Raw genomic sequence first — 56,504 nt, 5'->3', positions numbered from 1 at the left:
AGCTCCCCGAGCCGCAGCAGCACGTCGTCCCGGTGCGGGCCCACCAGGGTCACGCCCCGCTCGATCTCCTGCTTGCGCACCTCGGCCAGCGCGGCCAGCAGCACCTCGGCCAGCGCCTCCCGGGTCCGGGCCTCGCCGCTGTCCACCGGCTCGCCCGCCGACGACTTGTACGCGAGCCCCAGCGGGCCACCGCCCGGCGCGAGCTGCTCGTACGCCTTGTCCGCCAGCGGCAGCAGGGTCGCGACCAGGTCGAGGCGGTGCGCCAGCAGCTCCGCGCCCGCGCGCGCGAGGTGCTGGTCCCAGACGTCGAGGGTCGACATGTCCATCGAGCGGCCGCCGTGCCGGCGCGCCATCGCCGCCGACTTCAGCAGGGTGTTGCGCTGCTTCAGCACCCGCTCGTAGTCCGAGCGCACCGCCGCCAGGCGCGGCGAGCGCGCCGTCACGAGCTCGTCGAGGAACCGCCGCCGCTCCCCCGGGTCCCCCTTCACCAGGGCCAGGTCCTCCGGGGCGAACAGCACGGTGCGTACGATCCCCAGCACGTCCCGCGGCCTGACCTGCGAGGAGCGGTTGATGCGGGCCCGGTTCGCCCGGCCCGGGTTCAGCTCCAGCTCCACCAGCTGCTGGCGCTCGCCCTGGGTCACGGCGGCCCGGATGATCGCCCGGTCCGCGCCCATGCGTACCAACGGGGCGTCCGCGGACACCCGGTGGCTGCCCAGGGTCGCCAGATAGCCGATCGCCTCGACCAGGTTCGTCTTGCCCTGGCCGTTGGGACCCACGAAAGCCGTGACGCCCGGGTCGAGGGGAACCTCGGCCCGGGCGTACGAGCGGAAGTCGGCCAACGAGAGATGCGAAACATGCATACGGCGCCGACCTCCCCCGGCTTCCTGCTGATCTGCTCTCTTGAGCTGTGGAGCTGTGGAGCTGTGGAGCTCTGCTGTGGGTGCTACTTCTTCTCGACCGCGTGGCCGCCGAACTGGTTGCGCAGCGCGGCGATCATCTTCATCTGCGGGGAGTCGTCCTGGCGCGAGGCGAAGCGCGCGAACAGCGACGCGGTGATCGCGGGCAGCGGGACGGCGTTGTCGATCGCCGCCTCGACGGTCCAGCGGCCCTCGCCCGAGTCCTGGGCGAAGCCCCGCAGCTGCTCCAGGTGCTCGTCCTCGTCCAGGGCGTTCACCGCCAGGTCCAGCAGCCAGGAACGGATGACCGTGCCCTCCTGCCAGGACCGGAAGACCTCGCGGACGTCGGTGACCGAGTCCACCTTCTCCAGCAGCTCCCAGCCCTCGGCGTAGGCCTGCATCATGGCGTACTCGATACCGTTGTGGACCATCTTCGCGAAGTGGCCCGCGCCGACCTTGCCCGCGTGCACGGCGCCGAAGTCACCCTCGGGCTTGAGGGCGTCGAAGACCGGCTGGACCGCGGCGACGTGCTCCTTGTCGCCGCCGTACATCAGCGCGTAGCCGTTCTCCAGGCCCCACACGCCGCCGGAGACGCCGCAGTCCACGAAGCCGATGCCCTTGGCAGCCAGCTCCTCGGCGTGCTTCTCGTCGTCGGTCCAGCGCGAGTTGCCGCCGTCCACGACGATGTCGCCGGGCGAGAGCAGCTCGCCGAGCTCGTCCACGGTCGACTGGGTCGCCGCGCCGGCCGGGACCATCACCCACACCACGCGGGGGGCCTGCAGGCTGTCCACAAGCTCCTGCAGGCTGTGGACATCGGCGAGGTCCGGGTTGCGGTCGTATCCGATGACGGTGTGGCCTGCGCGGCGGATGCGCTCGCGCATGTTGCCGCCCATCTTGCCGAGACCGACGAGACCAAGCTCCATCAGGTGGTTCCTTAAGCGTTGTGGCCGTCTGTGCCGGGGTTCCCCTGCTACCCGGGGACACCCCCGGCCCCGAGCCTACGCCGGGCCGTGCCGCCCGGCCCCACGGGCACTCCGGGCCGGCGGCCGGGCGGACCCTGGGCGGGCCCCTGTGGACGCCGTCGGGCCCGGCCCCGCAGCCTGCGAGACCGGGCCCGACGGGGACGGGTTCAGCCGGAGAGGCGCACCGGCATGATCAGGTACTTGTACGCCTCGTCCGCCTCGGCATCCACAGCCGGGCGGCCGCTGAGCAGCGCAGGCTTGGTGGAGGTGGTGAAGCTGAGCTGCGCGGCGGGCGAGTCGATCGCGCTCAGGCCGTCGAGCAGGAAGGTCGGGTTGAAGGCGATCGAGATGTCGTCGCCCTCCAGCTTCGCGTCGACGCGCTCCACAGCCTGTGCATCGTCGGAGGAGCCGGCCTCCAGGATCAGTACGCCCTGCTCGAAGCTCAGGCGGACCGGGGTGTTGCGCTCGGCGACGAGGGCCACGCGCTTGACGGCCTCGACGAACGGGGCGGTCTCGATCACGGCGACGGAGTTGAACTCCGTCGGGAAGAGCGTGCGGTACTTCGGCAGGTCGCCTTCGAGGAGACGGGTGGTGGTGCGGCGGCCCGCGCCCTCGAAGCCGATGAGGCCCTCGCCGGAGCCCGAGCCCGACAGCGCCAGGGTGACCGTGTCACCGCTGGTCAGGGACTTGGCGGTGTCCAGGAGCGTCTTGGCGGGCACCAGGGCGACGGCCGAGGCCGCCGGGTCCTCCGGCTTCCACAGGAACTCGCGGACCGCGAAGCGGTAGCGGTCGGTCGAGGCCAGGGTGACGCGGTCGCCCTCGATCTCGATGCGGACGCCGGTCAGCACGGGCAGCGTGTCGTCGCGGCCGGCGGCGATGGCGACCTGGGCGGCGGCGGAGGCGAAGACCTCACCGGGCACGGTGCCGGTGGCGGTCGGCATCTGCGGCAGCGCCGGGTATTCCTCCACAGGCAGGGTGTGGAGTGTGAATCGCGAGGAGCCGCAGACCACGGTCGCCCGTACACCGTCTGTGGAAATCTCCACCGGCCGGTTGGGGAGGGCGCGGCAGATGTCGGCGAGCAGCCGGCCGGACACCAGGACCGTGCCGTCCTCCTCGACGTCCGCCTCGACCGAGACGCGGGCCGAGACCTCGTAGTCGAAGCCGGAGAGGGACAGCGTGCCCTCCTCGGCCTTCAGCAGCAGGCCCGCGAGAACGGGCACCGGCGGCCGGGCCGGGAGGCTACGAGCGGCCCAAGCCACTGCCTCCGCGAGTACGTCGCGCTCCACCCGGATCTTCACCGGAACCGCCTCCTGCTGTTGCTCGCTCGTCTGCCGGCCTTCGTCGTCGGCTCGTCGATGCCTCGACCGATGCCGGGGACCAGTCTGACGTACGGCGCCGACAGTCGTCGCTGCTGGCGGTCAAGTCGGGAGCGAGGTGTCGGGGAGGGCCGCCCACCGAGTTGTGCACAGGTCCTGCTTGAAAACCGAATCCGAGCTAACTCTCTATGGGGGTAGTAGTAGGGCCTGTGGAAACGGTGGATAACCCCGTTCTCGCAGGTCACCCCGCGTTTTTTATCCCCACACCCTGTGGGTGACACCGGTGGACAACACGGTGTCTCTGTGGAGAACAGTTATTTCTGCACAGGCTATCCCCAGGTGACCCCGACTACTCCACAGGTGTGTCCCCAGCTTTCCCCCGGTACTCCACAGCCCAAACGTCTACTTCCGTGTGACGGCTTTCACTCGGGGCGGTGAGATGGGCACCGATGTTGCCGAACAGTGGACAACGGTGTGGGTAAGTCGTCTGATCCTGTGCACAGGACGCGCGACCCTGTGGGTCGGCGGTGGACAACGCCGGGGACGGCCCTGTGGACGAAATCCTTGTCCACAGGCTGTGGATTACGTTTGCTCACAATTCCACAGGGGTCTGACCAGCTCTGATGGTGCCTCACTCCGGGGCCCTGTGGACAGCCTTGTGGGTTGTGGACACCGTCCCCAGGGTGTGGACGGAAGAAAGTCCCCCAATCTGTGGATGACTTGCTCCGTTGGGGGCGTATTCGAACAGGTCAGGGGCGCGCGCACGAAGAAGGGCGCCCCCGAAGTGGTCCGGGAGCGCCCTCTGGATGCGTTTGGGAAGGCCCTGCGGGCTCTCGCTCAGCCCTCGTATGGCCCTCGTCCGGCCCGCGCGCAGCCCCTTCAGTCGAGCCGGTGTCAGGCGTTCTTGATGCGGTTGGTGAGCTCGGTGACCTGGTTGTAGATGGACCGGCGCTCCGCCATCAGGGCGCGGATCTTGCGGTCCGCGTGCATGACGGTCGTGTGGTCGCGGCCGCCGAACTGCGCCCCGATCTTGGGCAGTGAGAGGTCCGTGAGCTCCCGGCACAGGTACATGGCGATCTGCCGGGCGGTCACCAGCACGCGGCTGCGCGAGGAGCCGCACAGATCGTCCACGGTGAGGCCGAAGTAGTCGGCGGTGGCCGCCATGATGTCGCTGGCGGTGATCTCGGGCGCGCTGTCCTCGCCGCCCGGGATCAGGTTCTTGAGGACGTCCTCGGCGAGGCCCAGGTCGACCGGCTGCCGGTTGAGGCTCGCGAAGGCCGTGACCCGGATCAGCGCCCCCTCCAGCTCGCGGATGTTGCGCGAGATGCGGGAGGCGATGAACTCCAGCACCTCCGGCGGGGCGTTGAGCTGCTCCTGGACGGCCTTCTTGCGCAGGATCGCGATACGGGTTTCCAGCTCGGGCGGCTGGACGTCGGTGATCAGGCCCCACTCGAAGCGGTTGCGGAGCCGGTCCTCCAGGGTGACGAGCTGCTTGGGCGGCCGGTCGGAGGAGAGCACGATCTGCTTGTTGGCGTTGTGCAGCGTATTGAAGGTGTGGAAGAACTCCTCCTGCGTCGACTCCTTGCTCGCGAGGAACTGGATGTCGTCGACGAGCAGGATGTCCATCTCGCGGTAGCGCTTGCGGAACGCGTCGCCCTTGCCGTCGCGGATCGAGTTGATGAACTCGTTGGTGAACTCCTCGGAGCTCACGTAGCGCACGCGGGTGCCGGGGTAGAGGCTCCGCGCGTAGTGCCCGATGGCGTGCAGCAGGTGCGTCTTGCCGAGGCCCGACTCCCCGTAGACGAAGAGGGGGTTGTACGCCTTCGCCGGCGCCTCGGCGACGGCCACCGCGGCCGCGTGCGCGAAGCGGTTGGAGGCACCGATCACGAAGGTGTCGAAGAGGTACTTCGGGTTCAGACGGGCCGTCGGTTCGAGCGGGCCCGAGGTGGAGCCGCCGGACGGGGCCGGGGGCGGCGCGGGCCGGCCCGGGGACGGCCGCGAGGCGGGCTGCTCGTACTGCTGCTGCTCGTACTGGTGCTGCTGGTGCGACTGGTGGGGCTGCTGGGGCTCGTACGGGGACTGCTCGTACTGCTGCTGCTCGTAGCCGCCCTGGTCGTAGCCCGAGGGCTCGGGCTGCTGGAGGTAGCCCGGCTGCGGGGAGGCGTACGGGTCGCGCTCGGGGAAGCCGCCGAGGCGCGGCTGCTGCCAGCCGTACTCGTCCTGCTGCCCGCCGCGGGGCCAGGCGCCGGGCTCGGGGCGCGGCTGCTGGTAGTCCGGATAGGCGGGGCGCGCGCCGGGGAGCTGGTCGTCGCCGCCGGGGCCGGTGTGGCCGCCGGGGCTGCGCTGGCCGCCGTAGGGCTCGTACGAGTCGCGCTGCGCGGCGGGGGGCGCCGGGGGCGCGGGCTCGCCGGCGGAGTCGTCGACGGTGATGGCGATCCGGATCGGGCGGCCGCACTCCCGGCTGAGGGCGTCGCTGATCAGCGGGGCCAGGCGGCCTTCCAGGACGCGCTTTCCCCATTCATTGGGGACGGCGAGCAGTGCGGTGTCGGCGACCAGGGCCAGCGGCTGGCAGCGTTCGACCCACTGCTTGTCCTTGGGCTCGATGCCCTGCTGTCCCTCCCCGAGGAGCTTTTCGAGCACCCTTGGCCACACTGCGGCAAGATCGGCAGGTACGTCAGCCACAGAGCACGCTCTCTCACAGGGGGTCCCACGAATGTGTGGTTCTTTGGGACGGTCGGGACAAAAAATCCGGGGTCGGACAACGGTAGTCAGGCCGACGGGTACGGTTCAAGTCGTTGTCCACAGCCTGTGCACAGTGTGGGGCCGCGTCGGCTCGGTTTGACCGGATGGCGTAGCCGCGCGTACCGTAACGAGGTCGAGTTGTCGATGGCTGCTGCCGCCTGCCTACCGATGGGCGAAGATCACTGATTGTGATCGTTTAGCGGTGCCACTCGGGCGAACACGCGAGTTTCCTCGTGGGCGCACGGTGACAGCCAGGCGATGTCCCGCCACAACGATTTATTCTCTGGAGCCCCCGAGTGAGCAAGCGCACCTTCCAGCCGAACAACCGCCGTCGTGCCAAGACCCACGGCTTCCGCCTGCGGATGCGTACCCGTGCCGGTCGCGCGATCCTCGCGAACCGTCGTGGCAAGGGCCGCGCCGCCCTTTCCGCGTAACTAACGCGCGGGTCGTGACGTCGTGCTGTCTCCCGAGAATCGGCTGAGGCGGCGCGAGGACTTCGCGAGCGCGGTACGTCGAGGCCGCCGGGCTGGTCGCCCGCTCCTCGTCGTCCATCTACGTACAAGCGGTGCAACGGACCCGCACGAGCCGGGGGAGATCGATCCCTCGACGCGTGCGGGTTTCGTCGTCAGCAAGGCTGTCGGCGTCGCCGTCGTCCGTAACCGGGTCAAGCGCCGCTTGCGCCATCTCGTCCGCGAGCGGCTGTCCCAGCTGCCCGCCGGTAGCCTGGTGGTGGTGCGGGCCCTGCCCGGAGCGGGCGATGCCGCCGTCGACGAGCTGGCCCGGGACCTGGATGCCGCCTTGCTGCGGCTACTGGGAGGCGTGCCTCGATGAAGTACCCGCTGCTCGCCCTGATCAAGCTGTACCAGTGGACGATCAGTCCGCTGCTCGGGCCGGTGTGCCGCTACTACCCCTCGTGCTCGCACTACGGGTACACGGCCATCGACCGGCATGGTGCGGTGAAGGGGACGGTTCTGACCGCCTGGCGGATCCTGCGGTGCAATCCGTGGTCCCCGGGTGGTGTGGACCATGTCCCACCTCGTAAACGCCCGCGTTGGCACGAGCAGCTGCGCAGTGCGTTGCGTAGATCTCGCAATGCTCAAGGAGCCTGATTAGTGGACACGATTGCCAGTCTGTTCAGCTTTATCACCACGCCCGTCTCGTGGATCATCGTCCAGTTCCACAGTCTGTACGGTGCGATCTTCGGCGCGGACAGTGGATGGGCCTGGGGCCTGTCCATCGTGTCACTGGTGATCTTGATCCGTATCTGCCTGATCCCGCTCTTCGTGAAGCAGATCAAGGCGACGCGGGGCATGCAGGCGCTCCAGCCGAAGATGAAGGCAATCCAGGAGCGCTACAAGAACGACAAGCAGCGTCAGTCCGAAGAGATGATGAAGCTGTACAAGGAGACGGGTACCAACCCGCTCTCCTCGTGCCTTCCCATCCTGGCGCAGTCGCCGTTCTTCTTCGCCCTGTACCACGTGCTGGCGAGCATCGCCAACGGCAAGAAGATCGGCGAGATCGACGGCCCCCTGCTGGCGAGCGCGCGTGAGGCGCACATCTTCGGTGCCCCGCTGGCGGCGAAGTTCACGGACAGCGCGGACAAGGTCGCGAGCCTCAACGCCTCGCTGACGGACGTCCGGATCGTCACCGCGATCATGATCATCCTGATGTCGCTGTCGCAGTTCTACACCCAGCGTCAGCTGATGCAGAAGAACGTCGACCTCTCGGTCAAGACGCCGTTCATGCAGCAGCAGAAGATGCTGATGTACATCTTCCCCGTGATCTTCGCGGTCATGGGCATCAACTTCCCCGTCGGTGTCCTCGTCTACTGGCTGACCACGAACGTGTGGACCATGGGCCAGCAGATGTACGTGATCAGCCAGAACCCGACGCCGGGCAGCAAGGCTCAGGACCAGTACCTGACCCGCCTGGTCAAGCACATCACCTCGCACGGTGAGCTCAAGGGCCGGAGCCGCAAGAAGATCGTCGCGGCGATCGTGGCCAAGGGCCCGGACCGCAACGACAACGAGCGCAAATTCATCACCACTCTGACGAAGCAGGGCATGGCCGCGCAGGCGGACGGCTCCGTGATCAAGAGTGTGGAGGCCACGGCCGACTCGGACGCGGCCACTGGCGGTGCCGCGAAGCGGAACCAGCCGAAGCGGCAGTCGAAGTCGCAGCGCCAGACGCCCCCCAGCAAGCCCTCTTCCAAGAAGTAGAAGGAGTCTCTCCCGTGACGGAAGGCACCACCACCGCCGCCGCTGAGAGTGGCGACACCCTGACCCGCCTCGAGCAGGAGGGTGAGATCGCGGCCGACTACCTTGAGGGTCTGCTGGACATCGCCGACCTGGACGGCGACATCGACATGGACGTCGAGGCCGACCGGGCCGCGGTGTCGATCGTCAGCGACTCCGCCAGCCGTGACCTGCAGAAGCTCGTGGGCCGCGACGGTGAGGTTCTGGAGGCTCTGCAGGAGCTGACCCGCCTCGCCGTGCACCGCGAGACCGGGGACCGCAGCCGGCTGATGCTGGACATCGCCGGGTTCCGTGCGCAGAAGCGCGAGGAGCTGGCGGTTCTGGGCGCCAAGGCGGCGGCGGACGTGAAGGCGTCCGGTGAGCCGATGAAGCTGGCGCCGATGACGCCGTTCGAGCGGAAGGTCGTCCACGACGCCGTGGCGGCCGCCGGTCTGCGGAGCGAGTCCGAGGGCGAGGAGCCGCAGCGCTTCGTCGTTGTGCTCCCGGCCTGATCGGAAGCGTGAGTGTCCGGCCCCGTCTGTGTCGCAGGCGGGGCCGATGTTTGTCAGCCTGTTTGAAGAACCATGCGGAACGGAAGGACGGTCCCCCGTGACGGAGGCAGCAGAGCTTCCCCCCGCGCCCGAGGTGGCACGCGCGGTGTTCGGTGAGTTTTTCCCGGAAGCCGTGCGGTACGCGGAGCTGCTGGCGGACGCGGGGGTCAAGCGCGGGCTGATCGGGCCGCGTGAGGTGCCGCGGCTGTGGGAGCGGCACCTGCTGAACTGCGCGGTGCTCTCCGAGGTGGTGCCCGAGGGCGTCACGGTGTGCGACGTGGGCTCGGGCGCGGGTCTGCCCGGTATCCCGCTGGCCCTGGTGCGGCGGGACCTGAAGATCACGCTGCTGGAACCGCTGTTGCGCCGTACGACCTTCCTCCAGGAGGTCGTGGAGCTGCTGGGCCTCGATCACGTGACGGTGGTGCGCGGGCGCGCCGAGGAGGTCCTCGGGAAGCTGCAGCCGGTGCACGTGGTGACGGCTCGGGCGGTGGCTCCGCTGGACCGGCTGGCGGGCTGGGGCGTGCCGCTGCTGCGTCCGTACGGGGAGATGCTGGCGCTGAAGGGCGACACCGCCGAGGAAGAGCTGGTGTCGGCGAAGACGGCACTGACGAAGCTCGGTGTGGTGAAGACCTCGGTCCTGCATGTGGGCGAGGGCGTCGTGGACCCGCTGTCCACGGTGGTCCGGGTGGAGGTCGGAGAGAGCCCCGGCGGGGTGAGGTTCGCGGCCAAGCGGGCTAAGGCCGCCCGGGTCAGCCGTACCCGTCGCCGCCGCTGATCCCTCCAAGGTGCTCGGGGTCGCGGTCGTTCCGGCCGGGATTTCGGGTGTGTTGGGCCCTATAGGTATGGATTTCGGAGTGTCGTAGCGGCCTGGTGTCTCCGTCCGGGCATCGTGTTTCACGTGAAACGTCGCTCTCTGCTGCACGGAATCATCAGCCGCGGTCGTGCGGCTGCGTCCCCCCGTCTTCGCAAGGACGAAGGGGGGACGGAGTTGTCCACATCGGTGGATTCATCCACAGGAGTACGGGCCCCGCTGGTTCGCGACCCCGGTGACATGGCAGGCTCTGTTCATCGCGAGCCTGATGCCGAGGAGAGTGACACCGTGCGGTCCGACGCCAACCTCGCGGGGCCGATGGCCGACCCGGTCCCCGGTCCCCGCTCTGAATCGCCGGGGGACGATGTTTCACGTGAAACATCGTCGCCCCTTGTAGACAACGACACCCCGATCGGCCGAGCCGCCCAGCTGGCCGTCGAGGCGCTTGGGCGTGCCGGCGAGGGTCTGCCCCGCCCGGCGCAGACCCGGGTCATGGTGGTCGCCAACCAGAAGGGCGGCGTGGGCAAGACCACGACGACCGTGAACCTGGCGGCTTCTCTGGCCCTGCACGGGGCGCGAGTCCTGGTGATCGACCTCGACCCGCAGGGCAATGCCTCCACGGCTCTGGGCATCGATCACCACGCGGACGTGCCGTCCATCTATGACGTGCTCGTGGACAGCCGCCCGCTGCTGGAGGTCGTCCAGCCGGTCGTGGACGTGGAAGGGCTCTTCTGCGCGCCGGCCACGATCGATCTGGCGGGTGCCGAGATCGAGCTGGTGTCGCTGGTGGCGCGCGAGAGCCGGCTCCAGCGGGCGATCCAGGCGTACGAGCAGCCGCTCGACTACATCCTGATCGACTGCCCGCCCTCGCTGGGACTACTGACGGTGAACGCGCTGGTCGCGGGTGCTGAGGTGCTGATCCCGATCCAGTGCGAGTACTACGCACTGGAGGGACTGGGTCAGCTGCTGCGCAATGTCGACCTCGTGCGGGCGCACCTGAACCAGAACCTGCACGTCTCGACGATCCTGCTCACGATGTACGACGGCAGGACGCGGCTGGCTTCGCAGGTGGCGGAGGAAGTGCGCACCCACTTCGGCAAAGAGGTACTGCGGACGAGCATCCCCAGGTCGGTGCGCATTTCCGAGGCGCCGAGCTACGGGCAGACGGTGCTCACGTACGACCCTGGCTCCAGCGGTTCCCTCTCCTACCTGGAGGCGGCGCGGGAGATCGCACTGCGGGGGGCCGGAATTCATTACGACGCCCAGAACGCCCATCTGGGCGCGGGCCTGAACAGCACGCAGAGTGTGGCGGAGGGGATCCAGTGAGTGAGCGACGTAGGGGTCTGGGGCGGGGGCTCGGCGCGCTGATTCCCGCCGCTCCCCAGGAGAAGACGCCATCGGTGACCGGTTCCGGGTCGACGTCCCCGTCGGCGGTGCCGGTACTGACTTCGGAGCGCGGGATCGCGGCGGCGAAGCTGGCCGCGCTGGCCCAGGCGGATGTTTCACGTGAAACATCGGTGGTGGTCGCGGCGACCGACGCGCCGGAGCCGGTGGGTCCCGAGGCCAATGTGGTGGCGGGTGCGACGTTCGCGGAGCTTCCGATGGACGCGATCACGCCGAATCCGCGCCAGCCGCGAGAGGTGTTCGACGAGGACGCCCTGGCCGAGCTGGTGACCTCCATCCAGGAGGTGGGTCTGCTCCAGCCGGTGGTGGTGCGGCAGTCGGCTCAGGGCCGCTACGAGCTCATCATGGGCGAGCGGCGCTGGCGCGCGTGCCGGGAGGCCGGGCTGGACCGCATCCCGGCGATCATCCGGGCGACGGACGACGACAAGCTGCTGCTGGACGCGCTCCTGGAGAACCTGCACCGGTCGCAGCTGAACCCGCTGGAGGAGGCTGCTGCGTACGACCAGCTTCTCCAGGACTTCAACTGCACGCACGACCAGCTGGCGGACCGGATCGGACGTTCGCGTCCCCAGGTGTCGAACACGCTGCGGCTGCTGAAGCTGTCCCCGCCGGTACAGCGGCGGGTGGCGGCGGGCGTGATCTCGGCAGGACATGCACGGGCGCTGCTGTCGGTCGAGGACTCCGTGGAGCAGGACCGGCTGGCGCACCGGATCGTGGCCGAGGGGCTGTCGGTGCGTGCCGTCGAGGAGATCGTCACCCTGATGGCCTCCGAGCCGTCGAGCCCGGTCAAGCCGAAGGGCCCGCGGGCCGGTGCCCGGGTGTCTCCGGCGCTCAGCGAGCTGGCGACGCGGCTGTCGGACCGGTTCGAGACGCGGGTGAAGGTGGATCTGGGCCAGAAGAAGGGCAAGATCACCGTCGAATTCGCCTCGATGGAGGATCTGGAGCGGATCCTGGGCACGCTGGCGCCGGGCGAGGGCCGGGTGCTCGAACAGGGTGTTGCCGGGGAGTGACCCCGGGCTACCAAGGGGCGGATCGTGTCGGTGGGAGCCGGTGCGGTCCGCCCCTTTGCCGTGTCTTGTCGCGGTATCGGGTGCTGTGCCATCGAAGAAGGGATGGGCAGTGGTTACGATCCCTGTATGGGTCGTCGGCTGGTACCGCTCACGCTGGACAACCTCCAGGACCTGCCTCGGCGTTGCCGGTCCTGTGTCTTCTGGGAGCTGGATCCGGTCAGCGGTGATGCCGCCGTGAAGTCGGGGACCCCGGCCCAGGAGAAGGAGGCGTGGATCTCCGCCGTCCTGCTGGAGTGGGGATCGTGCGGGCGCGTCGTCTATGTGGACGAGGTCCCGGTGGGCTTCGTGCTCTACGCGCCGCCGGCGTACGTGCCCCGGTCCACGGCCTTTCCGACGAGTCCGGTCTCCTCCGATGCGGTCCAGCTGATCACCGCGTGGATCATGCCGGGCTATCAGGGGCAGGGCCTGGGACGGGTGATGGTCCAGACGGTGGCGAAGGACCTGCTGCGCCGGGGCTTCCGGGCGATCGAGGCGTTCGGCGACGCACGGTGGGAGGGTCCGGCGTGTCTGCTGCCCGCTGACCATCTGCTGGCGGTGGGCTTCAAGACGGTGCGGCCCCATCCGGTGCACCCGCGGCTGCGGTTGGAGCTGCGCTCCACGCTGTCGTGGAAGGAAGACGTGGAGCTCGCCCTCGACCGGCTGCTGGGTGCGGCGCGGAAGGAACCTGCGCTCCGCCCCCTGTGAGCCCGCGGGCATGTGAAACGGGGCCGCCCCTTCAGGGACGGCCCCGTTTCACATGGGTCCTGCTGTGCGAGACGTGCGAGCCGTCAGGCGGTCTTGATCTCGACGAAGTCCGAGAGGTCGCGCAGGATGGCGGCCTTGGGCTTGGCGCCGACGATGGTCTTGGCGACCTCGCCACCCTTGTAGACGTTCAGCGTCGGGATGGACATGACGCCGTACTTGGCAGCCGTGGCCGGGTTCTCGTCGATGTTGAGCTTGACGATCTCGATCTGGTCGCCGTACTCGGCGGCGATGGCCTCCAGCGACGGAGCGATCTGGCGGCACGGACCGCACCAGGCCGCCCAGAAGTCGACGAGCACGGGCTTGTCGCTGTTGAGGACCTCGGCGTCGAAATCGTCGTCGGTCACGTTCTTGAGGGTGCCGGCCACAGCGGCCTCCTTCTTCCTGCGGGGTGTGGGGTGTAGGGGGTGGTACGGAGGGTCAGACCGTCGCGTGGGCGTCCTCGGCGTTCTCGGCGTTCTCGGCGTCCGCGAGGGCGGCGAGGAAGCGCTCGGCGTCGAGGGCGGCGGAGCAGCCCGTTCCGGCGGCGGTGATGGCCTGACGGTAGGTGTGGTCCACGACGTCGCCCGCGCCGAACACGCCGGTGGCGCTGGTGCGGGTGGAGGGAGCGGCGACCTTGAGGTAGCCCTCCTCGTCGAGGTCCAGCTGGTCCTTGAACAGCTCGGTGCGCGGGTCGTGGCCGACGGCGATGAAGAGGCCGGTCACGGGCAGCTCGTGGGTCTCGCTGGTCTTGGTGTTGCGCAGCGTCAGACCGGAGAGCTTCTGCTCGCCGTGGATCTCGGCGACCTCGCTGTCCCAGGCGAACTTGATCTTCGGGTCGGCGAACGCGCGGTCCTGCATGGCCTTGGAGGCGCGCAGGCTGTCACGGCGGTGAACGATGGTGACGGACTTGGCGAAGCGGGAGAGGAAGGTGGCTTCCTCGATCGCCGTGTCGCCGCCGCCGACCACGGCGATGTCCTGCTCCTTGAAGAAGAAGCCGTCGCAGGTGGCGCACCAGGAGACGCCGCGACCCGAGAGGGCGTCCTCGTTGGGCAGACCGAGCTTGCGGTGCTGGGAACCGGTGGTCACGATGACGGCCTTGGCGCGGTACACGGTCCCGGCGGTGTCGGTGACGGTCTTGATCTCACCGGTGAGGTCCACGGCCACGACGTCGTCGGCCACGAGCTCGGCGCCGAAACGCTCGGCCTGGCCGCGCATGTTGTCCATGAGGTCCGGACCCATGATGCCGTCCTGGAAGCCGGGGAAGTTCTCGACCTCCGTGGTGTTCATCAGCGCGCCACCGGCGGTCACGGCACCTTCGAAGACCAGGGGCTTGAGCGAAGCGCGTGCGGTGTACAGGGCGGCCGTGTAACCGGCCGGCCCGGAGCCGATGATGATCACGTTTCGTACGTCGCTCACGGGTTACTTCCTCGTCTCTGCGGACTGCCTGCTGCTTGCCGGGGGGCCGGTGTGGACTCTCACCCCACCCAACGGATCCTACGGCGCATGCATTCCCCCGCTGTCCCCCGTGCGGACGGCGCGCGTCAGCTCCGGGGGTAGGTGCTGTTGAGCAGAGGCTTTCCGGGAGTGGTGGACGAGCCGTTCCCGCAGGTCGTCTCTACGAGGTAGGCGTCCACGAGGGCCGGGTCGCCGGGGTGCGCAAGGACCAGGAGGTAGACCTCCACGCCCTGATACGTGCCCCGGTCCGTGGCGAGGGGGGTGTCGGCGCGGCCGGTGGCCTCCTGGACACACGCGGGGACGGTGGCAGCGCCGCGGTCCGCCGGGGCCACCCCGGGAGCGGGAGTGGTGTTCTCCATCCCGTAGGTGTTGTTCTGCTCCCCCGGGACGGTCTTCGGGGGCTGCCCCGAAGCGAGGAGGTCACGGACGCTGCTCTGGAGGCCCTCGGCGGTGTACTGGGGTCCGCCGACCTTGGCCTGCGCGCTGGATGCGTCCTTGCGCGCGGCGGTGCCGTGTTCGGCCGGAGTGTCCGGGAGGCCGGTGGCCAGGAAGATCCCGAGTGCGCAGGCGGCCACCAGGGCGCCGATGGCGGCGATCCGGCGGCGGGCGCGATGCCGACCGGGACCGGTTGGGCCGACCGGGTGACCGGAGGGTCGCTTGGCCCCGGTTGAGAGGGGTGCGCCAGATGCGGCGAGCGATGTTTCACGTGAAACATCGCCGGCTTCGGCATGCTGCGGAGCGGTGGACCGCGGGTCGGGTCCGGCCGGGTCGCGCGGGCTGGTGGCATCGAGGAGCGCCTCGGCAGCGAGGGCTGCATCGATGCGGCCGGCGATGTCGGCGGGCATCCGGGGAGGCCCGGGGAGGGTGCCGAGCAGGGCCCGGATCTCCTCCAGGGAGGCCCGGACGTCGGCGCACAGGGCGCAGCCGTCGAGGTGGCCGCGGATCTCCGCCGTACGGGACGGGGAGAGGAGCCCTTCGGTCAGGTCGGAGATCTCGGAGACGTCCGGGTGCCGGATCGTGCCGGTAGTGGGGCTCACGCTCGTCCACCTCCGCCCTTCACTGCGTCTGGATCCGGTGCCGGGTCCCTGGGATCTGCCGTCGGTGGGACGGCTGCCCCCGGCGTCCGGTTCCTTCCCCGCTCGGTGGCGGTGTTATCCCCGGCATTCGAGCGCAGATGAGTGAGCATCGGGACGAGTTTTGCCCGGCCACGGGCGCAGCGGCTCTTGACGGTGCCGGTGGGCACGTCGAGGATCCGGGCGGCCTCCGCGACGGGGTAGCCCTGCATGTCGACCAGGACGAGCGCCGCCCGCTGCTCGGCCGGGAGCGTGCTCAGGGCGGCCAGGAGCTGGCGGTGGAGGTCCTCGCGCTCCGCAGGGGCCTCGGCGGACTCGTGGGGCTCCAGGAGGCGCTCCAGACGGTCCGTGTCGTCGAGGGGCGCCGTCCTGCGGGAGGCGGCCTTGCGGGCCCGGTCCAGGCAGGCGTTGACGGTGATCCGGTGCAGCCAGGTCGTGACCGCGGATTCGCCGCGGAAGGTGTGCGCGGCCCGATAGGCGGACACGAGCGCGTCCTGCACGGCGTCGGCTGCTTCCTCGCGGTCGCCGAGGGTGCGCAGGGCCACGGCCCACAGCCGGTCGCGGTGGCGGCGTACGAGCTCACCGAAGGCGTCCGGGTCGCCGGCGACGTGCAGCGACAGGAGTTCCTGGTCGCTGTGGCCGCCGGGTGTGGAGTCGTCCAACGGTGAGCCCCTCCCCTGGTGTCTGTCAGCCCGTGAACTTCACATCCGTGATGGCCTGCTTGAACCCGGCCTGGCTGTACTGGTCACCGCCCGCTTGCGGCATTGCGGTGATCCAGACGAGGACGTAGCGCGTTTTGACCGGTGCCTCGGCGGCCAGCTTGAGGGTGCTGTCCGACGTGGTGGCGGCCGCGATCTTCTTCATGGAGCCGACCGGGGTCGACGAGGACATGGAGCCGGTCGCGTAGAGCGTGGCGGTGGTGTGGTCGCCGGCGAACCGGAGCGCTATCGAGGCTTCGCTGACGTCCTGCTCGGAGCCGAGATCGTAGACGATGCCGACCCCGGCCTTGTAGGCCTTCATGTCCGGGCCGTCGTAGAAGCTCTTGGTCCGCCAGTAGGTGGAGGCGTCGCCGTCGTAGGTGTGGGAGACCCCTTCGAGGTCCTGGGGGTTGCCGTCGGGGTAGTACTCCTGGGCGCCCTTGATGGAGAGCGGTACCGGGTCCTTCTTGCTCGGTGCGTCGTCGCCCTTGGGCGCAGGGTTCTGGCTGTTGCCGCTGCCCTGCTTGCCGCGGTCGAGAAGGGTGTCGGCGAGCTGCCAGCTGCCCAGGCCGAGGGCGGCGATGAGCAGGGCGGCGACGCCCCACTTCAGGACCCTGCCGGTACGGCTCTGCAGCGGTGGCGGCGGGGGCACGACGGTGACGGCCTGGGCGGGCGGCATGCCGGGCGGCGTGGGCCGGCCGTAACTGCCCTGCTGGTAGGTCGTGTGCTGGTACTCGAGCGGGGCGGTGAAGGCGGGCTCCGGCGGCCGGATGCGGGGCATCGCGGCTACTGCCTTGGACAGTTCCTCCGGCGTCGTGCAGGCGGGTTCCTGCCGGGAGGCCGTGGCCCCGTCGTTGGCGAGCGCGCGCATGGCGAGTTCACCGAGGCCGCGGTGAACCCCGGCACGGACCTGGTCGGGAGCGATCAGGCCGACGCCCTTGGGCAGGCCGGTGAGGCCGTAGGCGTCCGTCTCGTAGGGCCAGCGCTGGGTGAGGGAGGCGTACAGGAGCGCCCCGATCGCCTCGGTGTCGGCACGCTGCGGGGTCTCGCTGGTGATGCCGCGCAGGGCGGCGTTAACGGCGAGGCCGCGGATGCGGTACTGGCCGGTGGAGGTGCGCAGTATCGCGCTGGGCGTCAGCCGCAGATGGGCCAGGCCCTCACGGTGCGCCGCGGTCATGGCCTGCGAGACCTGGCTGACGAGTTGGTAGGCCTCGTGGGGCTCCAGGGGGCCCGCAGCGAGGAGTGCGGTGAGCTCGGTGGCGTCGGGCAGCCATTCGTGCACGACGTAGACGAGGTCGTTCTCCTCCACCGCGTCGAGGACCTGGACGAACCGGGGGTCGCCGAGCAGGGCGGAGGAGCGGGCCGCGGCCAGGACGGCGCGGGCCCGGGGGTGGTCGGCGGGCAGGAGATGGACGCCCACGGCGCGGCGCAGTTTCTCGTCCATCGCGCGCCAGCTGCTGAATCCGTCCAGACGGGTGACGCATTCTTCGAGGCGGTAGCGCCTTGCCAGCTTGTGGCCGCTGTGAAGTTCGGGTGCGGCCGCAGGGGCCGCGGTTTTGCGTTCGCCGTCCTCTTCGGGCATAGGTCCGTCCGCGGCTCGTCCGTTCTGGGTGTCCACCCCGTCGGCCGTGGCCTTGGCCGCATCTGCGGCAAGCGGCTCATCGCCGCTGTTGTCGGCCACGTCGACGGCAGCCGTGCTACGTTCCGCCACCGTCGTTCCTGCCTCCCCATCCGTTGCACGCTGTCGGCCAGTCTGCGAAGCCAAGCCAATTGTGCCCACAGTCCGGCGCTCTGCACGACACGCGATGGGGGTCTGGCAGGTCTACGGGTCTCCGCATTCAGCGTCCCATGCGTCCGCGGACCATCCCGATCATGGCGTTGAGCTCCTCGATGCGCATCCGCTTGGCGGCGATGAGGAACGCGGCGGCGAGGGCCACACCCCCGGTGACCAGGGAAACAACGGAACCGGCCACTCCGCTGCCCAGCCACTGGGTGACCAGGTAGGCGGCGGCGCCGGCCACGGCGGCGGCGGGGACACAGGCTCCGACAAGTCGAGCGTAAGTCCGCATCACATGGGCGCCGTCGAGGTCTCCGCCGAGGCGGGTACGCAGCCGTCGCCACGCGACGCCGACGCCGACGGTGTAGCCGAGGCCATAGGCGGCGGCCATGCCGACGACCGCCCAGCGTGCGGGCAGGACGACGAACGCGGCTGCGGAGACCGCCGCGTTGACGGCCGCGACGATGACGGTGTTGTAGAACGGCGTCCGGGTGTCCTCGTAGGCGTAGAAGCCGCGCAGGACGACGTACTGGACGGAGTACGGGATCAGGCCGAGGCCGAAGGCCATCAGGACGAAGCCGATGTTCTGCGCGCCGTCACCGGCACCGGCGTAGAGCAGGGTGGCCATCGGGACGCCGAGGGCGAGGAAGGCGAAGGCGCAGGGCACGATGGCGACGGCCGAGGTGCGCAGGCCGTAGGAGATGTCGTCGCGGACGGCGGCGGCGTCCCCGTCGTGCGCGGACCGGGAGATGCGGGGCAGGACGGCCGTCATGACGGAGACGGTGATGATGGCCTGCGGCATCTGCCAGAGCAGCAGCGCGTAGTTGTAGGCGGTGATGCCGGTGCCGTGGTGGCCCTGCTTGTCCGCCACCTCGCCGGCCCAGGTGGCGAGCTGGGTGACGACGACCAGGCCGATCTGGTTGGCGAGGACGAAGAAGAAGGTCCACTTGGCGAGCTTGGCGGCCTTGCCGAGGCCGTGGCCCTTCCAGTCGAAGCGCAGGCGCGGCTTGAAGCCGGCGTCGCGCAGGTACGGGAGCATCGCGAGCGCCTGCACGGTGAGGCCGAGCAGGGTGCCGATGCCCAACAGGCGTACGCCGTCGGCGGTGACGGTGCCCTCGGTGATGCCCGAGGTGGTGAAGCCGCCGAAGGCCCAGATGAAGGCGCCGAAAGTGGCGATGACGACGATGTTGTTGAGGACCGGGGTCCACATCATCGCGCCGAACCGGCCGCGGGCGTTGAGGATCTGACCGAGCACCACGTGGACGCCCATGAAGAACATGGTCGGCAGACAGTACTGGGCGAAGGCCACCGCGACCTCGAGCCGCTGCGGGTCCGAGGCGATCTTCTGCGACATCATGCTGATGAACAGCGGGGCCGCGAGTACGCAGATGGTGGTGACACCGGCCAGCAGGACCACGACAAGGGTCAGCAGGCGGTTGGCGTAGGCCTCGCCGCCGTCCTCGTCGTTCTTCATCGCCCTGACCAGCTGCGGGATGAAGACGGCGTTGAGAGCTCCGCCGCCGACCAATACGTAGATCATCGTCGGCAGGGTGTTGGCGACCTGGTACGTGTCGTTGAGCGTGCTGACGCCGATGGCGCCGGCGATCACGAGGGTCCGCAGGAAGCCCGTGATGCGGGAGACGATCGTGCCGGCCGCCATGAGCGCGCTGGACTTGAGGAGGCTGGAGGCGCGTCCGGCGGGCTTGCTCGGGGCCGGGGCGGCCACGGGGGCGTCCTCGGCGGGGGTACGGGGCGCCGCCTCCTGGTCCCGGTACAGGTGGGCGAAGGCGTCGGGCCGGGGCTCCTGGTCGGCCGCCTTGGTGACGAGGGAGTCCACGCCGACGAACTGCGTGGTGGTGGCGTGATCGCCGTAGGGCAGGTGACGGGAGGGGCCGTCCGGCTCGGGCGGCGGGGTCTGGGCCCAGACGCGCGGGTCCGGGGCGTAGGCGGGTGCCTGCGGCGCCGCGTAGAGCGGGCCGGGCTCCTGGTAGGTGCCGGGCGGCGGCGGGGGGTGTGCGGACCGGTCGTAGAGGACCTCGGCGACGGGGTCCTGCGCCGAGAGGTCCTGCGACCGGTACGGGTCGTAGCCGTAGGCGTCCTGGACATACGGGTCGTGATCCGGCGCGGGTGCAGGCGCGGGGACCTGCCCGGGCAGCGGGGTGCCGGGAGCAGTGCCCTGGTAGGGCGCTGGCCCGCCAGTTCCCTGCGCGCGGTCACCGTCGTACGGCGCGTTCATCGAAACCCCACCTCATCGTCCCCAGGCCGACCGGCCACGGCATCGCTCAACGGTCCACTGTCTCACCCGGTCCGGACGCGTCGTTGCTTTGCGGTCCGGTGTCCGGGGACTCGTCACTCGGCTGCGTGCTCTCCTGGGCTGCGGCTCGGGCCGCGACCCGCTTGCGGGTGGCGTACATCTTGATACCAGCCAGAACGAGGAGCAGCACACCGCCGGCGATGACGAGCATGACGGTGGGGGTGATCTCGGTGGCCTCGACGGTGAAGCGGCGTTCTTTACCGTAGGCGACGCCGTCCGTCGTGAAGAGCTGGGCGGTGACCTCGACCGGCCCGCTCGCGGTGGCGTTGGCGGTGAACTTCACGGTCTGGCTGTGCCCGCCCTGGACGGTGACTTCCTGCTGGTCCTCGCCCTTGTCGCCGAACATCAGGCGGGTGGGGTTGGCGGACTTCACGCGCAGGACCAGGTTGTGGACGTCCTGGACGAGGCTGTTCTGGACGCTGACGGGGATGGTAGCGCTGTGTCCGGAGAGCGTGGCATCGGACTTGGGGACGACCTTGACCTTCTCGGTGAGGCTGATCAGGTACTGCTGCACCTGGCTCCGGTAGTCCGCGGCCGCCTCGGGGCGCCCGCGCCATGACGTGGACATCTCGCGGTTGGTCGTGTTGCCGAAGGGGATCTCGACGCGGTCGGGGGCGCTGAGGATCACCTTGAAGTTGTCGAGGGTGGTCTGAGTCGTGCGGATCTTCTCGAATGCGGAGACCGGCAGCTCCTGCTTGGCCAGGGCCTCGGGGTACTGCCCGGCGCCCGGCACCTGGGTGGAGGCACCCGGGTCGGGCTTGGTCGCGGCCGCCGCTTCGAGGTCGGCGGGCACGGTCCAGCGGCCCGCCTGCAGGCCCTGGAGAGCGGAGGCCATCGTCTGCGCCTGGCTCGCGGACGGCATCCGGGCCGGGGTGACGACCACGCTGCGCTGGGTGTCGGACTTCTGGAGGTTCAGGGCAAGGCTCTGGGCCAGGAACTGCTGCACCGCGAGGACGGAGTTCGTGGCACTGAGCATGTCGCCCTGGAAGGCGGTCGAGAGCTCGGCGTCGGCGACGACGGCGGTGGTGCCCGCGCCGATGGGGCGGGCGGCCGACGGGGTGTAGCCGAGGGCGCCGGTCTCCTGGAGGCTGTCGCTGCGGGTGAGCACGTTGTGGGCGCCGGCCGAGGTCGCGACGTTGACGATCGACGGGTCGATCGCGCCTTCCACGGGCCAGGAGAAGTCGGTGGACGCCGGGACGTGGAGGACCGTCTCGACGGCCTGCTTCGCCTTGTCGGTGGCGGGCCGCAGCTGGCCCAGGGTGCCGGAGACGTCCTTCCCGCGGTGGGCAAGGGAGGCGATGTCGGGATCGGCGAAGGGCAGCGCGACGACCTTCTTGCCCTGGACGGCCGCCTCCAGCGAGCTCAGCCACTGCTCGGCGACGGCCTTGTTCCTGCCCGGCAGGGGCTTGCCGGCGGGGTCGGGGTTGCGGATCCGGTAGCCCTTGGTCATGGCGTCGACCGACTGCAGCAGGTCCGGGTCGATGACCCAGGTGATGGGCAGGTCCTTGCCGAGGGAGACCATCCGCTCCAGGCGGCCGCCGGTGCGCAGCTCATCAGCGAGCGAGTCGTCGAGGAAGACGGGGGTCTGCACGTCGTCCGAGCCGGTCTCCGCCGTCAGGTGCGTGGTGGAGATCAGCGGCCACACGTACGTCATCGTGTAGCGCTTGGCGGCGGCCTCGGGCTGCCAGGGCAGGAAGGTGCGCTTGATGCCGAGGACCTGCTCGTACTGGCGGCTCTCGGTCTCCCCCGACAGGGAGATGCCGAGCTGGTAGACGCCCTCCTTGTCCAGCTCCAGCTTGCTCACCGGGATCTTGAGCTCGAAGGTCTGCTGGCCCTTCGAGGGCAGCGAGGTGATCTTGACCGCGTACTCCGAGCCGATCTCGGCGGGGTCGGTGCCGGCCCGGAAGGCGCCCCGCTCCGCCGCCTCCTCGATCGAGCTGCGGTCACTCAGCGCCGGTCCGACCCGCAGGCCCACATGTGCGTCGGTGATCTTCTCGCGGCCGTTGTTGACCACGGTGCCGGAGATCGTGAGGGTGTCGCTCTTGACCGGGGCGGTGGGGGCGAACTCGGTGAGCTGGATGTCCACGGCCGCCGTCTCGGCGGCCTGGGCCTCGGGCGCGGGCGAATAGACGAGGCCTGCGAGCACGGGCGTCCCGGCGAGCAGGACCACGGCGCGGCGCAGCCAGCGTCGCCGGGCAGGGGCGGGGGGTGTCCCCTGGATGTCTGCCGCCTCGGCCACGCGCTCGCCCGTCCCTCGAAGTGTCAGTGGTCGTCGTCTGTGCGTCCACGCATGGTAACGAGACCCGCTGTGCGCGAGTGCCGCGCCTTGCTCCACATGATCGGGTCCGGGCCGTCGGCGCCGTGGGGCGGGGTGACCGCAAACGGGGGAGCTCCCGGCGGGCCGGGCACGTACCCTTTTCTGTTGTGCCGAACGCCAACGAAGACAACCTCAGTGTCCTGAACCAGGTACAGCTCCGCGCAGTGAGTGAACTGCTGCGCGTGGCCCCTGTCGCCGACGAGCTCGGCCGCCGTTTCCAGGAGGCGGGCTTCCGCCTCGCCCTGGTCGGCGGGTCCGTCCGCGACGCGCTGCTCGGGCGCCTCGGCAACGACCTCGACTTCACCACCGACGCCCGCCCCGAGGACGTTCTCAAGATCGTCCGGCCCTGGGCCGACTCGGTGTGGGACGTCGGTATCGCCTTCGGCACGGTCGGCGCGCAGAAGGCCGGCTTCCAGATCGAGGTGACGACGTACCGCTCGGAGGCGTACGACCGCACGTCGCGCAAGCCGGAGGTCTCCTACGGCGACTCGATCGAGACGGACCTGGTCCGACGCGACTTCACGGTTAACGCCATGGCCCTGGCCCTGCCGGAGCAGGAGTTCATCGACCCGCACGGCGGCCTGGAGGACCTGCGGACGGGCGTGCTGCGGACCCCCGGCACCCCCGAGGACTCCTTCTCGGACGACCCGCTGCGGATGCTGCGCGCGGCACGGTTCGCCGCGCAGCTGGACTTCGAGGTCGCCCCCGAGGTCGTCGCGGCGATGACGGCGATGTCCGGCAGGATCGAGATCGTCTCGGCGGAGCGGGTGCAGGGCGAGCTCAACAAGCTGCTGCTCTCCTCGAACCCGCGCAAGGGCCTGGGCCTGCTCGTGGACACCGGGCTGGCCGATCACGTACTGCCCGAGCTGCCGGCACTGCGGCTGGAGAGCGATGAGCACCACCGGCACAAGGACGTCTACGACCACTCGCTGATCGTGCTGGAGCAGGCGATCGCCCTGGAGGAGGACGGCCCCGACCTGGTGCTGCGGCTCGCGGCACTGCTGCACGACATCGGCAAGCCGCGCACCCGCCGGTTCGAGAGCGACGGGCGGGTCTCCTTCCACCACCACGAGGTGGTCGGCGCGAAGATGACCAAGAAGCGCATGACGGCGCTGAAGTACTCCAACGACATGGTCAAGGACGTCTCCCGGCTGGTGGAGCTGCACCTGCGCTTCCACGGGTACGGGGACGGGGAGTGGACCGACTCGGCAGTGCGCCGCTACGTCCGCGATGCCGGTCCGCTGCTGGAGCGCCTGCACAAGCTGACCCGATCCGACTGCACCACCCGCAACAAGCGCAAGGCCAATGCCCTCTCCCGCACCTACGACGGGCTGGAGGAGCGCATCGCGCAGCTCCAGGAGCAGGAGGAGCTGGACGCGATCCGGCCCGACCTGGACGGCAACGAGATCATGCAGGTGCTGGACGTCCGCCCCGGGCCCGTGATCGGCAAGGCCTACGCCTTCCTGCTGGACCTGCGGCTGGAGAACGGCCCGATGGGCCGGGACGCGGCCATCGTCGCCCTCAAGGAGTGGTGGGCCGCACAGGCCTGAGGCCCGGCCTCGCTGTTCTCAGGAGCTGGTGGTCGATGTTTCACGTGAAACATCGACCACCAGGACGACACCAACGGCGATGTTTCACGTGAAACATCGCCCCTGCCGCGCGAGGAGCAGGGATGTCGAGGCGTAGAGCGCGGCCACGCTCAGGATCAGCGGCACCGACTCCCCGTCGACGGGGAGCATGAGCGAGGCCACTGCCGCCGCGCCGACGAATGCGACGTTGAACAGCACGTCGTAGACGGAGAAGACGCGGCCGCGGAAATCGTCGTCCACGCGGGACTGGACCACGGTGTCGGTGGAGATCTTGGCGCCCTGCGTGGCGAGTCCGAGGACGAACGCGGCGGCCAGCATCGGCCCGGGGGCGAAGAACAGGCCGAGCATCGGCACCAGGACTGCTGCGCCCGCGGCACAGAGGGTGATCGCACCGTGTGTGCCCAGCCGTCCCACCAGCCAGGGCGTGACGACGGCGGCCGCGAAGAATCCGGCCCCGGAGGCACCGACGGCGACGCCCAGCAGGGCCAGCCCGTCGGCCTCGTTGTCCGACCACGAGTAGCGGCAGAGCATGAGCAGCATGACGAACAGGGCCCCGTAGCAGAACCGCATCATGGTCATGGCAGCGAGCGCCTGGGCCGCCTCGCGCCGGTCGGCCAGGTGCCGCAGCCCCTCGGCCATGCCCCGGACGGTGATTGCGACCCCCTCGGCGACCGAGGGGTTGGTCCGGCCCGGAGGGTGGTCGGGCCCCAGGAGGCCGATGGCCAGCCGCAGGGAGGCCAGGGCCGCGCACAGGTAGAGGCCCGCTCCGAGCAGGACGACGATGGCGTTGGAGTCGGAGGCCAGCAACCGGACGAGGAAGGCCAGTCCCCCGCCGGCCACCGCCGCGAGCGTGCCGGCGGTGGGGGAGAGCGCGTTCGCGGTGACCAGCTGGTCCGGTCCGACGACGCGGGGCAGGGAGGCGGCGAGCCCGGCCAGGACGAAGCGGTTGACGGCGGTCACCGACAGGGCCGAGGCGTAGAACAGCCAGTCGGGGACCTGCGCGACGATCAGCATTCCGGTGACGCAGGCCAGGAAGGCGCGCAGCAGGTTGCCGTAGAGGAAGACCTGCCTGCGGCGCCAGCGGTCGAGCAGTACCCCGGCGAAGGGACCGACGGCCGAGTAGGGGAGCAGCAGTACCGCCATGGCCGAGGCGATCGCGGCAGGCGAGGTCTGCTTCTCCGGCGAGAAGACGACGTAGGTGGCGAGCGCCACCTGGTAGACACCGTCCGCCGCCTGGGAGAGCAGCCTGACGGCGAGCAGGTTGCGGAAGTCCCTCAGACGCAGGAGTACGCGCAGATCACGTACGACAGCCATGAGGGCAAGGGTCACATACGCGGAGGGCCCCCGGGCGTATTGCCCGGGGACCCTCCGCGTAAGAACAGCCGAAGTCCAGGTGTCCTCAAGGACCCTTGGGGTTCGACTAGCGCTCGACCTCGCCCTTGATGAACTTCTCGACGTTGGCCAGGGCCTCGTCGTCGAAGTACTGCACCGGCGGGGACTTCATGAAGTAGCTCGACGCCGACAGGATCGGGCCGCCGATGCCGCGGTCCTTGGCGATCTTCGCGGCACGCAGGGCGTCGATGATGACACCGGCGGAGTTCGGGGAGTCCCACACCTCGAGCTTGTACTCGAGGTTCAGGGGGACGTCGCCGAAGGCGCGACCCTCAAGGCGGACGTAGGCCCACTTGCGGTCGTCGAGCCACGCGACGTAGTCGGACGGGCCGATGTGGACGTTCTTCTCGCCGAGCTCACGGTCGGGGATCTGCGAGGTGACGGCCTGCGTCTTGGAGATCTTCTTCGACTCGAGGCGCTCGCGCTCGAGCATGTTCTTGAAGTCCATGTTGCCGCCGACGTTGAGCTGCATGGTGCGCTCAAGACGGACACCGCGGTCCTCGAACAGCTTCGCCATCACGCGGTGCGTGATGGTGGCGCCGACCTGCGACTTGATGTCGTCGCCGACGATCGGGACACCGGCCTCGGTGAACTTGTCGGCCCACTCCTTGGTGCCGGCGATGAAGACCGGGAGGGCGTTGACGAAGGCGACCTTGGCGTCGATGGCGCACTGGGCGTAGAACTTCGCCGCAGCCTCGGAGCCGACGGGCAGGTAGCAGATCAGGACGTCGACCTGGCGGTCCTTGAGGACCTGGACCACGTCGACCGGAGCCTCGGCGGACTCCTCGATGGTCTGGCGGTAGTACTTGCCCAGGCCGTCCAGGGTGTGACCGCGCTGCACGGTCACGCCCGCGTTCGGGACGTCGCAGATCTTGATGGTGTTGTTCTCGCTGGCGCCGATGGCGTCCGAGAGGTCGAGGCCGACCTTCTTCGCGTCGACGTCGAACGCGGCGACGAACTCGATGTCACGCACGTGGTAGTCGCCGAACTGGACGTGCATCAGACCGGGGACCTTGGCCGCCGGGTCGGCGTCCTTGTAGTACTCGACGCCCTGCACCAGCGAGGCGGCGCAGTTGCCTACGCCGACGATGGCTACGCGAACCGAACCCATTCCGGTTGCTCCCTGTTTGTTCTCGGACGAGGCCTGCGAGATGCAGGTCTCACTTTGCAGTTTCGTCGGACGGACCGGGTCGTCTCTGATCCCGTCCCGCCCGCTCACTCTCGATGAGCTCGTTCAGCCAGCGCACTTCGCGCTCCACGGACTCCATGCCGTGCCGCTGCAGCTCAAGCGTGTAGTCGTCGAGGCGCTCCCGTGTACGGGCGAGCGAGGCCCTCATCTTCTCCAGGCGCTCTTCCAGCCGGCTGCGGCGGCCCTCCAGCACCCGCATGCGCACTTCTCGTTCGGTCTGGCCGAAGAAGGCGAAGCGGGCGGCGAAGGACTCGTCCTCCCAGGTATCGGGACCCGTGTGGGAGAGCAGCTCCTCGAAGTGCTCCTTACCTGCTGCCGTCAACCGGTAGACGATCTTGGCGCGGCGCCCTGCGAGTGAAGCGGCGAGAGCGTCCTCCGGGGCGTTGCCCGGCTCTTCGATCAACCAGCCGTTGGTGACGAGCGTCTTGAGGCAGGGGTAGAGCGTTCCGTAGCTGAATGCCCTGAACACCCCCAGCGAGGTGTTGAGCCGCTTGCGCAGCTCGTAGCCGTGCATGGGGGATTCGCGAAGCAGGCCGAGGACGGCGAACTCAAGGATGCCTGAGCGCCTGCTCATCCGCCTGCCCCTCATCCGCTTCGGAGTCGTTATGTCGAGCTGATGTATCGGCTCGATACATCCAGACGATAGAACGGGCCGCCGCCGGCTACAAGTGGTGGCGAGGTGACCGGCATCACATCACCAATTCGTACGAGGCAAGTTGCCTGTTTTGGGGTGAACTTCGGCACTGATTGGGTTTTGAGCGTGCGTAGTCTGTGGGCCATGAAACCGGGGGAACCGGAATTCACCCGCCGCTTCCAGGCCACTCGCCTGCCCGAGGAGTAGTCGTTCGATGAGCGAGCACCGACGCAAACCGCAGCACCCCGAAGGCGGCGGTCGCGCTGCGGCCCGCCGGGCTGCCCAGCAGCGCCCCGGCCGGGGCGGCAGGTCCGGACACGACGTCCCGACCGCCTCACCCAGCGGACCGTACGGGGACCAGCCCGGCCACGGCACCCGCGCCGAGGCCCGACGCGCTGCCGCCGGCCGCGGTGGCCGGGGTGCCGCCAAGGCCGGCCGTGGCACGGGCAGGCCGGACAAGCGGCTCATCAACTACCCGCGCTCGGACAAGGACGGCTGGAAGCGCTTCGTCCCGTCCTGGAAGCTCGTCGGCGGTACGGCCCTGGGCTTCTTCGCGATCATCACGGCAGGTGCCGGCATCGGCATCGCCTCGGTGAACACTCCCGACGCGAACAAGACGGCCCACGCGCAGAACAACGTCTTCTACTGGGCCGACGACACCCAGATGGTCGCGACCGGCGGGTCCATGAACCGCCAGATCGTGCCCATCGGGAAGATCCCCCGGTCGATGCAGAACGCCGTGATCGCGGCGGAGAACGAGTCCTTCGAGTCGGACAAGGGTGTCGACCCGATGGGTATCGCCCGTGCCGTGTGGAACATGGCCAAGGGCGGATCCACCCAGGGCGGCTCGACGATCACCCAGCAGTACGTGAAGAACACGTACCTGGACTCGGACCAGACGCTCAAGCGCAAGGTCACCGAGCTCTTCATCTCGATAAAGCTCGGTGTCAGCGAGGAGAAGAACACGATCCTCGCGGGCTACTTGAACACTGCGTACTACGGGCGTGACGCCTACGGCATCCAGGCGGCCGCCCGCGCCTACTTCGGCAAGGACAGCCAGGAGCTGACCCCGTCCGAGGGTGCCTTCCTGGCCGCCGTGCTCAAGGGCCCCAACCTCTACAACCCGGACGGCGGCATCGGCACCGCGGCCACTCCCCAGCTGAACACCGAGCGGGCCAAGCAGCGCTGGGCCTGGGTGCTGGACCGCGAGGTCACGGTGGGCCGCATGCAGCAGTCCGAGCGTGAGCAGTACAAGGAATTCCCCAAGATCATCGAGTCCGAGCAGGCCCGCAACATGTCGGGGCAGATCGGCTACATGGTCGACACGGCCAAGGCCTACGTGATGAAGACCAAGGGCCTCACCGCCGAGGACCTGGCCAAGGGCGGCTACCAGATCCGCACCACCTTCGATAAGCCGAAGGTGGACGCGCTGGTCAAGGCCGTCGAGGAGACCCGCAACGGACTGCTCGACGAGAAGAAGCGGCCCAACACCGACACCTTCGTCCAGGTCGGCGCCGCCTCCGTGGACGTGAAGACGGGCGCCCTCGTCGCCCTGTACGGCGGGCCGGGCTTCGACAAGAAGCACTTCACCAACAACGCCAACACCACGGGTGTCCAGGTCGGCTCGACCTGGAAGCCGTACGTGCTGGCGGCAGCCATGCAGTACGGCACCCAGAACTCCAACGGCTCGGGGATCTCTGCCGACAGCAAGTACATGGCCAACGACCTCACGGTGATCAACAACCGTGAGGGCAAGCCGCTGCGCGACGGGTCGGGCAAGCCGTTCAAGCAGAAGAACGAGAGCCCGACCGCCTACGGCTACGTGACGCTGAACGAGGCGATGGAGAAGTCCATCAACGTCCCCTTCGCCCAGCTCATCTTCGACGTCGGCCACAGCAAGGTGAAGGGCGTCGCCCAGGCCACCGGCATCCTCCCGGAGTCCTTCGACCCGAGCGACAACGCCTCCTTCGCGCTGGGCACCTCGACCCCCAGTGCCATCCGGATGGCCGATTCGTACGCCACCTTCGCCGCCTCCGGCACCCACCACGAGCCGTACTCGGTGCGCAGCGTCCAGAAGGACGGCAAGGACCTGGCCGGCTTCGAGGCCCCCAAGGCGCAGCAGGCCATGGACAACTCCATCGCGGACAACATCACCAAGGTCCTGCGCAACGTCGTCGAGAACGGCACCGGCAAGAAGGCCATGAAGCTGGGCCGCCCCGCCGCCGGCAAGACCGGTACCACGGACGACAACAAGTCGGCCTGGTTCGTCGGCTACACGCCCGAGCTGTCCACGTCCGTGGCCCTGTTCCGTTCGGACCCCAACGCGGAGAAGAAGGAACTCCTCTCCATGAAGGGCGTTGGCGACATCCCCTCCCTCCACGGTGGTGACATTCCGGCGGAGATCTGGACCAAGTACATGAAGGACGCGCTCAACGGCGTCCCCGAGAAGGACTTCCCCGAGCCCGACAAGATCGGTGTCACTGCGGACGCCTCCGGCGCCCCCTCCCCGACCCCGTCGACGTCCCCCTCGCCCAGCGCTTCGATGGTGACCCCGCCGCCGAGCTCCGAGCCCCCGGCGTCCCCGACCCCGTCGAAGGGCGGCAAGCCGTCCTGCAAGCCGTGGGAGCTGTACTGCGACCCGGACACCACCGGGGGCACCAGCACCGGCACCTCGAACGGCGGGGCCTCCACATCGCCGTCGCCGTCGACGTCCACGAGCAAACCCGGCGGCCGCGGCGGAGTCACCGGCTTCCCGGCCGGCGGCACGGCCGGCTGACCCGGCTGACCGCTCCACGCTGACGAGGGCCGTCGCACCCCTGGTGCGGCGGCCCTCCCGCATGTCCGGCGCCGTACGGCAGGATGAGCGCATGACGAAGGTGCACGAGGACCGGCCCGTACTGCCCACCCAGCAGGACGAGGTCGCCGCGGCAGGCAGCGAGCTCATCGGCGGCCCGCTCGGCCGCCACGCAAGGCTGGGCGGCCACTGGCTGACCCCGGTGCGCGTCGTCGTGCTCGTCGCCCTCGGGATGTTCGCCCTCGGCATGGTGCAGAAGCTGCCCTGCTACGACTGGGCGTGGTTCCGGGGAGCCGGCTCGCAGTACACGCACGCCTGCTACTCCGACATCCCGCACCTCTACGTCGTACGCGGCTTCGCCGACGGCCTCGTGCCGTACTTCGACAAGCTCCCCGGCGACATGCAGTACCTCGAGTACCCGGTGCTCACCGGCCTCTTCATGGAGATCGCGTCCTGGCTCACCCCGGGCGGCGGCACCATGCAGCACCGCGAGCAGATGTACTGGATGGTCAACGCCGGCATGCTGATGGTCTGCGCCGCGGTCATCGCCGTGTGCGTCGCCCGCACCCACCACCGCCGGCCCTGGGACGCCCTGCTCTTCGCTCTCGCGCCCGCCTTCGCGCTCACCGCGACGATCAACTGGGACCTGCTCGCCATCGCCCTCACGGCCGCCGCGATGCTGATGTGGTCCCGCGGCCGCGCGCTGGCCTTCGGCATCCTGATCGGACTGGCCACCGCGGCCAAGCTCTACCCCGTACTGCTCCTCGGGGCGCTGTTCGTGCTCTGCTGGCGGGCCGGCAAGTGGCGCGAGTTCGGCATCGCGACGCTCGGCGCCGCCGGCTCCTGGCTCCTGGTGAACGTGCCCGTCATGGCCGGCGCCTGGGACGGCTGGACGAAGTTCTACACCTTCAGCCAGGAACGGCCCATCGACTTCGGCTCCGTCTGGCTGCTGATCTCCCAGCGCACCGGGAACCCCCTGGAGGGCGCCAACACCTACGCGACGGGGCTGACGGTCCTGCTGTGCGCGGGCATCGGGGTGCTCACGCTGACGGCCCCGAGGCGGCCGCGCTTCGCGCAGCTGGCCTTCCTGGTCGTCGCCGCCTTCATCCTGGCCAACAAGGTCTACTCCCCGCAGTACGTGCTGTGGCTCATCCCGCTCGCCGCGCTGGCCCGGCCGCGCTGGCGGGACTTCCTCGTCTGGCAGGCCGGCGAGGTCCTGTACTTCCTCGGGATCTGGTTCTACCTCGCGTACACGACCAGCGGGGACAAGCACCAGGGCCTGCCGGTGGAGGGCTACCAGCTGGCGATCGCCGCCCACCTGCTCGCCACCGTCTACCTGTGCGCGGTCGTCGTCCGCGACATCCTGATGCCCGAGCGGGACGTCGTACGCCGCGACGGCTCGGACGACCCCTCGGGCGGGGTCCTGGACGGGGCCGCCGACGTGTTCGTGCTCTCACACGCCGCGAGGGCGCCGCAGGAGGCGGCGCCCTCGGAGGGACAGCGGGTCGACTGGGGCATGCCCCCCAAGGACTGACGGCTCAGGCGTCGAGCACCCGGTCGAACTGCGTGGTGGTGTGGCGCAGGTGCGCCACCAGCTCGTCGCCGACCTTCGGCTCGGTCGCGTCCGAGGGCACGAACAGGATCGACACCTGCATGTGCGGGGGCTCGGCGAACCAGCGCTGCTTGCCCGCCCACACGAACGGCGAAAGGTTCCGGTTGACGGTGGCCAGGCCCGCCCGTGCGACGCCCTTGGCGCGCGGCATCACCCCGTGCAGGGCCTTGGGGGCCTCCAGGCCCACTCCGTGCGAGGTACCGCCCGCGACCACGACCAGCCAGCCGTCCGAGGCCGCCTTCTGCTGGCGGTAGCCGAACCGGTCGCCCTTGGCGACGCGCGTGACGTCGAGGACCGCGCCGCGGTACTCGGTCGCCTCGTGGTCGCCCAGCCACAGCCGGGTGCCGATGCGGGCCCGGAAGCGGGTCTGCGGGAACTGCTGCTGGAGCCGGGCGAGCTCCGTGGCCTTCAGGTGGCTGACGAACATGGTGTGCAGCGGCAGCCGGGCCGCGCGCAGCCGGTCCATCCACCCGATGACCTCCTCGACGGCGTCCGAGCCGTCCGGGCGGTCCAGCGGAAGGTGCAGGGCGAAGCCCTCCAGGCGGACGTCCTCGATCGCCGCGTGGAGCTGACCCAGGTCCTGCTCGGAGATGCCGTGACGGCGCATCGAGCTCATGCACTCGATGACCACCCGGGCGCCGACCAGGCCGCGGACCCCGTCCACGGAGGACACCGAGCGGATGACCCGGTCGGGCAGCGGGACCGGGTCCTCGCCCCGCCGGAACGGGGTGAGGACGAGCAGGTCGCCGCCGAACCAGTCCTTGATGCTGGCGGCCTCGTACGTCGTCCCGACGGCCAGGATGTCGGCGCCCATCCGGGTCGCCTCCTCGCACAGCCGCTCGTGGCCGAAGCCGTAGCCGTTGCCCTTGCAGACCGGGATCAGCCCGGGGAACTGGTCCTGGATCTGCTTCTGGTGCGCACGCCAGCGCGCGGTGTCGACGTAGAGCGTGAGCGCCATGCCCGTCCGGAGCCTCTCTCGGAAAGCTGCGTGGTGCAGCGGTGGGTGTGTCTGGGTGGGGCGGGGTGGGTCAGCGACGCGACATGTAGATGTCGAGCGCCTTGTGCAGCAGCTTGTTGAGTGGGAAGTCCCACTCGCCGACGTACTCGACGGCCTCGCCGCCCGTACCGACCTTGAACTGGATCAGGCCGAACAGGTGGTCGTTCTCGTCCAGGGTGTCACTGATGCCGCGCAGGTCGTAGACGCTGGCGCCCAGCGCGTACGAGTCGCGCAGCATGCGCCACTGCATGGCGTTCGAGGGCCGCACCTCGCGCTTGTGGTTGGCGGAGGCCCCGTACGAGTACCAGACGTGCTGGCCGACGGTGAGCATCGTGGCGGCGGCCAGCGGCTCCCCCTCGTGCTTGGCGATGTACAGCCGCATCCGGTTGGGGTCCTCGGAGTTGAGGGCCGTCCACTGGCGCTGGAAGTAGCTGAGCGGGCGCGGGCGGAACTTGTCGCGCTCGGCCGTGATCTCGTACAGGTGCTGCCAGGTCTCAAGATCCTCGTAACCGCCCTGGACGACCTCGACGCCGGCCTTCTCGGCCTTCTTGATGTTGCGGCGCCACAGCTGGTTGAAGCCCTTGAGGACGTCGTCCAGCGACCGGTTGGCCAGCGGCACCTGGAAGACGTAGCGGGGCTGTACGTCGCCGAAGCCGGCGCCGCCGTCCTCGCCCTGCTGCCACCCCATGCGGCGCAGCTTGTCGGACACCTCGAAGGCGCGGGGCTCGATGTGCGAAGCCTCCACGTCACGCAGGCGCTTGACCTCCGGGTCCTGGATTCCGGCCTTGATGGCGGTGGAGTTCCAGCGGCGGATGACGACGGGCGGGCCCATCTTCACGGTGAAGGCGCCCTGCTGCTTGAGGTGCGCCAGCATCGGCTGGAGCCACTCCTCCAGATTGGGGGCGTACCAGTTGATGACCGGGCCCTCGGGGAGGTACGCGAGGTACCGCTTCACCTTGGGCAGCTGCCGGTACAACACGAGGGCAGCACCGACGAGTTCGCCGGATTTGTCGAACCAGCCGAGGTTCTCGGAACGCCACTCGTTCTTCACGTCGGCCCACGCCGGGACCTGGCAGTGGCTAGCCGAGGGCAGGCTCTGGAGGTAACCCAGATGCTGCTCTCGGCTGATGGTCCTCAGGGACAGGCTCATGCGGGGCGTCTCCTCCGGCGGCTTCGCTGGCTATGGCGCGAAGCCTACTGCGACAAGGGCGCCACCCATCTGGGGGACAGGCCGGGCCTGGGCCGGAGGGAGGCCGGCGCCCTGTCGAGGAGGTACCCCGGTCAGCCCAGCCAGCCGCCGAAGAGGCCGCCGTGGGCCATGCCGAGGAAGAACCCGATGGCCGAGGCACCCAGCCCGATGATCAGCGCGAAGCGCTCGCGCGTCGTGGCGGAGATGAACTGCCCGTAGGCACCGGTCAGGATCCCGATCAGCCCGGTCCACGAGCTGAGCAGGTGCAGATGGTGGAAGAACGCCGTGATGAACGCCACGGCGCCCAGGACCAGGGTGACCGCCACCAGGGTGTCCTGCAGCGGGTGGGGCTTGCCGTCGGTCGAGAAGAGGGAGATCGACGGGGGTGAGGTCTGGCGTCGCATTGCCTGTGCCATCGGAAGGCACCTCCTGGCTGAAGCAGAGCGGTGCAGCGGGGCCGCCCTCGGCAGGGGCCGGGGGCATAGCACCGAGCACACCCGATGGATACAGATTGTGGCCTCCTGGTGCCGGATTTCAACCGGAAGGAGTCGAGGAGGTAGTCTGTACAGCTGCGCGGTGTCTGCTCTCGGACACCGTGCGCACGCATCACGACCCTCCTGCCACGGAACGACCGTGGCCGCTGAGTCCAAAGGAGGTGGGTTCCACATGCGTCACTACGAAGTGATGGTCATCCTCGACCCCGATCTCGAGGAGCGCGCTGTCTCCCCGCTGATCGAGAACTTCCTTTCTGTCGTCCGTGAGGGCAACGGAAAGGTCGAGAAGGTCGACACCTGGGGCCGTCGTCGTCTCGCTTACGAGATCAAGAAGAAGCCTGAGGGCATCTACTCGGTCATCGACCTTCAGGCCGAGCCTGCGGTCGTCAAGGAGCTTGACCGACAGATGAACCTGAACGAGTCGGTTCTCCGGACCAAGGTCCTTCGCCCCGAGACCCACTGAACTTCGGTTCAGCGGTAATCGGGATCGAGTAGCACAGCAGCCCAGCAGCAAATCCCCGCCGAGAGGTTCATCCATGGCAGGCGAGACCGTCATCACGGTCGTCGGCAATCTCGTCGACGACCCCGAGCTGCGCTTCACCCCCTCGGGTGCGGCGGTCGCGAAGTTCCGTGTCGCGTCCACCCCCCGCACCTTCGACCGTCAGACCAATGAGTGGAAGGACGGCGAAAGCCTGTTCCTGACCTGCTCGGTGTGGCGGCAGGCGGCTGAGAACGTCGCCGAGTCCCTCCAGCGGGGCATGCGCGTCATCGTGCAGGGCCGGCTGAGGCAGCGGTCGTACGAGGACCGTGAGGGTGTCAAGCGCACGGTCTACGAGCTGGACGTCGAGGAAGTCGGCCCCAGCCTGAAGAACGCCACGGCCAAGGTCGCCAAGACCACCGGTCGCGGTGGCCAGGGTGGATACGGCGGCGGCGGTCAGCAGCAGCAGGGCGGCGGCGGTGGCAACTGGGGCGGAGCCCCCGGTGGCGGCGCCCCGCAGGGCGGCGGAGGCCCCTCCGACGACCCGTGGGCGTCCAGCGCGCCGGCCGGCGGCCAGCAGCAGCAGGGCGGCGGCGGGGGCGGCTGGGGCGGAAGCTCCGGCGGCTCCGGCGGTGGCTACTCGGACGAGCCGCCCTTCTAGGGCAGCTCGCATCCCCACTTCTTGATCACACAGGAGAGACACAATGGCGAAGCCGCCTGTGCGCAAGCCTAAGAAGAAGGTCTGCGCGTTCTGCAAGGACAAGACCGCGTACGTGGACTACAAGGACACGAACATGCTGCGGAAGTTCATTTCCGACCGCGGCAAGATCCGTGCCCGCCGCGTTACCGGCAACTGCACGCAGCACCAGCGTGACGTCGCCACGGCCGTGAAGAACAGCCGTGAGATGGCGCTGCTGCCCTACACGTCCACCGCGCGATAAGGAAAGGGTGACCGACTAATGAAGATCATCCTGACCCACGAGGTCTCTGGCCTCGGTACCGCCGGCGATGTCGTCGACGTCAAGGACGGTTACGCTCGCAACTACCTGGTCCCGCGTGGTTTCGCGATCCGCTGGACCAAGGGTGGCGAGAAGGACGTGGCGCAGATCCGCCGCGCCCGCAAGATCCACGAGATCGCGACCATCGAGCAGGCCAACGAGGTCAAGGCCAAGCTCGAGGGCGTGAAGGTTCGTCTGGCCACCCGCGCGGGTGACGCCGGTCGTCTCTTCGGTTCCGTCACCCCGTCCGACATCGCCACGGCGATCGAGGCTTCCGGTGGCCCGAAGGTCGACAAGCGCCGCGTTGAGCTGGGCTCGCCGATCAAGACCCTCGGTTCGTACCAGGTCTCCGTGCGTCTGCACGCCGACGTGGCCGCGAACGTGGGCATCGAGGTCGTCGCCGCCTAAGGGCTGCGCATGAAGGGCCGCACCCCTGTGGGGTGCGGCCCTTCGTCGTTCCCGGACGCGGTGGGGCGGGGGCGGCTCGGGATGAGGCAGGCGATGTTTCACGTGAAACATCGGGGCCTTCCTGGCGCTCTCGCGATGTTTCACGTGAAACAGAGGATCAGCGGGTGGCCCCCGCGACCAGCCAGCGGCCCGATCGGGCGCGTAGCTGGAGGGTGACCATCCGGACCAGCATCATCAGCGTCATGGCCCACCACAGCGTGGTCAGGCCGCCGCCGACGGCCGGGACGAGCAGCGCGGCCGGGGTGAACACCGCGAGGGTCAGCAGCATCGCCCAGGCCAGGTAGCGGCCGTCTCCCGCGCCCATCAGGACCCCGTCGAGCACGAAGACGATGCCGGAAACCGGCTGGGAGAGGGCCACTACGAGCAGGGCGGGCAGGATGGCGTCCTCGACCGCCGGGTCGCTGGTGAACAGCGGGACGAACAGCGGACGGGCCGCGATCACCAGGATGCCCAGGACCACGCCGGAGGCGATCCCCCACTGCACCATGCGGCGGCAGACGGCCTTCGCACCCTCGGTGTCGCCGGCGCCCAGGTAACGACCGATGATGGCCTGCCCGGCGATGGCGATGGCGTCCAGGGCGAAGGCCAGCAGGCTCCACAGCGAGAGCAGGACCTGGTGGGCGGCGATATCGGCGTCGCCGAGCCGGGCGGCAACGGCTGTCGCGATCATCAGGACGGCCCGCAGGGACAGGGTGCGGACCAGCAACGGCACGCCGGCCTGGGCGCAGGCCCGGATCCCGGTGGCATCGGGGCGCAGCGATGCGCCGTGCCGTCGGGCACCGCGAACGACCACGATCAGGTAGGCGGCGGCCATGGCGCACTGGGCGATCACCGTGCCCCATGCGGATCCGGCGATGCCGAGGCCAGCGCCGTAGACGAGGGCGGCGTTGAGGCCCGCGTTGAGTGCGAAGCCGCCGACGGCGACGTAGAGCGGGGTCCGGGTGTCCTGGAGGCCGCGGATGACTCCGGTGGCGGCGAGCACCACCAGCATGGCCGGGATGCCCAGGGCGGAGATGCGCAGGTAGGTGATCGCGTACGGCGCGACGGTGTCGGAGGCCCCGAAGAGGGAGATCAGCCAGGGCGCCGTGGGCAGGACGACGGCGATGACGGCGGCGCCGAGGAGCAGGGCGAGCCAGATGCCGTCCATGCCCTGCCGGATGGCCGCCTGCAGATCGCCTGCGCCGACACGGCGGGCTACGGCCGCGGTGGTGGCGTAGGCGAGGAAGACGAAGACGCTCACGGCGGTGGTGAGCAGTGCAGCGGCGATGCCGAGGCCGGCCAGCTGGGGCGTGCCGAGGTGTCCCACGATGGCGCTGTCGGCCATCACGAAAAGGGGTTCGGCGACGAGTGCGCCGAAGGCGGGTACGGCGAGTGCGAAGATCTCTCGGTCGTGCCGTCTCGGGGCAGCCTTCGGCGCTGCGGGGGCCTGTGTCATGGGCTCAATCTAATCTTCCACAGGTAATAGACGCAAGGGTCATTGGATCCTTACCAATGCGTTGACTTGGGCGTTCTCCGCACCTCATTGGTGGCGATCTTGAGACAGTGGCGAATATTTTTCTCCCCCACAGCCCGTGGAGAGAGAAATTGCAGGTCAGGTGGGGTAACGGGGTGGGTCGGGTGATTTTGTCCACAGCGTCGTCCCCCGGTCCGTGCACAGCTTCCGGGGACTTACCCACAGCATTGGCGCCGTCGTCCACATCTCATCCACACAGCCTGTGGATAACAAGATTGGCTGACGCCGCTCGCGGGCCTACCGTTGTTCGTTGCCCGACTCGCCGACGGCGGATTCGGGTGCCCCAAATGTCAGAGCCGTGTCGTAGAAAGAGTGACACGGCGAGGTCCGCGTTGCGGACGGGAGGAGGCGGCCCGGTGAGCATGCCCGAGCCCATGGACGACCCCTGGGCCGACAGCGGTCCGGGAGACCGTCTGCCCGCCCGTCCACGCCGTGGGGGCGAGGGCCGGGGCCGCGGGGACGAACAGCACGACCGAGGCCGTGAGGGCGGCTCCTGGGACGGCGGTGGGGGCGGCTTCGAGCGCGTCCCGCCGCAGGACCTCGATGCCGAGCAGTCGGTGCTCGGCGGCATGCTGCTGTCCAAGGACGCCATCGCCGACGTGGTCGAGGTGCTGAAGGGCCACGACTTCTACCGGCCCTCGCACGAGACGATCTACCAGGCCATCCTCGACCTGTACGCCAAGGGCGAGCCTGCCGACCCGATCACCGTGGGCGCCGAGCTGACCCGGCGCGGCGAGATCAGCAAGGTGGGCGGGGCCTCGTACCTGCACACGCTCGTGCAGTCGGTCCCCACCGCGGCGAATGCCGAGTACTACGCCGAGATCGTCCACGAGCGGGCGGTCCTGCGCCGCCTGGTGGCCGCGGGCACGAAGATCACGCAGATGGGTTACGCCGCGGACGGCGACGTCGACGAGATCGTCAACAGCGCCCAGGCGGAGATCTACGCCGTCACCGAGCAGCGCACCTCCGAGGACTACCTGCCGCTGGGCGACATCATGGAGGGCGCCCTCGACGAGATCGAGGCGATCGGGTCGCGCAGCGGCCAGATGTCCGGCGTCCCGACGGGCTTCACCGACCTCGACTCGCTGACCAACGGCCTCCACCCCGGCCAGATGATCGTCATCGCGGCCCGCCCCGCCATGGGTAAGTCCACGCTCGCGCTGGACTTCGCCCGGGCCTGCTCCATCAAGAGCAACCTCCCGAGCGTCATCTTCTCCCTCGAAATGGGCCGCAACGAGATCGCGATGCGCCTGCTCTCGGCGGAGGCCCGCGTGGCGCTGCACCACATGCGCTCCGGCACGATGACCGACGACGACTGGACCCGGCTGGCCCGCCGGATGCCGGACGTCTCCGCCGCCCCCCTCTACATCGACGACTCCCCCAACCTGTCGATGATGGAGATCCGTGCGAAGTGCCGTCGGCTCAAGCAGCGCAACGACCTCTCGCTCGTCGTCATCGACTACCTCCAGCTGATGCAGTCGGGCGGCTCCCGCCGTCCCGAGAGCCGCCAGCAGGAGGTCTCGGACATGTCGCGAAACCTCAAGCTGCTGGCGAAGGAGCTCGAGGTCCCGGTGATCGCCCTGTCCCAGCTGAACCGTGGCCCCGAGCAGCGCACCGACAAGAAGCCGATGGTCTCCGACCTGCGTGAGTCCGGCTCCATCGAGCAGGACGCCGACATGGTGATCCTGCTCCACCGCGAGGACGCGTACGAGAAGGAGTCGCCCCGTGCGGGCGAGGCCGACCTGATCGTGGCGAAGCACCGTAACGGCCCAACGGCGACGATCACCGTCGCTTTCCAGGGCCATTATTCGCGGTTCGTGGACATGGCCAACACGTAGCATCCGATCATGGATGCCGTGTCTGAAGACCTGGAACTGCTCCCTGCAACCCGGCGCGCGCTGAGGCGCCGGATCGCCATTGCCCAGAGCGACGGGCGGGCCCCGTCGGTGGTGGCGGCCGTGGTGCGCGACGGCGCAGTGGTGTGGGAGGGCTCGCGGACCTCCGTCGAAGGGCACGGACCCGACGGGAACGTGCAGTACCGGATCGGCTCGATCACCAAGACCTTCACGGCCGTTCTGGTGTTGCGGCTGCGGGACGAGGGGCTGCTGGGGCTCGGGGATCCGGTGGAGAAGTTCCTGCCCGGGGCGGGCGTGGGTGAGGTGACCGTCGGTCAGCTGCTGGCCCACACCGGCGGCTTGGCGGCGGAGACGCCGGGTGAGTGGTGGGAGCGTTCGTCGGCGACGCTGCGGCCGGAACTCTCGGACGTACTGGGCGAGGAGCCCTTCCGTCACGAGCCCGGACGCCGGCACCACTACTCCAACCCGGGCTACACGCTGCTGGGTTCGCTCGTGGAGGCCGTGCGCGGCAAGCCCTGGGAAGAGGTGCTGCGGGCCGAGATCCTGGAGCCGCTGGGGCTGGACCGCACGAGCGCGCAGCCGCAGGCCCCGCACGCCGGGGGATGGGCTGTGCACCCGTGGGCCGACGTCATGATGCCGGAGCCGCTGGAGGACCTGGGGCTGATGGCGGCCGCCGGTCAGCTGTGGTCCACGACCGCGGACCTGGCGCGGTTCGCGGCCTTCCTCCTACGCGGTGACGAGCGGGTGCTGAGCGCCGACACGGTACGGGAGATGCGCACGCCGGCCGCTCCCCCGGAGCCGGGCCTCGCCGAGGGCGGGTACGGACTCGGAGTGCAGCTGCTGAACAGCGCCGGGCGCCACCTCGCCGGGCACACCGGCTCGCTGCCCGGCTTCGTCGCAGGACTGTGGCTGAGCGAGACGGACGACGTGGCGGCCGTGGTGCTGGCGAACTGCACCTCGGGGCTGCCGGCCGGGGCGGTGGCCGCGGACCTGGTGGGGATCGTGGCCGACGCGGAGCCGCCCTTCCCGCGGCCGTGGCGGCCGTTCCGGGAGGCCGATCCGGTGGCGCTGGAGCTGTGCGGGCCCTGGTACTGGGGCACGGGCGCGTACGCCCTCCGGCTGACCGCGGAGGGCCTGCTGGAGCTGGGCCCGCTGGGCGCGACGGGACGTGCGGCCAGGTTCCGGGCGGAGCCGGACGGCAGCTGCAGCGGCCTGACCGGCTACTACGCGGGGGAGTCGCTGCGGGCGGTGCGACGGCCGGACGGCTCGGTGAGCCACCTCGACCTCGCCTCGTTCGTGTTCACGCGGGAGCCGTACGACACCCGGGCCCCGGTGCCCGGCGGGGTGGATCCGCAGGGCTGGCGGGGCATCGGCTGACACTCGCGCGCGGTCCTAGGCCACGAGTTCGCGCTCCAGCGGAGTGCGGAAGCGCGGGGTGATGCGCGCGTCCGCGATCCACTCCGCGAGCCGGTCCGCCTCGGCGGAGATCGCCCTCTCGGCAGCGCGGCCGGGGCTGCCCAGCAGGCGGTGCACGACGGCGCCGTCGGCGCGCTGGGCCCAGCCGCCGACGATCTCGCCGTTCCACCAGACGGTGGGCCCGATGTTGCCGGCGTAGTCGAAGAGGGCGGACCGGTGGGCGGGGTCGAGGTGGAAGCCGCGGTCGGCCCACCCCATGCCGCTCGGGTCGAGGCCCGGCAGCAGGGCGGCCCAGGGCTCGGGGGCGGGTTCCGGCGCGGTGTCCCCGGGGCCGACGAGGGCGATGGTGCCGTCGTCGAGCCGCACCTGCTCGGGGCCGACGGCGGCGAGGGCCTTGCGTACGTCGGTGAGGGTCCAGCCGGTCCACCATTTGAGGTCGGCCTCGGTGGCCGGCCCGTACGCGTGGAGCCAGCGGCGGGCGACCTCGGCCCGGGCCTCGGCCACGGGCACAGGCGGCCAGGGCTCGGTGTGGACCCAGCGGTACTGGCTGGAGGTCCACGAACCGCGCGGCCGGTCCCGGCGGATCCGCCCGTCGGCGGCGAGCAGCCGGATGACCCGGGTGGCGACGCCGGTCTGCGTCTCGTACTTCTTGCCGCGGCCGATGGTGATCTTCCGGCGCAGGGCCGGGACGGCGGCGGAGAGCTGGCTGCCCGTGCGGGGGCCGCTGTGGTCGAGGGCGTCGAGCGCGGCGGCTTCGGCATCGGCCAGCCAGGCGGCATCGAGGCCCTGGCCGTCCTCGGCGAGGTGCTTGAGGAGGGTGCGCCGCTCCTTCACCGCGATACCCCGGGCGGTGGACGCGTCCACGTGCGGGGCGAGTTCGGCGGAGACGGCGAAGAGCGTGTTGCGCATGCTCAGCAGCCGGACGAGGCTGACGTCTCCGTAGAGCGCGTGCTCGATCGTGGCGGGTTCGCTCTCGGCCAGCCGGGCGCGTGCCGAAAGGAAGACGGTCGCAGCGTCGGTGGCGTGCAGGGCGACGACGGAGTCCGCAGCCTCGGCCACCCCGGCGGCGCGGGCCGAGGGCGCCAGGCGGTGCCTGCGGCCGAGCCGGTGGCGGCGCTCCGCGGTGGTGATGAGGGGAAGGCTGCTCATCCTCCCGATCGTAGGCCGGGACGCACGCAGCGTCCCGGCCTTTCGCGTCCGGTTTCCCGGCCGGTCAGAGCTGAAGCTTGAACCCCACGTGGGAGGCGGTGAAGCCGAGCCTCTCGTAGAAGCGGTGGGCGTCGGTGCGGGTCACGTCCGAGGTGAGCTGCACGAGTTGGCAGTTCTCGGCGCGGGACTGCTCGATGGCCCACTCGATGAACCGGGTGCCCAGGCCGCTGCCGCGCTCGTCGGCGTGGATGCGGACCGCCTCGATGATCGAGCGGATGGCTCCCTTGCGGGAGAGACCGGGGACGATCGTGAGCTGGAGGGTGCCGACGACACGCCCCCCGCGGACGGCGACGACCAGGTGCTGATGCGGATCGTCGGTCAGGCGTTTGAGGGCCTCGGTGTACGGGGTGAGGTCGTCCGGGGACTCACGGGTGGCCCCCAGCGGGTCGTCGGTGAGCATGGCCACGATCGCGGGCAGGTCGGCCTCGCCGGCCGGGCGGATCTCCAGGTCAGGGGCGGCTTCTGTCATGGTCGGCGGGTCCTTCCTCAACCGGCTGCCACGGTGAGCGGAGCCCAGCGACGGGTCCAGTCGCCGGGCAGGCCGGGGATGTCTCGGGTCATGACGGCGTTGAAGGCCACGGAGTCGAGGCCGCGGCCCTTGAGCCAGGCGAGGAGCTCCTCGTGGCGTACGTCGACGTCGGTGCGCAGCGGCCGCTCGGTCGTGGCGGCCAGAGCGGTGACGAGTGCCTGTGCCGTGACCTGGTCGCGGGCGATCAGCGGGCCGATCACATGGGTCTCCATGTTGGGCCAGATGGCGGCGTACCCGATCAGCTCGCCGGCGGGGTCCTCGGCGACCAGCAACCTGTCCGTGAAGGCGGGCAGCCGGGTGATCAGGTGGGTCCGGTCGGTGCCGAAGACCTCGTTGTCCAGGCGGAGGATCCGGGAGACGTCCTCGCCGGCGGCCGGCCGGACCGTGACGCCGTCCTCAGGGGGAGGAGCGCTGTCGTCGGGGCGGAACGTGCCGCGCAGCATCTCGGCGCGTCCTGTGGTGTCGAAACCGAGCTCCTCATAGAGGGGGCGGCCGTACGGTGTCGCGTGCAGGGTGAGTGGAACGCCCTTGAGGACGTCATCGCAGACGTACGTCATCAGACGCCGGCCCAGGCCCTGGCGGGCGTAGCGGTCGGCGACCAGGACCATCCCGATGGCGGCGAGCTCCGGATCGGTCCCGTTGTGCCCGTACCGGGTGACGACGCAGGCCGTGGCGAGCCCCCGGCCGTCAGGGGCGTCGATGCCGTAGCCGTTTCCGGCGGCGAGGAGCAGTCCCCATTTGTGGTCCTCGCGCGGCCAGCCGCGGTCTTCGGAGAGATCGGCGCAGTGGCGGAGGTCGTCCACGGTCAGTGCGCGGATCGGAAGTTCACTGAGATGTGGTGGTGTCACGGGCCCAGACTGGATCATTGGCCGGGGGTCGTCCAGGGGATTAGGAACTGGATGTTTCACGTGAAACACGAGGGTGCTCCGCGTGAATCGGGTCGATGTTTCACGTGAAACATCCTGTTTCGCGCGCAGGCGACGGACTAGCCTCGACGGTTATGAGCACCCTGCACCTCTTCGATCTCGACGGGACACTGATGTACGGCTCGGCCGCGCCGGTCGAGATCTCCCGCCAGCTCGGACTGACGGCCGAGATCGCCGAGCTGGAGCGGGCCTTCGGCGCGCAGGAGATCGGGCCGCACCAGTTCTCGGTGGCGGCGCAGGGCCTCTGGTCCGGTCTGACCCCCGTACATGTCCGGGCGGCGTTCGACGGCTCCCCGTGGCTGTCCGGGATCCGCGAGGTGTGGCAGGAGATCCGCGAGCGCGGGGACTACTGCGCGGTGATCTCGCTGTCGCCGTCCTTCTTCGTCGAGCTGCTGCTGGAGTGGGGCGCGCATGCCGCGCACGGCTCGCTCTTCCCGGAGGTGCCGTTCACCCGGCCCGTGGACGCGGCGGGCATCCTGACGCCCGAGGGCAAGGTCATGGTGGCGGACAGGCTGTGCGCGCAGTTCGGGGTGAGCCGGAGCGACTGTGTCGCGTACGGGGATTCCCGGACCGATGCCGCGCTCTTCGACGCGGTGCCCCGGTCGGTGGCGGTCAATGCGCGGCCGTATCTGGCCGAGCGGGCGACCCATGTCTACACGGGCCGGGACCTGCGGGAGGCATACCAGCTGGCGGGGTTGGCACGCCCGGGAGTTGAGGCATCTTAAGGGGAAAGTGGGTTCGAAACGCGGAATTCCCGCATTTCCCCGCAAGCCCTCGGTAGGGCTGGCACGCTGTGAAACCCGGAACCACGGATCTGAGGCCGTGGCGCGTGCAGACCTTACCGAGATGCTCGAAGCGAGGCACCGCATGGACGCTCCGCCCACCAGACCGGCCAGACGGAGGCCGGCTCGGATACCCTCCGGGGGCGGCGCGACCGAGCCCTCCCCCGATGCCGTACTCATCCGCCGGACGCTCGCGGAGATCGCACCTGTCGCCGACAAGGTGACCTCGTACTTCTACGCCCTGGTGTTCACCGGGCACCCGGACGTCCGGGGCATGTTCCCCGCCGCGATGGACGCGCAGCGCGACCGGCTCCTGAAGGCGCTGCTGACCGCCGCCGAGCACATCGACGACCCCGATGTCCTCGTCCCGTACCTGCGCAGGCTGGGCACCGGGCACCGCAAATACGGCACGGTGGCGGGCCACTACCCGGTGGTGGGCGAAGCCCTGATCGGGGCGCTGGCCCGGTACGCGGAACTCACCTGGGGGCCGGAGGCCGAGGCGGCCTGGGTACGGGCGTACACCTCGATCTCCCAGATCATGATCGACGCGGCGGCCGAGGACGAGGTGAAGGCTCCGCCGTGGTGGCACGCCGAGGTGGTCTCCCACGACCTGCGCACCCCGGACATCGCGGTGATCACCGTCCGCCCCGACCAGCCGTACGCCTTCCTCGCGGGCCAGTACACGAGCCTGGAGACCCCGTGGTGGCCGCGGGTGTGGCGGCACTACTCCTTCGCCTCGGCGCCGCGCGCCGACGGGCTGCTGTCCTTCCACGTCAAGGCCGTCCCGGCGGGCTGGGTTTCCAACGCGCTCGTACGGCACGCCCGGCCCGGGGACGTACTGCGGCTCGGACCGCCGGCCGGCTCGATGGTCGTGGACCACAGCACCGACAACGGCATGCTCTGCCTGGGCGGCGGCACCGGAATCGCGCCCATCAAGGCGTTGATCGAGGACGTGGCCGAGCACGGTGAACGCCGTCCGGTGGAGGTGTTCTTCGGTGCGCGCAGCGACAGCGACCTGTACGACAAGGACACCTTGCTGGGGCTCCAGCGCTCACACCCGTGGCTCTCGGTACGGCCGGTGGTGTGCGCGGACGGGCTGGCCGGGCAACTGCCCCAGGCCGTTGGCACGCACGGGCCCTGGAGCTCGTACGACGCCTTCATCTCCGGGCCCGCGGCGATGATCCGCAGTGGTGTGGACGCGCTGAAGCGGATCGGGATCCCGGGTGAGCGGATCCGGCACGACGCGGTGGAGGAGCTGGCAGGCGTCGCCGGCTGAGACCGGCAGGCGCCTGCACTCCGTTGCGTCGGTGTCGGTTCGGGCCTCGGGTCAGCCCAGGTCGGGGGCGTGCATGGCACGTACGCCCTCGATGTTGCCGTCGAGGTAGTGGCGCAGGGACAGCGGGACGAGGTGGACCGCGGCGATGCCGACGCGGTTGAAGGGCACGCGGACGATCTCGTACTCGCCCTCGGGCTCGTCGATCTCGGGGCCGTGCCGTAGGCCGGGGTCCATGGATTCGAGGCGGCAGACGAAGAAGTGCTGCACCTTGACCCCGGTCACCCCGCGGTCGGCGATGTGCTCGACGGTATCGACGAAACAGGGCACCACATCGGTGATCTTCGCGCCGAGTTCTTCGTGGACCTCGCGGTGGAGGGCGTCGACGACGGTGGCGTCCGAGGACTCCACTCCGCCGCCGGGAGTGAGCCAGTAGGGATCGACGCCGGGCTTGGTGCGCTTGATGAGGATCAGGTCGTCACCGTCGAGCAGGATCGCGCGGGCGGTGCGTTTGACCACGGGACGTTCGGTCATGGGAGAAGAGTGGCCCAGGACTCCCCTTCTGAAACGCCTCGGCGGCCGGAACCCGATGGCTCACCAGTGTGCGCCGGCGCTCAGCAGCCGTTCATGAGCCCTCGCGAGGTGGGCCAGGGCGAGGCTGCCGCTGCGTACGACGAGGAACCAGGTGCGCAACGGCGGTACCGCGGGCTCCAGGAGCGCGACGACCTGCCCCCGGTCCAGAGCGTCCTGGCAGAGGTAGCGGGGCAGCACCGCGAGCCCGGCGCCGGCCCGGACGCACTCCACCACGGCCCGCAGATCGGGGGCGACGACGGTGGCCGCCGTACCGGGCAGCGCGTCGAAGACGGTGGCCCAGTAGCGGGTGACGAGGGGCAGGCTTTCGTGGACCTCGACGACCGGGATGCCCTCCAGGGCCTCGGGTCCGCTCTCGCGCAGCCGGTCCGGATCGACGAGGGCGGCCCAGTAGGGCGCGGCCACCAGGACGTGCTCCTCGTCGCACAGGGCGGTGGCGTTGAAGAGCGCTCCGCGAGGGCGGGCGGTGGCGACGACGAGGTCGTGGTGCCCGGCGGCGAGCCCTTCGAGGGTCTCGGCGGCGTCGGCCAGCAGGGCGGTGCGCAGGGTGTGGCCCTGGCCGACCAGCGGTGCGAGGGCGGGCAGTACGCGCAGGCTCAGGAACTCGGGGGGTCCGGCGAGGTGAAGGGTGCGTGCCGTACCCGCGGCCTCCCGCTCCGACTCGGTGATCCGCAGCAGGGCGTCGAGGTGCGGAGCGGCCTTGTGGGCGAGTTCGTCGCCGACGGCAGTGGGGGTGACACCGCGGGCCCGGCGGTGGAAGAGCGGCCGGCCCAGTTGGCGTTCGAGCGTGCGGATCTGCGAGGTGACGGCGGGCTGTGACAGCCCGAGGAGCGCGGCGGCCCGGGTGAACGAGCCGGCCCGGTGCACGGCGACGAAGGTGCGCAGCAGGGCCAGGTCCATGACGGCCCCTCTCGGTGGGGGCCTTCAACTATAAATATGCCGATAGGGTCCTGTCGTTACCGTGATTGGACTCTGACACAGAGTCAATTAGCCTTGTGCAGGTGGTTCTTCGCGCGCGGAACCCGAAGCGGTCCGAGCCACTTGGGGGGAGGCTCGGACCGCTTTTCCACGGCTGTTTCAGGCACCCGTACCCGCGGAGTCGAGGGCCCGCAGCACATCCTGGAGGAGGTCCTCGGTGTCCTCCGCTCCGGCGGAGAAGCGGATGAAGCCCTCGGGAACGGCGTCGCCGCCCCACCGCCCGCGCCGCTCGGCGGTGGACCGCACCCCGCCGAAACTCGTGGCGTCCTCGACCAGGTGCAGGGCCGCCATGAAGCGCTCGGCGTGCGCGCGGTCGGGGAGGGTGAAGGAGACCACCGATCCGAACCCCCGCATCTGGCGGGCGGCCGTCTTGTGTGACGGGTCCGCCGGAAGTCCGGGGTAGCGCAGCCCGCTCACGTCGGCGCGGTCGGCGAGTGCTTCGGCGACCGCCAGGGCGTTGGCCCACTGCCGCCGGCAGCGCAACTGGATGGTGGCCAGGGAGCGGTGGGCGAGCCAGGCCTCCATGGGCCCGGGGATCGCTCCGACGATCTTGCGCCAGCGCCGGACGCCCGCCGCGAGCTCCGGGTCGCGGCAGACGACGTATCCGAGCAGCACGTCACCGTGGCCGGTGAGGCCCTTGGTGCCGCTGGCGACGGAGAAGTCGGCGCCGAGTTCGAGGGGCCGCTGGCCGAGCGGGGTGGCGAGCGTGTTGTCGACGGCGACCAGTGTTCCGCCGGCGTGCGCCGCGTCCACGAGGCGGCGTACGTCGCACACGTCGAGCCCGGGATTGGAAGGGGTCTCGATCCACAGCAGCCGCGCCCCGTCGAGGACCGCGAGCTGCGCGTCTTCGCCGGTGGGGGCCGTGCGCACGTGGATGCCGTACGCCTCCAACTGCTCGCGCAGCAGCGGCAGTGCCTGGTATCCGTCGGAGGGCAGGACGACGGTGTCTCCGGTGCGCGCCTGTGAGAGGAGCACGGCGGAGACGGCGGCCATGCCGGAGGCGAAGGCGATGGTGTGCACGCCGTCCTGACCGGGGGCCTCCAGCTCCCCGATGGCCTGTTCCAGCAGGGTCCAGGTGGGGTTGGTGTCGCGGCCGTAGGTGTACGGGCCCTCGACGTCGCCGGGGAGGTGGAAGTGGGCGGCGAAGACCGGACCGGGCATGGTCGGCTCGTTCTTGACGGGCTCGGGCAGGCCTGCCCGTACGGCGAGGGTGCCGTCGCCGAGCCGGGCGTCGGGTACGGCTGTGGCGCCGTCGTGTTCGCTCATGGGGTGGTGGGCTCCTTCACGGCTTCGCGTACGGCGGCCAGCAGGCCGTTGCTCGCCGCCTCGACCAGCGCCAGGCACTCCTCGAACCCGTCGAGGGACCCGTAGTAGGGATCCGGTACGTCGGCCCCCGCGGCCGGGACCGCGGGGTCGTACGACCGCAGCAGCCGGACCTTGGCGGCGTCCTGCGGGGTGGGGGCGAGGGCGCGCAGGTCCCGCAGGTGCCCGGCGTCGAGGGCGATGACGAGGTCGAGGTCGGCGAACCAGGAGGACCGGAACTGCCGGGCCCGGTGGTCCTGCTCGTACCCGGCGGCCTCCAGGACGGCGGCGGTGCGCGCATCGGCGCCGTCACCCTCGTGCCAGCCGCCGGTGCCGGCGCTGTCGACCTCGACCAGGTGGTCGAGTCCGGCCTCGGCGACTCGGGCGCGGAAGACGGACTCGGCCATGGGCGAGCGGCAGATGTTGCCGGTGCAGACGAAGCACACGCGGTACATGCGGGCGCTTCAGTTCTTGTCGGGCAGGACCATGTTCACGGCCCAGGAGACGATGGAGATGATCAGGGCGCCGACGACCGCGGTCCAGAAGTTGTCGACGTGGAAGCTGAGGTCGAACTGCTTGGCCAGCCACGAGGTCAGCATCAGCATCAGCGCGTTCACGACGAGGGTGAACAGACCGAGGGTGAGGATGAACAGCGGCAGGGAGAACAGCTTCACCACGGGCTTGACGATGAAGTTGACCAGGCCGAAGATCAGCGCGACCAGGATCAGGGTGAGCGTCCGGCGGCCCATGCTGCTGCCGTCGTCCAGAGTGATGCCGGCGAGGAGCCAGATGGCGACGGCCAGGGCCGCCGCGTTGGCGAGCGTCTTGACTACGAAATTCGTCATGTGTCTGATCGTTGCAGAGAAGATCCCGGTGGAACATCGGCAGATCTGCTGATGGCAGTCGTACGAGAGAGCACAAGGGGCACAGCGAAGATGAAGGCCTTCCGGCTGGACGAGCTCGAAGCGGAGCGGGCCGTGAACGACGGCGCCTATCTGCAGTTCCTGCGTGAGCGGAACATGTCGGTCGGGCTGTACGCGCTCGATGCGGGGCAGAGCGACCCGCAGCAGCCGCACGGACAGGACGAGGTGTACTTCGTCGTGAGCGGCCGGGCCTCGATCACGGTGGGAATGGAGACCACGACGGTGGCCAACGGCAGCGTGGTCTACGTACCGGCCGGGGTCCCGCACAAGTTCCACCACATCACCGAGAACCTGAAGGTGATGGTGGTCTTCTCCCCGCCGGAGGCGTGAGCGGCGGGGGCCGGAATGAGGGTTGTGCGCCTGATCCCCCTAGGGGGCGGGTCAGGGGACTGCGGGGGCTTGTGGGCCCCCGCGGGCGTCCGTGGGCTCCTAGCATCGAAGCAGGAAGTCACGGACGAGGAAGAGGTTGAGGAACATGAACGGCATCCGAGAGACATTCGCAGGCATGCCCTGGTGGGTTAAGTGGGTCGCCGTTCCGCTGCTGGTGATTCTCGTCTTCGGCGGTGTGATCACCCACATCCTGGCGACGCTGATCGGATTCGCCTTCAACGTCCTGCTCTTCGTCGCCCTGGTCGGCGGCCTGGTCTTCCTCGTGAAGAAGTTCAGCGGCAGCGGCTCGAAGTCCTCGTCCAGCGAGTGGTAGATCGGCCCAAGCCGGTCGGTAACGGGATTAACCCAGGTGAGGGAACGTGACACGCTAAACCGCTCACATCGCTGGAATCGGCGGATAGAGTGGCAATCTGTGCCGTTACCTGGGCACCGAAAGCCGGTAATGCCGCCTCGACCCGCGGTTCTGTAAAGCAACTCACCGAGCACGACCCCCAGGAGCCACGGCATACGCGGGGGCGGCCCCCGCAGGGCGGGCCCCCCACGGCCTGCCGCCACGCCTGGGGGTGAGCTTTGTCTTCGGTTCACAATGCCGGTGTGCCGACGCTGATCGGTTCGGTGCAGCGGGCGTTGAGACTGCTCGAAGCGGTGGGCTCCCATAGCGAGGGAGCTCCGGCCAAGCAACTGGCGCGCGAGGCAGGGCTCCCGCTTCCCACTGCGTACCACCTGCTGCGCACTCTGACCCACGAGGGCTACCTGCGCCGGGAGAGCGGCGTGTTCGTCCTGGGCGACGCCGCCGGACGGCTGGCCGGTGGTGGACTCCAGCAGAAACGTCGCAGCATGATCCTCGACTCCCTCGCGCACTTCCGCGACGCGGTCGGGGCCCCCGTCTACTTCGCGGTCTACCGCGAGGGTGAGATCGAGGTCGTGGGCGTCTCGGACACCCCGGCCAACCCGGCCTGCGAGGAGTGGGCCGATTTCCGCGAGACCGGCCACGCGCACGCCATCGGGCAGTGCCTGCTCGGCCAGCTCGACGAGAAGACGCGCAAGGACTACCTCGACCGCCACCCCGTCGAGGCGATCACCCCGTACACCGTGGCCGATCAGCGGGCGCTGGAGCAGCGCATCGCGTCCTTCCAGCGGATGCAGCCGGTGACCGAGCGTCAGGAGTACGCGCTGGGCACGGTGTGCGCGGCGATCCCGATTACAGCGGGTGACACTGCTGCGACCATGGCCATTTCTCTCCCACTGCACCAGGAAGCCCGCTTGCTCTATGCGGTTGATCGGCTACGGAGTGAAGTAGGCGCGCTGTTGAGCACCCTCTCGTTCTCTATCAGTATCTGAAAACTCACTCCTTGTGATCTGCTGGCGCTTCCACCACTCTTGTCAAGAGGGCCCTGGGGGATCATTCCTGGCCACTTCCACAACAGCGGGGTAGGCAATGCGCGAGTCGGTACAGGCAGAGGTCATGATGAGCTTCCTCGTTTCCGAGGAACTCTCGTTCCGGATCCCGGTGGAGCTCCGGTACGACGCTCGTGACCCCTACGCAATCCGCCTGACCTTCCACCTTCCCGGAGATGCGCCCGTGACCTGGGCGTTCGGCCGGGAACTACTGCTGGACGGCATCAACAAGCCCTGCGGTGACGGCGACGTACACATCGCCCCCACCGACCCGGAGGAACTGTCGGACGTCCACATCAGGCTCCAGGTCGGGGCCGACCGGGCACTCTTCCGTGCCAGTGCGGCGCCGCTCGTCGCGTTCCTCGACCGCACCGATCGGCTGGTTCCGCTCGGTCAGGAGCGAAACCTGGGCGACTTCGAGGAGAACCTGGACGAGGCGCTCGGCAAGATCCTGGCCGAGTCGCAGCAGAACGAGCAGAACGCGGGCTGACGCGGGCCGACACAGGCCGATACCGGCCGACGCCGGCTGATCAGACGCACCACCGGCTCAGCGTGCCGACGCGCTGAGTGCACCGACTTGCCGCTCCCGACGACGGGTGGCGCGCACGGTCCGACCAACCGTGCACGCCGGTCCGCGCAACGGGCCACCACTCATCCTTCAGCGCTTGCGACGCCGGCCCCGGCCGCCGCGGGCCGGCCCCGGAGCCGCCCCGGTGGCCGGGGATCCCGGTCGGTCGGCAGAAACCACCAGTGCGGCCAGCGCCGTTGTCACGGGCACCGAGGCCACCAGGCCGATCGAGCCCACGAGGGTTCGTACGATCTCCTCCGCCACCAGTTCGCTGTTGGCCACGGAACCCATACTGCTGTTCGCGATCGAGAAGAGCAGCAGCAACGGCAGCGCGGCTCCCGCGTATGCCAGCACCAGGGTGTTGACCACTGACGCGATATGGTCCCGCCCGATCCGGATGCCCGCCCGGTACAGGCCGCGGGGGCCCATCGCGGGGTCGGCCTGGTGAAGTTCCCAGACCGCCGACGTCTGGGTGACCGTCACGTCGTCGAGCACGCCCAGCGATCCGATGATCACGCCTGCGAGCAGCAAACCGCTCATGTCGATGTTCGGGTAGAGCCCGTGGATCAGCCCCGTGTTGTCGTCGGTGTTGCCGCTGAGGAACGCCCAGCCGATGAACAGCGAGCCCAGCAGGCCGATCAGCAGCAGTGAGACGAGCGTGCCCAGGACGGCGACCGACGTACGAGCCGTCAGACCGTGGCACATGTAGAGCGCGATCAGCATGATGGCGCTGGCCCCGACCACCGCAACGACCAGCGGGTTCGAACCCTGCAGGATCGCCGGGAGGATGAAGAGGGTCAGTACGCCGAAGCTGACGACGAGCGCGATGAGCGCGAACAGCCCCCGCATCCGGCCGACCAGGACCACCGCGACGGCGAAGATCCCGGCGAGCAGCGCCATCGGGAACTTCCGGTTCACGTCGATCACGGAGTACTGGAGGTCCCTGGGGGCGTCCGGTGCGTAGGCGACCACCACCTCCTGACCGTCTTTCAACTGCCGTGGTGCGCCCGGCTGGACGATTTCGATGAAGGTGCGGCCCTTGTCCGGCCCGGTGCCGACCTCGATGGTGGCCTTCTTGCACTCACCGGTCTGCGCGGCCTGTGCCTCGCGGCCCTCGGGCGTGGAGGTGTCGCCGGTGGTCGGGACCTGGGAGGCGTTGACGGACTTGCAGTCGACCCGCGCCAGCGAGACGACCTTGCCCTGCTGGGTCTGGCGGTCGAAGCCCACCCCGGAGCGCTCGTGGGCGGGGGCACCTCCCGGCCAGAGCACCACCATGCCGATGAAGACGGCGGTGGCGAAGGGGATCAGCACGGCCGCGATCACCTTGCGCAGGTGCTTCGAGACGGGGGCCGCCGGACCGTGGCTGTGGGAGTGCCCGTGTGAGTGCCCGGGGCCCGCATGCGCATGGTCGGCATGACCTGTGTGACCCGTGGGGTCAGTGGGCTCGGCGGGAGGCTGCGGCGAGGACGTCACCGGTAGATCATCGCAACAGATGAGGGGGCCCACTGTTCAGCACGCCACACATGACGCTAGCGTGGGGGCACCTTTGCACAACGCGGGAGCTCGGAGCACCGGGCTGAGAGGGCGCTGATCACCGTACGCGCAGTGAATGCGTACGGGAAGAGGCTGCGTCGACCGCCGAACCTGTTACCGGGTAATGCCGGCGTAGGGAGATCAGGTCTCATGACCATTCAGGACGCACGCACGCCTGCCGTCAGCCAGGACACCGACGGCCAGACCGAGCGCCAGCCCGGCTGGCACAAGGGATACCTGGCGGGCTCCCGCCCGGACATCCGGGTGCCGGTCCGCCAGGTCCACCTCACCAACGGCAAGGACGTGACGCTCTACGACACGTCCGGGCCGTACACCGACCCGCAGATCGAGACCGACGTCCGCCGGGGCCTGCTGCCCCTGCGCGAGAACTGGATCATCGGCCGCGGCGACACCGAGGAGTACGCGGGCCGCCCCGTGCGCCCCGAGGACGACGGCATCAAGCACACCTCGCCCCGCGGTGGCCTCAAGAACCTCGACGCGGTCTTCCCGGGCCGCCCGCGACAGCCCCGCCGCGGCCGCGGCGGCGTTGCCGTCACGCAGCTCGCGTACGCCCGCCGGGGCGAGATCACCCCGGAGATGGAGTACGTCGCGATCCGCGAGAACGTCTCCCCCGAGGTCGTCCGCGAGGAGATCGCCGCAGGTCGTGCGGTGCTTCCCGCGAACGTGAACCACCCGGAGATCGAGCCGATGATCATCGGTAAGCGCTTCCTGGTGAAGGTCAACGCCAACATCGGCAACTCCGCGGTCACCTCCTCCATCGAGGAGGAGGTCGACAAGATGACCTGGGCGACCAAGTGGGGCGCCGACACGGTCATGGACCTCTCGACCGGCCGCAACATCCACACCACCCGCGAGTGGGTGCTGCGCAACTCGCCCGTGCCGATCGGCACCGTGCCGCTCTACCAGGCGCTGGAGAAGGTCGACGGCCGTGCCGAGGATCTGACCTGGGAGATCTACAAGGACACGGTCATCGAGCAGGCCGAGCAGGGCGTCGACTACATGACGGTCCACGCCGGCGTGCTGCTCCCGTACGTGCCGCTGACCGCCCGCCGCAAGACCGGCATCGTCTCGCGCGGCGGCTCGATCATGGCCGCGTGGTGCCTGGCGCACCACAAGGAGAACTTCCTCTACACGAACTTCGAGGAGCTCTGCGAGATCCTCGCGGCGTACGACGTCACGTACTCGCTGGGTGACGGCCTGCGCCCCGGATCCATCGCGGATGCCAACGACGCCGCGCAGTTCGCCGAGCTGAAGACGCTGGGCGAGCTCAACACGATCGCCAAGCGCCACAACGTGCAGACCATGATCGAGGGCCCGGGCCACGTCCCGATGCACAAGATCAAGGAGAACATCGACCTCCAGCAGGAGATCTGCGAGGAGGCGCCGTTCTACACGCTCGGCCCGCTGACCACGGATGTCGCGCCCGCCTACGACCACATCACCTCGGGCATCGGCGCCGCGATGATCGCCTGGTGGGGCACCGCGATGCTCTGCTACGTCACGCCCAAGGAGCACCTGGGCCTGCCCAACCGCGACGACGTGAAGACCGGTGTCATCACGTACAAGATCGCTGCGCACGCCGCTGACCTGGCCAAGGGTCACCCGGGCGCCCAGGAGTGGGACGACGCACTGTCGGACGCGCGGTTCGAGTTCCGCTGGGAGGACCAGTTCAACCTGGCCCTCGACCCGGACACGGCCCGGGAGTTCCACGACGAGACCCTCCCGGCCGAGCCGGCCAAGACCGCGCACTTCTGCTCCATGTGCGGGCCGAAGTTCTGCTCGATGAAGATCAGCAGAAGCATCACAGAGCAGTTCGGCGGGGACGACTCGGCCACGGATGAGGAGATCCAGGCGGGGATGCTCAGCAAGTCGGCGGAGTTCGCGGCCACAGGCAACCGGCTGTACCTGCCGCTGGCTGACTGACCTGCGCACATGAGGCTGACCGACGGCATTCCGGGGGGAGTCGTCGGTCAGCCTTGGTCGTTCTGCGCACTGATCTTCTGACGGTAGACCGTCCCGAAGCACACGGCCCCGGTTCCGCAGTCTGGAACCGGGGCTCTGGCGCGTCCAGAATCCGTTGGCGTCAACGGACAAAGGGGCCCTGTCCGGCTCTCCAGTCGTTGATGCGCTTGCGGATGCTTGGCACCATCGGGAGGGCGTCTATGGCATCCGGAGCGAACCAAGCCACCTCGAACGACTCGTCCGAGGTGCGTAGCGCTCCCCCGGTGGGTCGGCCCAGCAGGCAGATGGAGAACTCTTGCCGGACCTCGCCGTCGTCGTAGGCGAACACGTGCCCCGGGTTCGTGTAGGTCCCGACGATGCCCGTGATCTCGACGGTGATTCCGGTCTCCTCGAACGTCTCACGGACCGCGCAGTCTCCGATGGTCTCGCCTAGATCCATTTTGCCGCCGGGTAGGGCCCACATCCCGTTGTCTGTGCGCCTCTGCAACAGCACGTTTCCGCTCTCGTCTACGACGACCGCCGAAGCGGCCGGTACGAGGCTGTTGGCCTCAGGGGCGGTGGGGTCGTCTTCGTAGTCACGCCTGGCCATCGTTAGTGGTCTTCCTGATGTCGCGTCCTCGGCTCCACAGTTCCTCGACGTGTGCCGCGAAGCGGTCGAACATGCCGTCCGTCTGGCCGCGTCGCAGGTGCATCATCGGGGAATCGTGCCCGACTCTGCGCGCCAGAATCGGGGTCACGATCATCTCGTCATCGAAGCGGAAGACCGAGAGATTGACGTGACCAGTCTCGAAGCGGCTCTCGACGCCGGTGACGTCCCGCAGCTTTTCCAGCTCGTTCAACGTGACGGCGATGCGAGTGGACAGCGTTAGCGGCACGTCTTCCTCAGCCTCACGCGCCGCAGTGACCGGACTGGACGGGTCACCGATCAAGAATCGAACTCGACACCCGCTCTGGGCTTCGGTAGTTGTCAAGTCAAATGAGATGTTTGTGGTGCTATGAACCTTGTGGTTCGGGTTCTCTGCGTTTGGCTGGGTCGTTGATCCAGACCTGGCTGGGTATCTCGGGTGGTTTCGGTCGGCGGGCGAAGCGTGCGGGGTGGCGTTCGTATGCCTCGGCGAGAGCGACGGCCCGCTGGTCGCGGACCTCCTCTGCGGTGC

General features: G+C 69.4%; 53 protein-coding genes, 1 pseudogene and 1 riboswitch (1 of these 55 running past the window's edge). Of the genes and pseudogenes, 25 read left to right on the top strand and 29 right to left on the bottom strand.

Annotated elements, in window-relative coordinates:
- The 4 genes from recF to dnaA form a co-directional block, all read right to left on the bottom strand.
- Positions 1-860: the 5' portion of a DNA replication/repair protein RecF gene (gene recF, locus AB0M99_RS19270; RefSeq protein ID WP_365921888.1), read on the bottom strand. 277 nt of this gene lie to the left of the window's left edge; the window shows 860 of its 1,137 coding nt (coding positions 1-860); it begins with the start codon at positions 858-860; the stop codon falls past the left edge of the window.
- Positions 861-943: 83 nt separating this feature from the next.
- On the bottom strand, positions 944-1,819 hold the full coding sequence (gene gnd / locus AB0M99_RS19265) for a phosphogluconate dehydrogenase (NAD(+)-dependent, decarboxylating) (protein WP_365921886.1): 876 nt from the start codon (positions 1,817-1,819) through the stop codon (positions 944-946).
- Positions 1,820-2,025: 206 nt separating this feature from the next.
- Entirely contained in the window at positions 2,026-3,156 is a 1,131-nt protein-coding gene (gene dnaN, locus AB0M99_RS19260; protein WP_365921884.1) for a DNA polymerase III subunit beta, read from the bottom strand.
- A gap of 912 nt (positions 3,157-4,068) precedes the next feature.
- The gene (gene dnaA / locus AB0M99_RS19255; RefSeq protein WP_365921882.1) at positions 4,069-5,856 is read right to left on the bottom strand and encodes a chromosomal replication initiator protein DnaA; all 1,788 of its coding nucleotides are present in this window, start codon (positions 5,854-5,856) and stop codon (positions 4,069-4,071) included.
- Positions 5,857-6,212: 356 nt separating this feature from the next.
- On the opposite strand from dnaA, the gene rpmH reads away from it, so the two are divergent.
- From rpmH to AB0M99_RS19210, 9 genes and pseudogenes are all read left to right on the top strand, one after another.
- On the top strand, positions 6,213-6,350 hold the full coding sequence (gene rpmH / locus AB0M99_RS19250; RefSeq protein WP_008741645.1) for a 50S ribosomal protein L34: 138 nt from the start codon (positions 6,213-6,215) through the stop codon (positions 6,348-6,350).
- A 22-nt stretch (positions 6,351-6,372) separates the two neighbouring features.
- Complete coding sequence (rnpA, locus tag AB0M99_RS19245; protein WP_365921880.1) at positions 6,373-6,747, top strand: ribonuclease P protein component; 375 nt, start codon at positions 6,373-6,375, stop codon at positions 6,745-6,747.
- A pseudogene (yidD, locus tag AB0M99_RS19240) lies at positions 6,744-6,998 on the top strand (membrane protein insertion efficiency factor YidD); the annotation flags it as partial. The gene rnpA and the pseudogene yidD, both read left to right, overlap by 4 nt.
- 30 nt (positions 6,999-7,028) lie before the next feature.
- Positions 7,029-8,135, top strand: a complete 1,107-nt coding sequence (gene yidC, locus AB0M99_RS19235) for a membrane protein insertase YidC (RefSeq protein ID WP_365921878.1) — start codon at positions 7,029-7,031, stop codon at positions 8,133-8,135.
- A 14-nt stretch (positions 8,136-8,149) separates the two neighbouring features.
- Positions 8,150-8,662 carry a R3H domain-containing nucleic acid-binding protein gene (locus tag AB0M99_RS19230; RefSeq protein ID WP_365921876.1) on the top strand — a complete coding sequence of 171 codons (513 nt, stop codon included), beginning with the start codon at positions 8,150-8,152 and terminating at the stop codon, positions 8,660-8,662.
- Between the two features lie 97 nt (positions 8,663-8,759).
- The gene (gene rsmG, locus AB0M99_RS19225; protein ID WP_365921874.1) at positions 8,760-9,476 is read left to right on the top strand and encodes a 16S rRNA (guanine(527)-N(7))-methyltransferase RsmG; all 717 of its coding nucleotides are present in this window, start codon (positions 8,760-8,762) and stop codon (positions 9,474-9,476) included.
- A gap of 276 nt (positions 9,477-9,752) precedes the next feature.
- The gene (locus AB0M99_RS19220; RefSeq protein ID WP_365921872.1) at positions 9,753-10,838 is read left to right on the top strand and encodes a ParA family protein; all 1,086 of its coding nucleotides are present in this window, start codon (positions 9,753-9,755) and stop codon (positions 10,836-10,838) included.
- A complete protein-coding gene (locus AB0M99_RS19215; protein WP_365921870.1) occupies positions 10,835-11,926 on the top strand; it encodes a ParB/RepB/Spo0J family partition protein in 1,092 nt (363 codons plus the stop codon). The genes AB0M99_RS19220 and AB0M99_RS19215 overlap by 4 nt, the downstream gene beginning before the upstream one ends.
- 126 nt (positions 11,927-12,052) lie before the next feature.
- The gene (locus AB0M99_RS19210; RefSeq protein ID WP_365921869.1) at positions 12,053-12,670 is read left to right on the top strand and encodes a GNAT family N-acetyltransferase; all 618 of its coding nucleotides are present in this window, start codon (positions 12,053-12,055) and stop codon (positions 12,668-12,670) included.
- An 83-nt stretch (positions 12,671-12,753) separates the two neighbouring features.
- On the opposite strand, the gene trxA is transcribed toward AB0M99_RS19210, so the two are convergent.
- The 7 genes from trxA to AB0M99_RS19175 all read right to left on the bottom strand — a co-directional run bounded on the left by trxA (position 12,754) and on the right by AB0M99_RS19175 (position 22,265).
- A complete protein-coding gene (gene trxA / locus AB0M99_RS19205; protein WP_365921867.1) occupies positions 12,754-13,095 on the bottom strand; it encodes a thioredoxin in 342 nt (113 codons plus the stop codon).
- A gap of 52 nt (positions 13,096-13,147) precedes the next feature.
- Positions 13,148-14,125 carry a thioredoxin-disulfide reductase gene (gene trxB, locus AB0M99_RS19200; RefSeq protein ID WP_365921865.1) on the bottom strand — a complete coding sequence of 326 codons (978 nt, stop codon included), beginning with the start codon at positions 14,123-14,125 and terminating at the stop codon, positions 13,148-13,150.
- Positions 14,126-14,250: 125 nt separating this feature from the next.
- Positions 14,251-15,201, bottom strand: coding sequence for a hypothetical protein (locus tag AB0M99_RS19195; RefSeq protein WP_365921863.1), 951 nt, complete (start codon positions 15,199-15,201; stop codon positions 14,251-14,253).
- On the bottom strand, positions 15,198-15,899 hold the full coding sequence (gene sigM, locus AB0M99_RS19190) for an RNA polymerase sigma factor SigM (protein ID WP_365921861.1): 702 nt from the start codon (positions 15,897-15,899) through the stop codon (positions 15,198-15,200). The genes AB0M99_RS19195 and sigM overlap by 4 nt, the downstream gene beginning before the upstream one ends.
- Positions 15,900-15,924: 25 nt before the next feature.
- Positions 15,925-17,646, bottom strand: coding sequence for a protein kinase family protein (locus AB0M99_RS19185; protein WP_365921859.1), 1,722 nt, complete (start codon positions 17,644-17,646; stop codon positions 15,925-15,927).
- A gap of 127 nt (positions 17,647-17,773) precedes the next feature.
- Positions 17,774-19,948 (bottom strand): murein biosynthesis integral membrane protein MurJ, encoded by a 2,175-nt coding sequence (gene murJ, locus AB0M99_RS19180; protein ID WP_365921857.1) that lies wholly within the window; start codon positions 19,946-19,948, stop codon positions 17,774-17,776.
- A 46-nt stretch (positions 19,949-19,994) separates the two neighbouring features.
- Positions 19,995-22,265: a DUF6049 family protein gene (locus tag AB0M99_RS19175; protein ID WP_365921855.1), complete on the bottom strand. Its 2,271-nt coding sequence runs from the start codon at positions 22,263-22,265 to the stop codon at positions 19,995-19,997.
- 185 nt (positions 22,266-22,450) lie between these two features.
- Here AB0M99_RS19175 and AB0M99_RS19170 point away from each other — a divergent pair, with 185 nt between their 5' ends.
- Positions 22,451-23,893: a CCA tRNA nucleotidyltransferase gene (locus AB0M99_RS19170; protein ID WP_365921854.1), complete on the top strand. Its 1,443-nt coding sequence runs from the start codon at positions 22,451-22,453 to the stop codon at positions 23,891-23,893.
- 84 nt (positions 23,894-23,977) lie between these two features.
- Here the strand turns inward: AB0M99_RS19170 and AB0M99_RS19165 are convergent, their stop codons facing one another.
- The 3 genes from AB0M99_RS19165 to AB0M99_RS19155 all read right to left on the bottom strand — a co-directional run bounded on the left by AB0M99_RS19165 (position 23,978) and on the right by AB0M99_RS19155 (position 27,087).
- On the bottom strand, positions 23,978-25,246 hold the full coding sequence (locus AB0M99_RS19165) for an MFS transporter (RefSeq protein ID WP_365921852.1): 1,269 nt from the start codon (positions 25,244-25,246) through the stop codon (positions 23,978-23,980).
- 106 nt (positions 25,247-25,352) lie between these two features.
- A complete protein-coding gene (locus tag AB0M99_RS19160) occupies positions 25,353-26,435 on the bottom strand; it encodes an inositol-3-phosphate synthase (protein ID WP_365921850.1) in 1,083 nt (360 codons plus the stop codon).
- Between the two features lie 49 nt (positions 26,436-26,484).
- The gene (locus AB0M99_RS19155; RefSeq protein WP_365921848.1) at positions 26,485-27,087 is read right to left on the bottom strand and encodes a helix-turn-helix transcriptional regulator; all 603 of its coding nucleotides are present in this window, start codon (positions 27,085-27,087) and stop codon (positions 26,485-26,487) included.
- 274 nt (positions 27,088-27,361) lie between these two features.
- On the opposite strand from AB0M99_RS19155, the gene AB0M99_RS19150 reads away from it, so the two are divergent.
- Both AB0M99_RS19150 and AB0M99_RS19145 read left to right on the top strand, forming a co-directional pair.
- The gene (locus tag AB0M99_RS19150) at positions 27,362-29,923 is read left to right on the top strand and encodes a transglycosylase domain-containing protein (RefSeq protein WP_365921846.1); all 2,562 of its coding nucleotides are present in this window, start codon (positions 27,362-27,364) and stop codon (positions 29,921-29,923) included.
- Between the two features lie 91 nt (positions 29,924-30,014).
- Positions 30,015-31,475 carry a glycosyltransferase 87 family protein gene (locus tag AB0M99_RS19145; RefSeq protein WP_365921844.1) on the top strand — a complete coding sequence of 487 codons (1,461 nt, stop codon included), beginning with the start codon at positions 30,015-30,017 and terminating at the stop codon, positions 31,473-31,475.
- Positions 31,476-31,479: 4 nt separating this feature from the next.
- On the opposite strand, the gene AB0M99_RS19140 is transcribed toward AB0M99_RS19145, so the two are convergent.
- The 3 genes from AB0M99_RS19140 to AB0M99_RS19130 all read right to left on the bottom strand — a co-directional run bounded on the left by AB0M99_RS19140 (position 31,480) and on the right by AB0M99_RS19130 (position 34,155).
- Complete coding sequence (locus AB0M99_RS19140) at positions 31,480-32,511, bottom strand: alanine racemase (protein WP_365921842.1); 1,032 nt, start codon at positions 32,509-32,511, stop codon at positions 31,480-31,482.
- Positions 32,512-32,581: 70 nt separating this feature from the next.
- Positions 32,582-33,700, bottom strand: a complete 1,119-nt coding sequence (locus AB0M99_RS19135) for a peptidoglycan bridge formation glycyltransferase FemA/FemB family protein (RefSeq protein WP_365921840.1) — start codon at positions 33,698-33,700, stop codon at positions 32,582-32,584.
- 131 nt (positions 33,701-33,831) lie between these two features.
- Positions 33,832-34,155: a hypothetical protein gene (locus tag AB0M99_RS19130; RefSeq protein ID WP_365921838.1), complete on the bottom strand. Its 324-nt coding sequence runs from the start codon at positions 34,153-34,155 to the stop codon at positions 33,832-33,834.
- 250 nt (positions 34,156-34,405) lie between these two features.
- On the opposite strand from AB0M99_RS19130, the gene rpsF reads away from it, so the two are divergent.
- The 4 genes from rpsF (at position 34,406) to rplI (ending at position 36,117) form a co-directional block, all read left to right on the top strand.
- On the top strand, positions 34,406-34,696 hold the full coding sequence (rpsF, locus tag AB0M99_RS19125) for a 30S ribosomal protein S6 (RefSeq protein ID WP_004950685.1): 291 nt from the start codon (positions 34,406-34,408) through the stop codon (positions 34,694-34,696).
- Between the two features lie 73 nt (positions 34,697-34,769).
- A complete protein-coding gene (locus AB0M99_RS19120) occupies positions 34,770-35,372 on the top strand; it encodes a single-stranded DNA-binding protein (RefSeq protein ID WP_365921836.1) in 603 nt (200 codons plus the stop codon).
- A gap of 43 nt (positions 35,373-35,415) precedes the next feature.
- Positions 35,416-35,652 (top strand): 30S ribosomal protein S18, encoded by a 237-nt coding sequence (rpsR, locus tag AB0M99_RS19115; RefSeq protein ID WP_005315025.1) that lies wholly within the window; start codon positions 35,416-35,418, stop codon positions 35,650-35,652.
- Positions 35,653-35,670: 18 nt separating this feature from the next.
- Positions 35,671-36,117, top strand: coding sequence for a 50S ribosomal protein L9 (gene rplI, locus AB0M99_RS19110; RefSeq protein ID WP_365921833.1), 447 nt, complete (start codon positions 35,671-35,673; stop codon positions 36,115-36,117).
- Between the two features lie 157 nt (positions 36,118-36,274).
- On the opposite strand, the gene AB0M99_RS19105 is transcribed toward rplI, so the two are convergent.
- Positions 36,275-37,612 carry an MATE family efflux transporter gene (locus tag AB0M99_RS19105; RefSeq protein WP_365921831.1) on the bottom strand — a complete coding sequence of 446 codons (1,338 nt, stop codon included), beginning with the start codon at positions 37,610-37,612 and terminating at the stop codon, positions 36,275-36,277.
- Between the two features lie 452 nt (positions 37,613-38,064).
- Here AB0M99_RS19105 and dnaB point away from each other — a divergent pair, with 452 nt between their 5' ends.
- Together dnaB and AB0M99_RS19095 are read left to right on the top strand one after the other, a co-directional pair.
- On the top strand, positions 38,065-39,528 hold the full coding sequence (gene dnaB / locus AB0M99_RS19100; RefSeq protein ID WP_365922037.1) for a replicative DNA helicase: 1,464 nt from the start codon (positions 38,065-38,067) through the stop codon (positions 39,526-39,528).
- A gap of 9 nt (positions 39,529-39,537) precedes the next feature.
- A complete protein-coding gene (locus AB0M99_RS19095; RefSeq protein ID WP_365921829.1) occupies positions 39,538-40,923 on the top strand; it encodes a serine hydrolase domain-containing protein in 1,386 nt (461 codons plus the stop codon).
- Between the two features lie 15 nt (positions 40,924-40,938).
- Here AB0M99_RS19095 and AB0M99_RS19090 read toward each other — a convergent pair whose 3' ends face one another.
- The 3 genes from AB0M99_RS19090 to AB0M99_RS19080 form a co-directional block, all read right to left on the bottom strand.
- Positions 40,939-42,111 carry a winged helix DNA-binding domain-containing protein gene (locus tag AB0M99_RS19090; protein ID WP_365921827.1) on the bottom strand — a complete coding sequence of 391 codons (1,173 nt, stop codon included), beginning with the start codon at positions 42,109-42,111 and terminating at the stop codon, positions 40,939-40,941.
- A 64-nt stretch (positions 42,112-42,175) separates the two neighbouring features.
- On the bottom strand, positions 42,176-42,640 hold the full coding sequence (locus AB0M99_RS19085) for a GNAT family N-acetyltransferase (RefSeq protein ID WP_365921825.1): 465 nt from the start codon (positions 42,638-42,640) through the stop codon (positions 42,176-42,178).
- Positions 42,641-42,657: 17 nt separating this feature from the next.
- Entirely contained in the window at positions 42,658-43,548 is an 891-nt protein-coding gene (locus tag AB0M99_RS19080; RefSeq protein ID WP_365921823.1) for a GNAT family N-acetyltransferase, read from the bottom strand.
- A 152-nt stretch (positions 43,549-43,700) separates the two neighbouring features.
- On the opposite strand from AB0M99_RS19080, the gene AB0M99_RS19075 reads away from it, so the two are divergent.
- Positions 43,701-44,351 carry a haloacid dehalogenase-like hydrolase gene (locus AB0M99_RS19075; RefSeq protein WP_365921821.1) on the top strand — a complete coding sequence of 217 codons (651 nt, stop codon included), beginning with the start codon at positions 43,701-43,703 and terminating at the stop codon, positions 44,349-44,351.
- The gene (locus AB0M99_RS19070) at positions 44,275-45,684 is read left to right on the top strand and encodes a globin domain-containing protein (protein WP_365921819.1); all 1,410 of its coding nucleotides are present in this window, start codon (positions 44,275-44,277) and stop codon (positions 45,682-45,684) included. The genes AB0M99_RS19075 and AB0M99_RS19070 overlap by 77 nt, the downstream gene beginning before the upstream one ends.
- A 51-nt stretch (positions 45,685-45,735) precedes the next feature.
- Here AB0M99_RS19070 and AB0M99_RS19065 read toward each other — a convergent pair whose 3' ends face one another.
- The 5 genes from AB0M99_RS19065 to AB0M99_RS19045 all read right to left on the bottom strand — a co-directional run bounded on the left by AB0M99_RS19065 (position 45,736) and on the right by AB0M99_RS19045 (position 49,397).
- On the bottom strand, positions 45,736-46,215 hold the full coding sequence (locus AB0M99_RS19065; protein WP_365921817.1) for an NUDIX hydrolase: 480 nt from the start codon (positions 46,213-46,215) through the stop codon (positions 45,736-45,738).
- Positions 46,216-46,275: 60 nt separating this feature from the next.
- Positions 46,276-47,172 (bottom strand): LysR family transcriptional regulator, encoded by an 897-nt coding sequence (locus tag AB0M99_RS19060; RefSeq protein WP_365921815.1) that lies wholly within the window; start codon positions 47,170-47,172, stop codon positions 46,276-46,278.
- 177 nt (positions 47,173-47,349) lie between these two features.
- Positions 47,350-48,516, bottom strand: a complete 1,167-nt coding sequence (locus AB0M99_RS19055) for a cystathionine gamma-lyase (RefSeq protein ID WP_365921813.1) — start codon at positions 48,514-48,516, stop codon at positions 47,350-47,352.
- Entirely contained in the window at positions 48,513-49,007 is a 495-nt protein-coding gene (locus tag AB0M99_RS19050; protein WP_365921811.1) for a low molecular weight protein-tyrosine-phosphatase, read from the bottom strand. Before AB0M99_RS19050 ends, AB0M99_RS19055 begins: the two co-directional genes overlap by 4 nt.
- Positions 49,008-49,016: 9 nt before the next feature.
- Complete coding sequence (locus AB0M99_RS19045) at positions 49,017-49,397, bottom strand: phage holin family protein (protein ID WP_365921809.1); 381 nt, start codon at positions 49,395-49,397, stop codon at positions 49,017-49,019.
- A gap of 90 nt (positions 49,398-49,487) precedes the next feature.
- Between AB0M99_RS19045 and AB0M99_RS19040 the strand changes: the two genes are divergently transcribed.
- The 4 genes from AB0M99_RS19040 to AB0M99_RS19025 all read left to right on the top strand — a co-directional run bounded on the left by AB0M99_RS19040 (position 49,488) and on the right by AB0M99_RS19025 (position 51,753).
- The gene (locus AB0M99_RS19040; RefSeq protein WP_365921807.1) at positions 49,488-49,805 is read left to right on the top strand and encodes a cupin domain-containing protein; all 318 of its coding nucleotides are present in this window, start codon (positions 49,488-49,490) and stop codon (positions 49,803-49,805) included.
- A 145-nt stretch (positions 49,806-49,950) separates the two neighbouring features.
- Entirely contained in the window at positions 49,951-50,178 is a 228-nt protein-coding gene (locus AB0M99_RS19035) for a DUF5326 family protein (protein WP_365921805.1), read from the top strand.
- A 290-nt stretch (positions 50,179-50,468) separates the two neighbouring features.
- On the top strand, positions 50,469-51,206 hold the full coding sequence (locus AB0M99_RS19030) for a helix-turn-helix domain-containing protein (protein WP_365922035.1): 738 nt from the start codon (positions 50,469-50,471) through the stop codon (positions 51,204-51,206).
- Between the two features lie 97 nt (positions 51,207-51,303).
- Positions 51,304-51,753, top strand: a complete 450-nt coding sequence (locus tag AB0M99_RS19025) for an SsgA family sporulation/cell division regulator (protein WP_365921803.1) — start codon at positions 51,304-51,306, stop codon at positions 51,751-51,753.
- 168 nt (positions 51,754-51,921) lie between these two features.
- On the opposite strand, the gene AB0M99_RS19020 is transcribed toward AB0M99_RS19025, so the two are convergent.
- Positions 51,922-53,337, bottom strand: coding sequence for a YibE/F family protein (locus AB0M99_RS19020; protein WP_365921801.1), 1,416 nt, complete (start codon positions 53,335-53,337; stop codon positions 51,922-51,924).
- Positions 53,338-53,376: 39 nt separating this feature from the next.
- A riboswitch (TPP riboswitch) is annotated at positions 53,377-53,520 on the top strand.
- On the opposite strand from AB0M99_RS19020, the gene thiC reads away from it, so the two are divergent.
- Complete coding sequence (thiC, locus tag AB0M99_RS19015; RefSeq protein WP_365921799.1) at positions 53,515-55,308, top strand: phosphomethylpyrimidine synthase ThiC; 1,794 nt, start codon at positions 53,515-53,517, stop codon at positions 55,306-55,308. It overlaps the preceding riboswitch by 6 nt.
- Before the next feature lie 160 nt (positions 55,309-55,468).
- Here thiC and AB0M99_RS19010 read toward each other — a convergent pair whose 3' ends face one another.
- On the bottom strand, positions 55,469-55,936 hold the full coding sequence (locus tag AB0M99_RS19010; protein ID WP_365921797.1) for an NUDIX domain-containing protein: 468 nt from the start codon (positions 55,934-55,936) through the stop codon (positions 55,469-55,471).
- On the bottom strand, positions 55,923-56,276 hold the full coding sequence (locus AB0M99_RS19005; RefSeq protein ID WP_365921795.1) for a hypothetical protein: 354 nt from the start codon (positions 56,274-56,276) through the stop codon (positions 55,923-55,925). Before AB0M99_RS19005 ends, AB0M99_RS19010 begins: the two co-directional genes overlap by 14 nt.
- Positions 56,277-56,504 lie beyond the last annotated feature (228 nt).

This window comes from Streptomyces sp. NPDC051183 (assembly GCF_040682455.1).
Taxonomy (GTDB): Bacteria; Actinomycetota; Actinomycetes; order Streptomycetales; family Streptomycetaceae; genus Streptomyces.
The sequence above is the reverse complement of the archived record's forward strand: the minus strand, read 5'-3'. Positions and strand labels throughout refer to the sequence as shown.

Coding starts and splice junctions, on each gene's coding strand:
- gnd (WP_365921886.1), bottom strand. CDS start 1,819: ATGGAGCTTGGTCTCGTCGGTCTCGGCAAGATGGGCGGCAACATGCGC.
- AB0M99_RS19220 (WP_365921872.1), top strand. CDS start 9,753: ATGGCAGGCTCTGTTCATCGCGAGCCTGATGCCGAGGAGAGTGACACC.
- AB0M99_RS19210 (WP_365921869.1), top strand. CDS start 12,053: ATGGGTCGTCGGCTGGTACCGCTCACGCTGGACAACCTCCAGGACCTG.
- murJ (WP_365921857.1), bottom strand. CDS start 19,948: ATGAACGCGCCGTACGACGGTGACCGCGCGCAGGGAACTGGCGGGCCA.
- AB0M99_RS19165 (WP_365921852.1), bottom strand. CDS start 25,246: ATGGCTGTCGTACGTGATCTGCGCGTACTCCTGCGTCTGAGGGACTTC.
- AB0M99_RS19160 (WP_365921850.1), bottom strand. CDS start 26,435: ATGGGTTCGGTTCGCGTAGCCATCGTCGGCGTAGGCAACTGCGCCGCC.
- AB0M99_RS19155 (WP_365921848.1), bottom strand. CDS start 27,087: ATGAGCAGGCGCTCAGGCATCCTTGAGTTCGCCGTCCTCGGCCTGCTT.
- AB0M99_RS19150 (WP_365921846.1), top strand. CDS start 27,362: ATGAGCGAGCACCGACGCAAACCGCAGCACCCCGAAGGCGGCGGTCGC.
- AB0M99_RS19145 (WP_365921844.1), top strand. CDS start 30,015: ATGACGAAGGTGCACGAGGACCGGCCCGTACTGCCCACCCAGCAGGAC.
- AB0M99_RS19140 (WP_365921842.1), bottom strand. CDS start 32,511: ATGGCGCTCACGCTCTACGTCGACACCGCGCGCTGGCGTGCGCACCAG.
- AB0M99_RS19135 (WP_365921840.1), bottom strand. CDS start 33,700: ATGAGCCTGTCCCTGAGGACCATCAGCCGAGAGCAGCATCTGGGTTAC.
- AB0M99_RS19130 (WP_365921838.1), bottom strand. CDS start 34,155: ATGGCACAGGCAATGCGACGCCAGACCTCACCCCCGTCGATCTCCCTC.
- rpsF (WP_004950685.1), top strand. CDS start 34,406: ATGCGTCACTACGAAGTGATGGTCATCCTCGACCCCGATCTCGAGGAG.
- AB0M99_RS19120 (WP_365921836.1), top strand. CDS start 34,770: ATGGCAGGCGAGACCGTCATCACGGTCGTCGGCAATCTCGTCGACGAC.
- rpsR (WP_005315025.1), top strand. CDS start 35,416: ATGGCGAAGCCGCCTGTGCGCAAGCCTAAGAAGAAGGTCTGCGCGTTC.
- rplI (WP_365921833.1), top strand. CDS start 35,671: ATGAAGATCATCCTGACCCACGAGGTCTCTGGCCTCGGTACCGCCGGC.
- AB0M99_RS19105 (WP_365921831.1), bottom strand. CDS start 37,612: ATGACACAGGCCCCCGCAGCGCCGAAGGCTGCCCCGAGACGGCACGAC.
- dnaB (WP_365922037.1), top strand. CDS start 38,065: ATGGACGACCCCTGGGCCGACAGCGGTCCGGGAGACCGTCTGCCCGCC.
- AB0M99_RS19095 (WP_365921829.1), top strand. CDS start 39,538: ATGGATGCCGTGTCTGAAGACCTGGAACTGCTCCCTGCAACCCGGCGC.
- AB0M99_RS19090 (WP_365921827.1), bottom strand. CDS start 42,111: ATGAGCAGCCTTCCCCTCATCACCACCGCGGAGCGCCGCCACCGGCTC.
- AB0M99_RS19085 (WP_365921825.1), bottom strand. CDS start 42,640: ATGACAGAAGCCGCCCCTGACCTGGAGATCCGCCCGGCCGGCGAGGCC.
- AB0M99_RS19075 (WP_365921821.1), top strand. CDS start 43,701: ATGAGCACCCTGCACCTCTTCGATCTCGACGGGACACTGATGTACGGC.
- AB0M99_RS19070 (WP_365921819.1), top strand. CDS start 44,275: ATGTCTACACGGGCCGGGACCTGCGGGAGGCATACCAGCTGGCGGGGT.
- AB0M99_RS19065 (WP_365921817.1), bottom strand. CDS start 46,215: ATGACCGAACGTCCCGTGGTCAAACGCACCGCCCGCGCGATCCTGCTC.
- AB0M99_RS19060 (WP_365921815.1), bottom strand. CDS start 47,172: ATGGACCTGGCCCTGCTGCGCACCTTCGTCGCCGTGCACCGGGCCGGC.
- AB0M99_RS19055 (WP_365921813.1), bottom strand. CDS start 48,516: ATGAGCGAACACGACGGCGCCACAGCCGTACCCGACGCCCGGCTCGGC.
- AB0M99_RS19050 (WP_365921811.1), bottom strand. CDS start 49,007: ATGTACCGCGTGTGCTTCGTCTGCACCGGCAACATCTGCCGCTCGCCC.
- AB0M99_RS19045 (WP_365921809.1), bottom strand. CDS start 49,397: ATGACGAATTTCGTAGTCAAGACGCTCGCCAACGCGGCGGCCCTGGCC.
- AB0M99_RS19040 (WP_365921807.1), top strand. CDS start 49,488: ATGAAGGCCTTCCGGCTGGACGAGCTCGAAGCGGAGCGGGCCGTGAAC.
- AB0M99_RS19035 (WP_365921805.1), top strand. CDS start 49,951: ATGAACGGCATCCGAGAGACATTCGCAGGCATGCCCTGGTGGGTTAAG.
- AB0M99_RS19025 (WP_365921803.1), top strand. CDS start 51,304: ATGCGCGAGTCGGTACAGGCAGAGGTCATGATGAGCTTCCTCGTTTCC.
- thiC (WP_365921799.1), top strand. CDS start 53,515: ATGACCATTCAGGACGCACGCACGCCTGCCGTCAGCCAGGACACCGAC.
- AB0M99_RS19010 (WP_365921797.1), bottom strand. CDS start 55,936: ATGGCCAGGCGTGACTACGAAGACGACCCCACCGCCCCTGAGGCCAAC.